General features: G+C 73.3%; 55 protein-coding genes and 1 pseudogene (2 of these 56 running past the window's edge). 31 read left to right on the top strand and 25 right to left on the bottom strand.

The genetic code is table 11. The features are described from left to right. Both AB0P07_RS06075 and AB0P07_RS06070 read left to right on the top strand, forming a co-directional pair. Positions 1–122, top strand: the 3' end of a protein-coding gene (locus AB0P07_RS06075; protein ID WP_365545737.1) for an MBL fold metallo-hydrolase. Its footprint begins 625 nt before the window's first position; 122 of the gene's 747 nt are visible here — the last part of the coding sequence; the start codon falls outside the window, past its left edge; its stop codon occupies positions 120–122. 9 nt (positions 123–131) lie between these two features. Continuing rightward, on the top strand, positions 132–1,364 hold the full coding sequence (locus AB0P07_RS06070) for a DUF4032 domain-containing protein (RefSeq protein WP_102928603.1): 1,233 nt from the start codon (positions 132–134) through the stop codon (positions 1,362–1,364). Positions 1,365–1,385: 21 nt separating this feature from the next. Here AB0P07_RS06070 and AB0P07_RS06065 read toward each other — a convergent pair whose 3' ends face one another. Continuing rightward, on the bottom strand, positions 1,386–2,258 hold the full coding sequence (locus tag AB0P07_RS06065) for a universal stress protein (protein ID WP_365545733.1): 873 nt from the start codon (positions 2,256–2,258) through the stop codon (positions 1,386–1,388). 207 nt (positions 2,259–2,465) lie between these two features. Here AB0P07_RS06065 and AB0P07_RS06060 point away from each other — a divergent pair, with 207 nt between their 5' ends. The 9 genes from AB0P07_RS06060 to AB0P07_RS06020 all read left to right on the top strand — a co-directional run bounded on the left by AB0P07_RS06060 (position 2,466) and on the right by AB0P07_RS06020 (position 14,104). Further along, complete coding sequence (locus tag AB0P07_RS06060) at positions 2,466–4,142, top strand: FAD-dependent oxidoreductase (protein WP_365545730.1); 1,677 nt, start codon at positions 2,466–2,468, stop codon at positions 4,140–4,142. Next, entirely contained in the window at positions 4,139–5,614 is a 1,476-nt protein-coding gene (locus AB0P07_RS06055; RefSeq protein WP_365545727.1) for an ATP-binding protein, read from the top strand. Before AB0P07_RS06060 ends, AB0P07_RS06055 begins: the two co-directional genes overlap by 4 nt. Further along, the gene (locus AB0P07_RS06050) at positions 5,611–5,964 is read left to right on the top strand and encodes a UBP-type zinc finger domain-containing protein (RefSeq protein ID WP_365545725.1); all 354 of its coding nucleotides are present in this window, start codon (positions 5,611–5,613) and stop codon (positions 5,962–5,964) included. The genes AB0P07_RS06055 and AB0P07_RS06050 overlap by 4 nt, the downstream gene beginning before the upstream one ends. Before the next feature lie 54 nt (positions 5,965–6,018). Continuing rightward, the gene (locus AB0P07_RS06045; protein ID WP_365545722.1) at positions 6,019–8,982 is read left to right on the top strand and encodes an AAA family ATPase; all 2,964 of its coding nucleotides are present in this window, start codon (positions 6,019–6,021) and stop codon (positions 8,980–8,982) included. A 53-nt stretch (positions 8,983–9,035) separates the two neighbouring features. Further along, entirely contained in the window at positions 9,036–9,713 is a 678-nt protein-coding gene (locus AB0P07_RS06040) for an AIM24 family protein (RefSeq protein WP_365545719.1), read from the top strand. 95 nt (positions 9,714–9,808) lie between these two features. Continuing rightward, positions 9,809–10,768: a threonine/serine dehydratase gene (locus tag AB0P07_RS06035; protein WP_365545716.1), complete on the top strand. Its 960-nt coding sequence runs from the start codon at positions 9,809–9,811 to the stop codon at positions 10,766–10,768. Between the two features lie 154 nt (positions 10,769–10,922). Continuing rightward, complete coding sequence (locus tag AB0P07_RS06030) at positions 10,923–12,533, top strand: serine/threonine-protein kinase (protein ID WP_365545714.1); 1,611 nt, start codon at positions 10,923–10,925, stop codon at positions 12,531–12,533. Between the two features lie 57 nt (positions 12,534–12,590). Continuing rightward, positions 12,591–13,568 (top strand): LLM class F420-dependent oxidoreductase, encoded by a 978-nt coding sequence (locus AB0P07_RS06025; protein ID WP_365545711.1) that lies wholly within the window; start codon positions 12,591–12,593, stop codon positions 13,566–13,568. A gap of 107 nt (positions 13,569–13,675) precedes the next feature. Beyond that, positions 13,676–14,104 (top strand): SsgA family sporulation/cell division regulator, encoded by a 429-nt coding sequence (locus tag AB0P07_RS06020; RefSeq protein WP_365545708.1) that lies wholly within the window; start codon positions 13,676–13,678, stop codon positions 14,102–14,104. A 35-nt stretch (positions 14,105–14,139) separates the two neighbouring features. Here the strand turns inward: AB0P07_RS06020 and AB0P07_RS06015 are convergent, their stop codons facing one another. Then, on the bottom strand, positions 14,140–14,565 hold the full coding sequence (locus tag AB0P07_RS06015) for a DUF6328 family protein (protein WP_365545888.1): 426 nt from the start codon (positions 14,563–14,565) through the stop codon (positions 14,140–14,142). A 238-nt stretch (positions 14,566–14,803) separates the two neighbouring features. Between AB0P07_RS06015 and AB0P07_RS06010 the strand changes: the two genes are divergently transcribed. Continuing rightward, complete coding sequence (locus AB0P07_RS06010; RefSeq protein ID WP_365545706.1) at positions 14,804–15,148, top strand: hypothetical protein; 345 nt, start codon at positions 14,804–14,806, stop codon at positions 15,146–15,148. Between the two features lie 30 nt (positions 15,149–15,178). Here the strand turns inward: AB0P07_RS06010 and AB0P07_RS06005 are convergent, their stop codons facing one another. The 5 genes from AB0P07_RS06005 to AB0P07_RS05985 form a co-directional block, all read right to left on the bottom strand. Further along, positions 15,179–16,162, bottom strand: a complete 984-nt coding sequence (locus AB0P07_RS06005) for an aldo/keto reductase (protein WP_365545703.1) — start codon at positions 16,160–16,162, stop codon at positions 15,179–15,181. A gap of 12 nt (positions 16,163–16,174) precedes the next feature. Next, positions 16,175–17,437, bottom strand: coding sequence for an FAD-dependent monooxygenase (locus AB0P07_RS06000; RefSeq protein ID WP_365545700.1), 1,263 nt, complete (start codon positions 17,435–17,437; stop codon positions 16,175–16,177). Positions 17,438–17,534: 97 nt separating this feature from the next. Next, the gene (locus AB0P07_RS05995) at positions 17,535–18,233 is read right to left on the bottom strand and encodes a ribonuclease H (protein ID WP_365545697.1); all 699 of its coding nucleotides are present in this window, start codon (positions 18,231–18,233) and stop codon (positions 17,535–17,537) included. A gap of 31 nt (positions 18,234–18,264) precedes the next feature. Then, positions 18,265–19,062 (bottom strand): VOC family protein, encoded by a 798-nt coding sequence (locus AB0P07_RS05990; protein ID WP_365545695.1) that lies wholly within the window; start codon positions 19,060–19,062, stop codon positions 18,265–18,267. A gap of 51 nt (positions 19,063–19,113) precedes the next feature. Beyond that, a complete protein-coding gene (locus AB0P07_RS05985; protein ID WP_365545692.1) occupies positions 19,114–19,596 on the bottom strand; it encodes a VOC family protein in 483 nt (160 codons plus the stop codon). A 216-nt stretch (positions 19,597–19,812) separates the two neighbouring features. Between AB0P07_RS05985 and AB0P07_RS05980 the strand changes: the two genes are divergently transcribed. Beyond that, positions 19,813–20,466, top strand: a complete 654-nt coding sequence (locus tag AB0P07_RS05980; protein WP_365545689.1) for an ATP-dependent Clp protease proteolytic subunit — start codon at positions 19,813–19,815, stop codon at positions 20,464–20,466. 1 nt (position 20,467) lies between these two features. Further along, complete coding sequence (locus AB0P07_RS05975; protein ID WP_365545686.1) at positions 20,468–21,070, top strand: ATP-dependent Clp protease proteolytic subunit; 603 nt, start codon at positions 20,468–20,470, stop codon at positions 21,068–21,070. A 60-nt stretch (positions 21,071–21,130) separates the two neighbouring features. Here AB0P07_RS05975 and AB0P07_RS05970 read toward each other — a convergent pair whose 3' ends face one another. Further along, positions 21,131–21,565, bottom strand: coding sequence for a helix-turn-helix transcriptional regulator (locus AB0P07_RS05970; RefSeq protein ID WP_365545684.1), 435 nt, complete (start codon positions 21,563–21,565; stop codon positions 21,131–21,133). Between the two features lie 227 nt (positions 21,566–21,792). Here AB0P07_RS05970 and AB0P07_RS05965 point away from each other — a divergent pair, with 227 nt between their 5' ends. Beyond that, positions 21,793–22,647: an RNA polymerase sigma factor SigF gene (locus tag AB0P07_RS05965; RefSeq protein ID WP_102932147.1), complete on the top strand. Its 855-nt coding sequence runs from the start codon at positions 21,793–21,795 to the stop codon at positions 22,645–22,647. Between the two features lie 36 nt (positions 22,648–22,683). On the opposite strand, the gene AB0P07_RS05960 is transcribed toward AB0P07_RS05965, so the two are convergent. Then, the gene (locus AB0P07_RS05960) at positions 22,684–23,139 is read right to left on the bottom strand and encodes an ATP-binding protein (RefSeq protein ID WP_365545681.1); all 456 of its coding nucleotides are present in this window, start codon (positions 23,137–23,139) and stop codon (positions 22,684–22,686) included. Between the two features lie 167 nt (positions 23,140–23,306). On the opposite strand from AB0P07_RS05960, the gene AB0P07_RS05955 reads away from it, so the two are divergent. The 3 genes from AB0P07_RS05955 (at position 23,307) to AB0P07_RS05945 (ending at position 25,780) form a co-directional block, all read left to right on the top strand. Beyond that, positions 23,307–23,891: a PRC-barrel domain-containing protein gene (locus tag AB0P07_RS05955; protein ID WP_365545678.1), complete on the top strand. Its 585-nt coding sequence runs from the start codon at positions 23,307–23,309 to the stop codon at positions 23,889–23,891. Beyond that, positions 23,888–24,307 carry a hypothetical protein gene (locus tag AB0P07_RS05950; RefSeq protein WP_365545675.1) on the top strand — a complete coding sequence of 140 codons (420 nt, stop codon included), beginning with the start codon at positions 23,888–23,890 and terminating at the stop codon, positions 24,305–24,307. The genes AB0P07_RS05955 and AB0P07_RS05950 overlap by 4 nt, the downstream gene beginning before the upstream one ends. Positions 24,308–24,496: 189 nt before the next feature. Beyond that, positions 24,497–25,780: a streptophobe family protein gene (locus AB0P07_RS05945; RefSeq protein WP_365545886.1), complete on the top strand. Its 1,284-nt coding sequence runs from the start codon at positions 24,497–24,499 to the stop codon at positions 25,778–25,780. Positions 25,781–25,806: 26 nt separating this feature from the next. Here the strand turns inward: AB0P07_RS05945 and AB0P07_RS05940 are convergent, their stop codons facing one another. After that, complete coding sequence (locus AB0P07_RS05940; protein WP_365545672.1) at positions 25,807–26,217, bottom strand: hypothetical protein; 411 nt, start codon at positions 26,215–26,217, stop codon at positions 25,807–25,809. A 321-nt stretch (positions 26,218–26,538) separates the two neighbouring features. Here AB0P07_RS05940 and AB0P07_RS05935 point away from each other — a divergent pair, with 321 nt between their 5' ends. Continuing rightward, positions 26,539–26,937 carry a nuclear transport factor 2 family protein gene (locus tag AB0P07_RS05935; protein WP_365545669.1) on the top strand — a complete coding sequence of 133 codons (399 nt, stop codon included), beginning with the start codon at positions 26,539–26,541 and terminating at the stop codon, positions 26,935–26,937. Positions 26,938–27,044: 107 nt separating this feature from the next. On the opposite strand, the gene mgrA is transcribed toward AB0P07_RS05935, so the two are convergent. Then, the gene (gene mgrA, locus AB0P07_RS05930) at positions 27,045–28,037 is read right to left on the bottom strand and encodes an L-glyceraldehyde 3-phosphate reductase (RefSeq protein ID WP_365545666.1); all 993 of its coding nucleotides are present in this window, start codon (positions 28,035–28,037) and stop codon (positions 27,045–27,047) included. Between the two features lie 128 nt (positions 28,038–28,165). Between mgrA and AB0P07_RS05925 the strand changes: the two genes are divergently transcribed. Continuing rightward, positions 28,166–29,050, top strand: a complete 885-nt coding sequence (locus tag AB0P07_RS05925; protein WP_365545663.1) for a LysR substrate-binding domain-containing protein — start codon at positions 28,166–28,168, stop codon at positions 29,048–29,050. Positions 29,051–29,090: 40 nt separating this feature from the next. Further along, positions 29,091–29,606 (top strand): DUF664 domain-containing protein, encoded by a 516-nt coding sequence (locus AB0P07_RS05920; RefSeq protein ID WP_365545660.1) that lies wholly within the window; start codon positions 29,091–29,093, stop codon positions 29,604–29,606. Here AB0P07_RS05920 and AB0P07_RS05915 read toward each other — a convergent pair. From AB0P07_RS05915 to AB0P07_RS05890, 6 genes and pseudogenes are all read right to left on the bottom strand, one after another. After that, a complete protein-coding gene (locus AB0P07_RS05915; protein WP_365545657.1) occupies positions 29,588–30,667 on the bottom strand; it encodes an adenosine deaminase in 1,080 nt (359 codons plus the stop codon). The two genes, AB0P07_RS05920 and AB0P07_RS05915, sit on opposite strands and share 19 nt — an antisense overlap. Before the next feature lie 60 nt (positions 30,668–30,727). Then, positions 30,728–31,123, bottom strand: a complete 396-nt coding sequence (locus AB0P07_RS05910) for a VOC family protein (protein WP_365545654.1) — start codon at positions 31,121–31,123, stop codon at positions 30,728–30,730. 121 nt (positions 31,124–31,244) lie between these two features. Continuing rightward, positions 31,245–32,144 (bottom strand): aldo/keto reductase, encoded by a 900-nt coding sequence (locus tag AB0P07_RS05905; protein ID WP_365545651.1) that lies wholly within the window; start codon positions 32,142–32,144, stop codon positions 31,245–31,247. Between the two features lie 28 nt (positions 32,145–32,172). Then, entirely contained in the window at positions 32,173–33,066 is an 894-nt protein-coding gene (locus tag AB0P07_RS05900; RefSeq protein ID WP_365545649.1) for a glycoside hydrolase family 19 protein, read from the bottom strand. Between the two features lie 232 nt (positions 33,067–33,298). Next, positions 33,299–33,870, bottom strand: a pseudogene (gene ssuE / locus AB0P07_RS05895) (NADPH-dependent FMN reductase). A 243-nt stretch (positions 33,871–34,113) separates the two neighbouring features. Continuing rightward, on the bottom strand, positions 34,114–34,197 hold the full coding sequence (locus AB0P07_RS05890; RefSeq protein ID WP_365545883.1) for a putative leader peptide: 84 nt from the start codon (positions 34,195–34,197) through the stop codon (positions 34,114–34,116). Positions 34,198–34,410: 213 nt separating this feature from the next. Here AB0P07_RS05890 and AB0P07_RS05885 point away from each other — a divergent pair, with 213 nt between their 5' ends. Together AB0P07_RS05885 and AB0P07_RS05880 are read left to right on the top strand one after the other, a co-directional pair. Further along, positions 34,411–34,854 (top strand): SPW repeat protein, encoded by a 444-nt coding sequence (locus AB0P07_RS05885; protein ID WP_365545646.1) that lies wholly within the window; start codon positions 34,411–34,413, stop codon positions 34,852–34,854. Positions 34,855–35,064: 210 nt separating this feature from the next. Further along, positions 35,065–35,346 (top strand): GlsB/YeaQ/YmgE family stress response membrane protein, encoded by a 282-nt coding sequence (locus AB0P07_RS05880; protein ID WP_365545644.1) that lies wholly within the window; start codon positions 35,065–35,067, stop codon positions 35,344–35,346. 3 nt (positions 35,347–35,349) lie between these two features. On the opposite strand, the gene AB0P07_RS05875 is transcribed toward AB0P07_RS05880, so the two are convergent. Beyond that, a complete protein-coding gene (locus AB0P07_RS05875) occupies positions 35,350–36,309 on the bottom strand; it encodes an NAD-dependent epimerase/dehydratase family protein (RefSeq protein WP_365545641.1) in 960 nt (319 codons plus the stop codon). A 150-nt stretch (positions 36,310–36,459) separates the two neighbouring features. Between AB0P07_RS05875 and AB0P07_RS05870 the strand changes: the two genes are divergently transcribed. Further along, positions 36,460–36,945, top strand: coding sequence for a nucleoside deaminase (locus tag AB0P07_RS05870; RefSeq protein ID WP_365545638.1), 486 nt, complete (start codon positions 36,460–36,462; stop codon positions 36,943–36,945). A gap of 48 nt (positions 36,946–36,993) precedes the next feature. On the opposite strand, the gene AB0P07_RS05865 is transcribed toward AB0P07_RS05870, so the two are convergent. Further along, on the bottom strand, positions 36,994–37,722 hold the full coding sequence (locus AB0P07_RS05865) for a chaplin (RefSeq protein ID WP_365545635.1): 729 nt from the start codon (positions 37,720–37,722) through the stop codon (positions 36,994–36,996). Positions 37,723–37,955: 233 nt separating this feature from the next. On the opposite strand from AB0P07_RS05865, the gene AB0P07_RS05860 reads away from it, so the two are divergent. The 4 genes from AB0P07_RS05860 (at position 37,956) to AB0P07_RS05845 (ending at position 43,461) form a co-directional block, all read left to right on the top strand. After that, entirely contained in the window at positions 37,956–39,599 is a 1,644-nt protein-coding gene (locus tag AB0P07_RS05860; RefSeq protein WP_365545631.1) for an alpha/beta hydrolase, read from the top strand. A gap of 52 nt (positions 39,600–39,651) precedes the next feature. After that, complete coding sequence (locus tag AB0P07_RS05855; protein ID WP_365545628.1) at positions 39,652–40,746, top strand: chemotaxis protein; 1,095 nt, start codon at positions 39,652–39,654, stop codon at positions 40,744–40,746. Positions 40,747–40,867: 121 nt separating this feature from the next. After that, complete coding sequence (locus AB0P07_RS05850) at positions 40,868–41,887, top strand: Gfo/Idh/MocA family oxidoreductase (RefSeq protein WP_365545625.1); 1,020 nt, start codon at positions 40,868–40,870, stop codon at positions 41,885–41,887. 272 nt (positions 41,888–42,159) lie between these two features. Further along, on the top strand, positions 42,160–43,461 hold the full coding sequence (locus AB0P07_RS05845; protein ID WP_365545622.1) for a PAS domain-containing protein: 1,302 nt from the start codon (positions 42,160–42,162) through the stop codon (positions 43,459–43,461). Here AB0P07_RS05845 and AB0P07_RS05840 read toward each other — a convergent pair. After that, positions 43,458–44,966, bottom strand: coding sequence for a hypothetical protein (locus AB0P07_RS05840; protein WP_365545619.1), 1,509 nt, complete (start codon positions 44,964–44,966; stop codon positions 43,458–43,460). The two genes, AB0P07_RS05845 and AB0P07_RS05840, sit on opposite strands and share 4 nt — an antisense overlap. Before the next feature lie 292 nt (positions 44,967–45,258). Between AB0P07_RS05840 and AB0P07_RS05835 the strand changes: the two genes are divergently transcribed. Both AB0P07_RS05835 and AB0P07_RS05830 read left to right on the top strand, forming a co-directional pair. Continuing rightward, positions 45,259–46,401: an aminoglycoside phosphotransferase family protein gene (locus AB0P07_RS05835; RefSeq protein ID WP_365545616.1), complete on the top strand. Its 1,143-nt coding sequence runs from the start codon at positions 45,259–45,261 to the stop codon at positions 46,399–46,401. Positions 46,402–46,703: 302 nt separating this feature from the next. Then, positions 46,704–48,629 (top strand): N-acetylmuramoyl-L-alanine amidase, encoded by a 1,926-nt coding sequence (locus tag AB0P07_RS05830; protein WP_365545880.1) that lies wholly within the window; start codon positions 46,704–46,706, stop codon positions 48,627–48,629. Positions 48,630–48,638: 9 nt separating this feature from the next. On the opposite strand, the gene AB0P07_RS05825 is transcribed toward AB0P07_RS05830, so the two are convergent. The 5 genes from AB0P07_RS05825 to AB0P07_RS05805 all read right to left on the bottom strand — a co-directional run bounded on the left by AB0P07_RS05825 (position 48,639) and on the right by AB0P07_RS05805 (position 52,776). Continuing rightward, positions 48,639–49,136 (bottom strand): hypothetical protein, encoded by a 498-nt coding sequence (locus tag AB0P07_RS05825; protein WP_003971896.1) that lies wholly within the window; start codon positions 49,134–49,136, stop codon positions 48,639–48,641. A 57-nt stretch (positions 49,137–49,193) separates the two neighbouring features. Next, entirely contained in the window at positions 49,194–49,796 is a 603-nt protein-coding gene (locus AB0P07_RS05820; RefSeq protein WP_365545613.1) for a CGNR zinc finger domain-containing protein, read from the bottom strand. Positions 49,797–49,948: 152 nt separating this feature from the next. Next, positions 49,949–50,851 (bottom strand): universal stress protein, encoded by a 903-nt coding sequence (locus AB0P07_RS05815; protein ID WP_365545611.1) that lies wholly within the window; start codon positions 50,849–50,851, stop codon positions 49,949–49,951. 106 nt (positions 50,852–50,957) lie between these two features. Then, complete coding sequence (locus tag AB0P07_RS05810; RefSeq protein ID WP_043377340.1) at positions 50,958–51,200, bottom strand: DUF397 domain-containing protein; 243 nt, start codon at positions 51,198–51,200, stop codon at positions 50,958–50,960. A gap of 76 nt (positions 51,201–51,276) precedes the next feature. Next, positions 51,277–52,776 carry an acyl-CoA synthetase gene (locus tag AB0P07_RS05805; RefSeq protein ID WP_365545607.1) on the bottom strand — a complete coding sequence of 500 codons (1,500 nt, stop codon included), beginning with the start codon at positions 52,774–52,776 and terminating at the stop codon, positions 51,277–51,279. Positions 52,777–52,950: 174 nt separating this feature from the next. On the opposite strand from AB0P07_RS05805, the gene AB0P07_RS05800 reads away from it, so the two are divergent. After that, a protein-coding gene (locus AB0P07_RS05800; protein ID WP_365545604.1) for a serine hydrolase crosses the window boundary here: on the top strand, positions 52,951–54,724 show its 5' portion. Its footprint extends 2 nt past the window's final position; only the first 1,774 of its 1,776 coding nucleotides appear in the window; it begins with the start codon at positions 52,951–52,953; the stop codon is cut by the window's right edge — 1 of its three bases falls inside, at position 54,724.

Below are 54,724 nucleotides of genomic sequence, written 5' to 3'. Positions count from 1 at the left end.
CGATCGCCTCGCTCGACGTCGTCGCCGGGCTGGAGGGCGACCTGCTGCTCCCCGGCCACGGGCCGCTCCACCAGGGGCCGGTGAAGGACGCCGCGGACCTGGCCCGGGAGCGGGCGCTCTAGAGTCGGGGCATGGCCTTGCAGATCAGTGCCACCAATCCGGAGCACCCCGCGCTCCTGCTCGAACTGCCCTGGCAGCTGCCGCTGGAGCAGTGGCCCGAGGAGTACCTCGTGCCGCTGCCCCGCGGCATCTCCCGGCACGTGGTGCGCTACGCGCGCGCCGGGGACGAGGTGATCGCGGTCAAGGAGCTGGCCGAACGGCCCGCGCTGCGCGAGTACCAGCTGCTGCGGGACCTGGACCGGCTCGCCATCCCGGCGGTGGACGCGCTGGCCGTGATCACGGGCCGCACGGACGCCGCGGGCGGCGCGCTGGAGCCGGTGCTGGTCACCCGGCACCTGGGCGGCTCACAGCCGTACCGGTCGATGTTCGAGACGACGCTGCGCCCGGCGACCATGCACCGGCTGATGGACGCCCTCGCGGTGCTGCTCGTGCGGCTGCACCTGGCCGGGTTCGCCTGGGGGGACTGCTCGCTGTCCAACACGCTCTTCCGGCGCGACGCGGGCGCCTACGCCGCCTACCTGGTCGACGCCGAGACCGGGGAGCTGCACCCCCGGCTGAGCCCCGGGCAGCGCGACTACGACCTCGACCTGGCCCGGGTCAACATCAGCGGCGAGCTGCTCGACCTGGAGGCGTCCGGGGCGCTGCACCCCTCCGTCGACCCGGTCGACTTCGGCACGGAGATATGCGCCCGCTACCGGAGCCTGTGGGAGGAGCTGACCCGCACCTCCGTCTATCCGGCGGGCAAGTACCACTACATCGAGCGCCGGATCCGGCGCCTGAACGACCTCGGCTTCGACGTGGCCGAGATGCAGATCGAGCACGCCTCCAACGGCGACTCGGTCACCTTCGTGCCCAAGGTCGTCGACGCCGGCCACCACCAGCGCCAGTTGCTGCGCCTGACGGGCCTGGACGCCGAGGAGAACCAGGCCAGGCGGCTGCTGAACGACCTGGAGTCCTGGATGGCCACCCAGGACGACTACGCCCCGGGCGACCCGCTCGGTGCCCGCCCCGAGGTCCTCGCCCACCGCTGGGTGCGTGAGGTCTTCCGGCCCACCGTGCGCGCCGTTCCGGTGGAGCTGCGCGGCGCGATGGACCCGGCGGAGATCTACCACGAACTGCTGGAGCACCGCTGGTACCTCTCCGAGCGGGCCCAGCACGACATCGGCCTGGACACGGCGGTCGAGGACTACATCGTCAACATCCTGCCCAGGGCGCGGGAGACGCTGCAGCCCACGGCGGACTGAACGGCGTCCCCCATCGGGTCCTCACCGGTGCGGGACCACCGCCACGGGGCACGTGGCGTGGTGCAGCACGCCGTGCGCCACCGAGCCGATCCGGGCCCCGACGGCGCTGCGCCGGGCGCGGCGGCCGACGACCATCAGCTGGGCGCTCCCGGCCACCGACAGCAGCACCTGGCCGGCGCTGCCCATCTCCACGTGCTCGACCACCGGGACGTCGGGGAAGCGCTCGCGCCACGGTGCGAGCGCCTCGCCGAGCGCCTTGCGCTCGTACTGCTCCAGGCCCCCGGCCTCGTCGGCGAGCGCCATGGAGGCCGGGCTGTAGGTGAAGACGGTCGGCAGTGCCCAGGCCCGCACGGCGCGCACGGTGGCGCCCCGCGCGGCGGCGGCCTCGAACGCGAACCCGATGACGTCGGCGCTGTCCTCGGGTTCGCCCTGCTGGCCCACGACGACCTCGCGGCCGGCCGCCTCGGCGCTCGCCTCGCCCCCGGCCCGCACGAGGACGACCGGCCCGGGCGCCTCGGCGATCACCTGCCGGCCGACCGAGCCGAGCAGGAAGCCGACGACGGGTCCGTGGCCGCGCGAGCCGAGGACCAGCGTCTCGGCCTCGCCGGCGGCGGCGAGCAGGGCCGCGACGGCGTCGCCCTCGCGCAGGTCGGTGGTGACCGTGAGGCCGGGGTGGCGCTCGGTGACGGTGCCGACCGCCGAGGCGAGGGTGTCCCGCGCCCACCCCTCCTGGGTCTGGCGGGTCACCGTGCCGGCCACGCCCCGGTCCTGGAACCGCCAGGCGTGCACGGCGTGGAGCGGGGCATCGCGGCGGACCGCCTCCCTCGCCGCCCAGGCCAGTGCGGCCAGGCTCTCCTCCGAACCGTCCAGGCCGGCCGTGATCGGGCGCGTCATGCGGGTCCCTCCCTGTGTCGCGGTCACGTCGTTCATGACGCCCAGTCTTCCCCACGCCGTCCCGGTCGCCGCGCAGGGGAGCCGGTCGGCACCGGTGCCGCTCCGCTGCCTGAGCGGGACGCGGCGATCGAACATACGATGGGCTGCAGGCCGGTGCGGTGACGGGGACGCCGTGCCGTGAACCCGGCCGCTCGACGTGGGGGACGCATGGCACAGGCCGACGGGGAGACACGGACCGTCATCATGACCGTGGACGACGATCCGGGGGTGTCCCGTGCCGTCGCCCGCGACCTGCGGCGGCGCTACGGCGCGACGTACCGGATCGTGCGCGCGGAGTCCGGGGAGTCGGCGCTCGACGCACTGCGGGAACTGAAGCTGCGCGGCGATCTGGTGGCCGTGATCCTCGCCGACTACCGGATGCCGCAGATGAACGGCATCGAGTTCCTGGAGCAGGCCCTCGACGTGTACCCGGGTGCCCGGCGGGTGCTGCTGACGGCCTATGCGGACACCAACGCGGCGATCGACGCGATCAACGTCGTGGATCTGGACCACTACCTGCTCAAGCCCTGGGACCCGCCCGAGGAGAAGCTCTATCCCGTCCTGGACGACCTGCTCCAGGCCTGGCGCTCGGGCGACCACCGCCCGGTGCCCAGCACGAAGGTCGTCGGGCACCGCTGGTCGGCGCGGTCCTCGGAGGTCCGGGAGTTCCTGGCCCGCAACCAGGTGCCGTACCGGTGGTACTCCTCCGACGAGCCGGAGGGGCGGCGGCTGCTGTCGGCGGCCGGGCAGGACGGGCAGCGGCTGCCGGTGGTGATCACCCCGGACGGGACCCCGCTGGTGGAGCCGGAGGCGCCCGAGCTGGCCGCCCGGGTGGGCCTGGCGACCACGCCGACGGCCGATTTCTACGACCTGGTGGTGATCGGCGGCGGCCCGGCCGGGCTCGGCGCGGCCGTGTACGGGGCCTCGGAGGGGCTGCGCACGGTGCTGGTGGAGCGGTCCGCGACCGGTGGGCAGGCCGGGCAGAGCTCGCGCATCGAGAACTACCTGGGCTTCCCCGACGGCGTCTCCGGCGGCCAGCTCACCGAGCGGGCCCGGCGCCAGGCGGCGAAGTTCGGCGCCGAGATCCTCACCGCGCGCGAGGTGACCGGCCTGGAGGCGAACGGCGCTGCGCGCGTCGTACGGTTCTCGGACGGCTCGGCGATCGCCGCGCACAGCGTCATCCTGGCGACCGGCGTCTCCTACCGGCAGCTGACCGCGCCGGGCACCGAGGACCTGGCCGGCTGCGGGGTCTTCTACGGCTCGGCGCTGACCGAGGCGGCCTCCTGCCAGGGCCACGACGTGTACATCGTGGGCGGGGCCAACTCGGCCGGGCAGGCGGCGATGTATCTGGCCCGGGGCGCCAAGTCGGTGACGCTGCTGGTGCGCGGCGGCTCCCTGGAGGCGTCGATGTCGTACTACCTGATCCAGCAGATCGATCAGACGCCCAACATCCGGGTGCGCTGCTCCACCGTCGTCGAGGGCGCGCACGGCGACGGCCACCTGGAGCGGCTCACGCTGCGCGACGCGGACAGCGGCGCCACCGAACTCGTCGACGCGCAGTGGCTGTTCGTGTTCATCGGCGCGGCCCCGCTGACCGACTGGCTGGACGGCACGGTGCTGCGCGACGAGCGCGGGTTCATCCTCGCCGGGCCCGATCTGACGCCCGACGGGCGGCCGCCGGCCGGCTGGGAGCTGGACCGGCCGCCGTACCACCTGGAGACCAGCGTCCCGGGCGTGTTCGTGGCGGGCGACGCCCGCGCGGAGTCCGCCAAGCGGGTCGCGTCCGCCGTCGGAGAGGGAGCCATGGCCGTGATGCTCGTCCACCGTTACCTGGAGCAGTCGTGAGCGGCCGGCCGATGCCGTGCAGCCCCGCGGAGATCGGGAAGCTTTTCCTGTTCGAGAAGCTGACGCCCGAGCAGCTGGGCCGGCTGTGTGCCGAGGGCCGGGTGGAGCTGTTCGAGCCCGGTCCGGTGTACACCGAGGGCGAGGACGCCACGTGCTTCTACGTGATGCTGGAGGGCTCGGTCGTGCTGTCCCGCCGGGTCGGCGCGGACGACGTGGAGACCAACCGCACCTCGCAGCCCGGGGTGTACGCGGGCGCGATGCAGGCGTACGTCGGCGACCGGGTGCCGCAGGTCTACACCAACTCGATGCGGGTCACCGTGCCGACGCGGTTCTTCGTGCTCCCGGCGGACACCTTCGCGGCCGTCATGCGGGAGTGGTTCCCCATGGCGGTGCACCTGCTGGAGGGGCTGTTCTTCGGCTCCAAGAACACCCAGCGCACCATCGGGCAGCGCGAGCGGCTGCTGGCGCTGGGCTCGCTGTCCGCGGGTCTCACCCACGAGCTGAACAACCCGGCGGCGGCCGCGGTGCGGGCCACCTCGACGCTGCGGGAGCGGGTGGCGAAGATGCGCCACAAGCTCGCCGTGATCGCCGAGGGTCCGTTCTCCCGGGACGCGCTCGCGGGGCTCATCGAGATCCAGGAGCGCACGGCGGAGCGGGTCGCCAAGGCTCCCTCGCTCAGTCCGCTGGAGGCGGCCGACCGGGAGGACGCCCTCTCCGACTGGCTGGACGACCACGGGATCGAGCAGGGCTGGCAGCTGGCGCCGACCTTCGTGCAGGCCGGCCTCGACACCGAGTGGCTGGAGCAGGTCGCGGCGGCCGTGGACCCGGAGATCCTGCCCGGAGCGGTCGGCTGGCTCAACTACACGGTCGAGACCGAGCTGTTGATGAACGAGATCGCGGACTCCACCGCCCGCATCTCGCACCTGGTGGACGCCGCCAAGCAGTACGCGCAGCTCGACCGGGCGCCCTACCGCACGGTCGACGTGCACGAACTGCTCGACAGCACCCTGCTGATGCTCTCCGGCAAGATCGGCCCGCGGATCGAGGTCGTCAAGGAGTACGACCGTACGGTGCCGCGGATCCCGGCGTACCCGGCGGAACTGAACCAGGTGTGGACCAACCTGATCGACAACGCGGTCGCCGCGGTGAACGACGCGGGCGGCGAGGGGACGCTCACCGTGCGGACCGCGCTCCACCACGACCGGCTGCTGGTGGAGTTCCGCGACACCGGCACCGGGATCGCCCCGGAGGTCCGGGGGCGGATCTTCGACCCGTTCTTCACCACCAAGCCCGTGGGCGAGGGCACCGGGCTCGGCCTGGACATCTCCTGGCGGATCGTGGTCGACAAGCACCACGGCAGCCTCCAGGCCGAGTCCGAGCCGGGCGACACCCGTTTCCAGGTGCTCCTGCCGCTCACCGCCGCGCAACCCGATCCGACCGATCCAGTCGACGCCACCGAGGAGCCGGTATGACCAGCGACACCGGAATCGACCCCAACGTCCCGCCGAGCGGCACGGGCTGCGCCGAGTGCGACGCGGCCGGCGGCTGGTGGTTCCACCTGCGGCGGTGCGCGAGCTGCGGCCACGTCGGCTGCTGCGACAGCTCCCCCGGGCAGCACGCGACCGGCCACTACCGGTCCACCGGGCACCCGGTGGTGCAGAGCTTCGAACCGGGCGAGGACTGGTTCTGGGACTACGCCACCGACGAGGTGCGCGCGTCGGGCCCGGACCTCGCCCCGCCCGCCAGCCACCCGGACGACCAGCCGTCGCCCGGCCCGGCGGGCCGGGTCCCGGCCGACTGGGCGAGCGCCCTCCACCGCTGACCCGGCCGCAGGTCCGGGAAACGGGGAGGCCCGCCGTCCGGCCCGCGTGTCAGGATGGGCGGCGTGCCGCTGACCTCTCTCACCAGCCCGCTCGTCGGCCGCGAGGACGAACTCGCGCGTCTCGCCGGCGTACTGGACCGCGCCCGCGCCGGCGAGGCCCGCGCGGTGCTCGTCGCCGGGGACGCCGGGGTCGGCAAGACGCGGATCCTGGACGAGGTCGCCGCACGCGCCGCCGCGGCCGGGACGACCGTGCTCACCGGTCACTGCGTGGACCTGGGGGACGTGGGTCTGCCGTATCTGCCGTTCACCGAGATCCTGGGCGTGCTGGCGGCCGACGAGCGGTTCGCCTCCGTGCTGGCCGGCCATCCGGTGGCCGAGCGACTGCTCGGCGGCGGCCCGGACGACGCAACGGACGCCGCGCCCTCGCGGCTGCGGCTCTTCGAGGGCGTGGCCGCCCTGCTGACCGAGCTGGCGGACACCGCGCCCCTGCTGCTGGTCCTGGAGGATCTGCACTGGGCCGACCAGTCCTCCCGGGACCTGCTGAGGTTCCTGCTCAGCCGGGGAGTACTGCAGCGGCCGGCGGGCGGGACACCCGGCCACCGCCTCGCGCTGTTCGCCTCGTACCGCGCGGACGACCTGCACCGCCGCCATCCGCTGCGCCCGCTGCTGGCGGAGCTGGTGCGCCTGCCCTCGGTGGAGCGGCTGGAGCTGCGTCCGCTCCCGGACGCCGACGTGGCCCGGCTGGTGCGCTCGCTGCGGGAGCAACGGCTGCCGGACACCACCGTGCGCCGGATCGTGGAACGGGCCGAGGGCAACGCCTTCTACGCCGAGGAGCTGGTCGCCGCCACCGACGTGCCCGCCTCGGGTGTGCCCAGCGGGCTGGCCGACGTGCTGCTCATCCGGTTCGAGCAGCTGTCCGAGACCGCCCAGCAGGCGCTGCGCACCGCGGCCGTCGCCGGGCGCCGGGTGGGACACGACCTGCTGCGGGACGCCGTCGGGCTGCCCGAGGAGGAACTGGAGTCGGCGCTGCGCGAGGCGGTGGAGCGGCAGTTGCTGGTGTCCGGCGACGGGGACACGTACTCCTTCCGGCACGCGCTCGCCCGGGAGGCGGTCTACGCCGATCTGCTGCCCGGCGAACGGGCCCGGCTGCACGGCGCGTTCGCCCGGCTGCTCGCCGGTCCCGGCCGACGCCCGGACAGCGCGGCCGAGCGCGCCCACCACAACCGCGAGAGCCACGACCTGCCCGAGGCGCTCGCCGCCTCCCTGGAGGCCGCCGACCACGCCCAGCGGATCGGCGCGCCCGCCGAGGAGTTGCGGCACGTCGAGGCGGCCCTCGACCTGTGGACGGCGGTCGACGCGACCGCGCGCCCCGCCGGACCGGACGCGGTGACGCTCACGCTGCGCGCCTCGGCGGCCGCCGTGCACGCCGGTGAGCTGCACCGCGCGGTCTCACTCACCCGGTCCGCGCTGGCCGGCCTCGGCCAGGACGCGGACCTGGAGCTGGCCGCCCGGGTCCGCTACACCCTCGCGGGCAATCTGCTGGACGTCGACAACCTGGAGGCCGCTTACGCCTACAGCAGCGAGGCGCTGGGCCTGATCCCCGCCGAGCCGCCCTCCTCGACGTGGGTGTGGGCGGCGGCCACGCACGTGTCGACGGCCCGCCAGGTCGGGGAGCACGAGACGGCGCGGCGGGTGGCCCGACGGGCGCTGCGGGCCGCCGAGGCGCTGGGGGTCACCGACGCCCGCGCCGATCTGCTGATCTCCCTGACGAGCCTGGAGGGCCACAACCGCGCCACCCCCGAAGGCCGTGAGCGGCTGCTCGAGGCACGCGAGCTGGCGCGGCGGGCCGGCAACGCGCCGGTGGAGCTGCGGGCGCTGTTCAACCTGGCCATCGGCTGCTTCGAGTCGGGTGATCTGGAGGAGTGCCTGCCCTGGGCGTCGGAGGGACTGGAGCGGGCCCGCCGCGCCGGGCTGCTGTCCTCGCCGTATCCCCGGGAGATGCGGTATCTGCGGCTGCTGGTGCGGTACACGCTGGGCCACTGGGACGAGGTGCTGCGCGAGTCCGCCGAGGACGCCGGGGAGGGCCGGGCCGTGGACGGCCACGCCCTCGGGCCCGGGCTGTACGTGGCGCTGGCGCGCGGCGACCTCGGGGCGGCCGACCGGGCCAGGGCCCTGCTGGAGGGACCGTTCGACTGGATGGCGCGGATGGTCGCGGCCGTCGTGCTGACCGACGCGGCGGCACTGCGCGGGGACGCCGAGGACGCCGTGCGGTGGATGCGGTCCAGCGTCGAGGCGCTCACCGAGGCGGGCACCCGGCCCACCGTGACCCTCCGGCTCGCCACCCTCGCACTGGCCGCGGTCGCCGACACGGTGTCCGAACTGCGCCGTGCCGGGGACACGGCCGGGGCGGCCCGCTGGACGGACACGGCGGCGGAACTCCTGGCCGACGCCCGCTGGTCCGCCGAGCACGGTTACGACGACACCCCGCAGGGCCCGGAGGGCCGGGCCTGGCTGGCGCGGGCGGAGGCCGAGTGGTCCCGGGCCGGCGCCGACGTGCCGGATCCGGCGGCGTGGGAGAGGGCGGTGGCCGCCTTCGCCTACGGCGACTCCTACGAGCGCGCGCGGTGCCGGCTGCGGCTGGCCGAGGCCCTGCTGGCGGCGGACCGCCGTGAGGAGGCGGCCGCCGAGGCGGACGCCGTGCGCCGGGAGGCCGACCGGCTCGGCGCGACGCTGCTGCGGGAACGGCTCGACGACCTCGCCCGCCGCGGCCGTCTCACGGACCCGGCGCCGGCCGGGGCGGGCGCCGCGGTGCTGACCGCCCGCGAGCGGGACGTGCTGCGGCTGCTCGCCCTGGGCCACAGCAACCGGCGGATCGGCGAGGAGCTGTTCATCAGCGCCAAGACGGCGAGCGTCCACGTGTCGAACATCCTCGCCAAGCTGGACGCGGCGAGCCGCACGGAGGCGGTCGCGGTCGCCCACCGGCGGGGACTCGTCGCCCCGGAGGCCGCGTCGTCGTAGCCCGGTCCCGCCCGATCTTGGCGGAACGGAACGGTCCGGGCCAGGATGCCGTCATGAAGGGTGACCTCTTTTCCAGCGAGCACATGGTGCAGCCCGCCACGGCGCCGGGCATGACCGTCGAGAACTCCAAGTGCATCCGGTACGCGGTGAACGGCGAGATGCTCGCCCGGCAGGGCGCGATGATCGCCTACCGGGGCAGTCTCCAGTTCGAGCGCAAGGGCCAGGGCGTGGGCGGCATGCTCAAGCGCGCGGTCACCGGGGAGGGGCTGCCGCTGATGGCGGTGCGCGGACAGGGCGAGGCCTGGTTCGCCAACGAGGCCCAGAACTGCTTCATCGTCGAGGTCGAGCCGGGTGACGAGTTCACGGTCAACGGCCGCAACGTCCTGTGCTTCGACGCGTCGCTGTCGTACCGCATCGCCACCGTGAAGGGCTCGGGCATCGCCGGCGGCGGGCTGTTCAACAGCGTGTTCACCGGCCACGGCAGGCTGGGCCTGGTGTGCGAGGGCGACCCGCTGGTCATCCCGGTCTCGCACCAGTACCCCGTCCACGTGGACACGGACGCGATCGTCGGCTGGTCCGCGGGGCTGGCGACCTCGCTGCACCGTTCGCAGTCCATCGGCTCGATGCTGCGCGGCGGTTCGGGCGAGGCGGTCCAGCTGGTGCTCCAGGGCGAGGGCTTCGTCGTCGTACGGCCGAGCGAGGCGACGCCGCAGAAGACGCAGCAGCACTGAGCCCTCTCCGCCCCGGGACTTGTTGACCTTGGGGACCTCGCGCGAAAGGCTGCGAACGGGCGCGGATCACCGCCCGCGCCGGAAGGAAGACTGCCTTGATCGCGATCACGGAGATCGAAGCCGCGGCCGAGCGGATCGCCGGACATGTCGTACGCACCCCGACCGTGCCCAGCCCGGGGCTGTCCGCGCTGCTCGGCGTCCCGGTCACCGCGAAGCTGGAGCTGCTCCAGCGGACCGGTTCGTTCAAGGCGCGCGGCGCGACGGCGAAGCTGCTGTCGCTGACCGAGGCCGAGCGGGCCGCCGGTGTCGTCGCGGTCAGCGGCGGCAACCACGGCATCGCGGTGGCGGTGATGGCAGCCGCCCTGCACGTGAAGGCCACGGTGGTCATGCCGCGCACGGCGCCGGCCCGTTCGGTGGAGATCGCCGAGGAGGCGGGCGCCGTGGTGCGCCTCACCGACGGCATGGACAGCGCCTTCGCGCTGGTCACCCGGCTGCGCGAGGAGGGGCTGACCCTGGTGCACCCCTTCGACGACCCCGTGGTGATCGCGGGCCAGGGCACCGTGGGGCTGGAGTTCGCCGAGGACGCCTCCGACCTCACCGACGTGCTGGTGAGCATCGGGGGCGGCGGGCTGATCGCGGGCGTGGCGGCGGCGCTGCGGGCGCTGCGGCCGGGGGTGCGGGTCTGGGGCGTGGAGACCGAGGGCGCCGAGGCCATGTCCCGGGCGCTGGCGGCGGGCGGGCCGCTGGCGGTGCCGCTGTCGTCGGTCGTCACGACGCTCAGCGCGCCGTCCGTCTCGCAGCTGACGTACGACCATGTGGCGGAGCTGGTCACCGAGGTGCTCGTGGTGCCGGACCGGGAGGCGGTCGGGGGTTCGCTCGCGCTCGCCGAGCACGCCAAGGTGTGGACCGAGCCGGCCGCCGGCTGTCTGCTGCCGGCGGCCCGGCGGGTGGTGGAGCGGGTGGGTGACGGCGCCCGGATCGGGCTCGTGGTGTGCGGCGGCAACGCCACGGTGACGGACATGGCGGGGTGGGCGGACCGTTTCGGACTGCGCTGACGCCCTGACTCCGGGCCGAACCCCGCGCCGAGGCGCCCGCTTTTTGAAGAAGGGTCAGAAAGCGGGCCGGAAGGCGCGTTCGCTGAACGCATCCCGGCCCCCTGGACGTACCCCTGGTCGAGCCGAGAGCCGACGGTGCGAACGAGGGATGGCCATGGTCAGGGCGCACGTCTCCCCACACGAGCGGGTCGCCGGGCGCTACCGCCTGTTCGAGGTCGTCCAGCGCGAGACGAACCGCGTCTGCTGGTCCGGCGAGGACGCCACGACCGGCCGTCCGTGCCTGGTCACGCAGATCGCGCTGCCGCCGGACCGGGCCGGCGAGACCGGCCGCCGGGCTCCAGGCCGGGTGATCCGCACCGGTGCGGCCATGGCGTCGCTGTGCCCCGGGCGGATCGCCGCGGTTTCGGACGCGATGGTCGTGGACGGCACGCTGTGGACGGTGTCCGAGTGGGTCGGCGGCGTTCCGCTCGGCGACCTCCTCGACCGCCGGGGCGCGTTCGGCCATGCCCGGGCCGCACGGGTCGGCCTGGAGTTGCTCGCCGTGCTGGAGGCGGCGCACGCGCACGGCGTGACGCACGGCGAGCTGAGCCCGGGGCAGGTGTTCGTGCGCGAGGAGGGATCCGTCGTCGTCACCGGTTTCGGGCTGGCCGGCGCCACCCTCGCCCCCCGGCTGACGGCGCCCGCGTACGCCTCGCCCGAGCAGGCCCGCGACGAGCGGATCGGGCCCGCGGCCGATCTGTGGACGCTGGGCGCGATCCTCTACACCATGGTCGAGGGCCGTCCGCCGTTCCGTGACCGGGGCCGTCCCGAGGCGACGCTGAGGGGCGTGGACCGGCTGCCGCTGCGCACACCGGTGCGCGCGGGTCCGCTCACCCAGGCCGTGCAGGGGCTGTTGCGCAAGAACTCGCGGGAGCGGCTGACCCGCCCGGTGGTGCGGGCGGCCCTCGCCCGGGCGCTGGCGGAGGAGCCCGAAGCGTCCGCGGGCGAGGAGAACCGGCCCGGGCCGCGCGGCGGATACGCCGTCGTCCGGAGCGCGGGCGGCGACCGGCCGCGAGGGACCGTCGTCGCCGGGATCGCCCTGGCCCTCGTCACGGTCGCGGTCACCGTCCTCGCCGTCACCGGCCGGCTCCCCGGTACGGGCGACGGCGCCACCGGCGCCGGGCAGCGTCCCTCCTCCCCCACCACCGGCGCCGGGCAGCGCCCCTCCGCACCCGCCGCCCCGCCCACCGGTTCCGCGCCCTCCTCCCCCACCGGCCCGCCGGGCGCGAGCGCCTCGTCCTCGCCGCCCGGCCCCCCACCACCGGCCGGGTTCCGCCGCTACGACGCGCCGGAGGGCTTCTCCGTCGCCCTTCCCGAAGGCTGGCGGCGGCTGGACACCGCACGGGTGCCGGACGGCGCCTACCGGGTCGTCTTCGGTGCCTCCGGCGACCCGCGCACGCTCGCCGTCACCTACAGCAGGCGCGCGGGCGACGACCCGGTGGCCGTCTGGCGCGACGACGTGGAGCCGGGCCTCGCCCGCTCCGGCGACTACCGGCGGATCGGCGACATCAGCGCGACGACCTACCGGGGGCGCGAGGCGGCGGACATGGAGTGGCTGGCCCGGGACGACGGCGCCCGGGTCCGCACCTTCGGCCGCGGCTTCCTGCTCGGCGGGGGACGCAGCTTCTCGCTGCGCTGGACGACGCCGGCCGGTGACTGGGGCGACACCGAGAACGAGCGGGCGCTGGCCGCCGTCCTCGGCACCTTCCGGGAGGGCGGGAGCTGACCCCTTCCGCCCCGTTTCCCCCGGTTTTCCCTCGCGCCTCGCGGGGACTCGGCCGCCATGGCACACATCGGATACACGATGATGACCGAGCAGGCCGGCCCGCGAGAACTCGTCGGCCATCTGGTGCGCGCCGAGGAGGTGGGGTTCGACTTCTCGGTGACCTCGGACCACTACTTCCCCTGGCTGCGCTCGCAGGGCCACGCGCCGTACGCATGGAGCGTGCTGGGCGCCGCGGCGCAGGCCACCTCCCGCATCCCGCTGATGACCTACGTGACGTGTCCGACGTTCCGCTACCACCCGGCGGTGGTGGCGCAGAAGGCGGCGACGCTGCAACTTCTCTCCGAGGGCCGGTTCCGGCTGGGTCTCGGCTCCGGCGAGAACCTCAACGAGCACGTGGTGGGCGGCGGCTGGCCGTCGGTCGACGTACGGCACGAGATGCTCCAGGAGGCGGTGGAGATCATCCGCGCGCTGTTCGGGGGCGGCCACGTGAACCACCGCGGCGCGCACTTCGACGTGGAATCGGCCCGGCTGTGGGACCTGCCGGACAGCCCGCCGCCCATCGGCATCGCCGTCTCCGGGGAGCGCTCCGCCAAGCTCGCGGGCGAGTTGGCCGACCTGGTGATCGCCACCGAGCCGAAGGCGGGACTGCTGGACGCCTTCGGCCGGCACGGCGGCGAGGGCAAGCCGCGCGTGGGCCAACTGCCCGTCTCCTACGACCCCGACCGGGACACGGCGATCAAGCGGGCCCACTCCCAGTTCCGCTGGTTCGGCAGCGGCTGGAAGGTCAACTCCGAACTGCCGCACCCGGACTCCTTCGAGGCCGCCACCCAGTTCGTGACGCCCGACGACGTCGCCGAGTCCATTCCCTGCGGCGACGACCCCGACGCCTTCGTGGCGGCCGTACGCCCGTACGTCGAGGCCGGGTTCACCGAGATCGCCCTGGTGCAGATCGGTGGGGAGTCCCAACCGGCCTTCCTGGACTGGTCGCAGAGCACTCTGCTGCCCGCACTCCGTGAGGCGTTCGGCCGCGACTGAGACCGGCGACCGAAACGGACGGACGGGCGAATCACTCGAACGACCGAGCATCTTGCGCGTGAACCGGGTACTAGAGGGCTCTACGTCCGTCCCCCCTGGAGGCATTCGTGAACACCGTCGCGCACAGGACCATGGTCGTGCAGCTCCAGGCGGGCGACGCCGGCGACCGGTTCCCCGTCCTCGCGCACCTCGGATACGACGCGGCGGACCCGTTCGCCCTCACCATGGTCTTCAGCCACGACGGACGGGTGCTCGCCGAGTGGACGCTGGACCGGGAGATGGTCGCCGAGGGCCTCACCCGCCCGGTCGGCGTGGGCGACGTGCGGATGCGGCCCGAGTCGCGGGGCATGTGGGACGAGCTGCGCATCGAACTGCTCGGCGACGACCGGGCCGACGGGGAGCGCCACCGCGCCGTCGTGTTCGTCTGGGCCGCGGCCGTCGAGGCGTTCCTGCGTGAGACGCACACGGTGGTCCGGCCAGGGGAGGAAGAGGTGTGCGTCGACGACTTCCTCGCGGCGCTGACCGCCGAGGGCTGAGGGCCGGCCCGGCCGCCGGGGGACGGTGCCTCGGCTCAGCGGGCCGTGTGGCGGTGCCGGGTCCACAGCGGGATCCCGAACCAGCACAGCAGGTACCAGAGCACCACGCCGGTGACGAGGTAGGGCACGAAGCCGTCGTGGGTCGCGACGCGCAGGATCAGCAGGAGCGAGCAGGCCGTCGTGGCGAGCAGCAGCACGAGGCCGAGCAGCGTCAGCCGGGACGCCCACCGCACCGCATGGGGTTTCACCCGCCGCCCGGAGACGAGGCGGTGCAGGGACACCGGTCCGATCAGGGCGCCGGTCGTCACGGCCCCGAGGACCACCGTGACCAGGTAGATCGTCTGATCGGTGTCCGAGAGGGTCTCGTACTTGGGCTGGAACACGACGGTGAGCAGGAAGCCGAACAGGATCTGCACGCCCATCTGCGCGACGCGGACCTCCTGGATCAGCTCCGTCCACATCCGGTCGGCCCGCTCCTCCTCGGTCTCGTTGCGCCCCCTGCGCCTGGCCTGTTCCTCAGCCGAGCGCGAGTCCGAGTGCGTCACGTCTGCCTCCCGTCGACCGTCGTCTGCGTCTCCTTCCCTGTTCCCGGGATCCCCGTACTCAAGGCGCCGCTCCGTGCGGGCGACGCCCGGTTTGGGTGGTCGGGGGGCGGTTACACGGGCCGGGAACGACCCCGGCGCGGCAAGGAAGGCCAAGATGTCCGACACTCAGCTCACCGTGACGTTCGACGGCGGCGGCATCGACGACGCGCGGGCGGTCGTCCGCGCACTGGAGGGCGTCTTCGGGGCCCCCGGCGACCTGCCCGCGGACGAGGGGGCGACGGTGCGTACCGCGACCTTCGACACCCCGGACGCCCCGCGGGCGGACGCCGCCCCGGCGGCGGGCGGATCGCTGTCGGCGCCGGTGACCGTCACCGTGCAGGGCACACCGCAGGCCGTGGAAGCGGCGAGCGAGACGCTGGCCCGCGCCTTCGGCGCGCGGGACGAGGGCGCGGCCTCCGGCGACCAGGAGCGGGAACGGCAGTTGCGCCTGGTGCCGTGAGGCCGGCCGCGGGCCCCGCCGGTCAGCCCGCTACCAGCGGCTGGCGACCTGGTCCTTGATACGGCGGTCGTAGAGGTCGCGGATCGCGGCGAGGGTGTCCTCGGACAGCTCCGGCAGTCGGGCGGCGTCCGTGTTGGCGCGGGCCTGCTCGGGCGAACGGGCGCCGGGGATCACGCTCGTCACGCCTGGCTGCTGGACGATCCAGCGCAGCGCCAGCTGGGCCGGTGTGTATCCCTCGGGCGCGAGCGCGGCGAACTCGGCGGCGGCCTCCACGCCGGTGGCGAAGTCGACGCCGGAGAAGGTCTCGCCCTGGTCGAAGGCCTCGCCGTGCCGGTTGAAGTTGCGGTGGTCGTTGGCCGCGAAGACCGTGTCCCTGGTGTACTTGCCGGTCAGCAGGCCGGACGCCAGCGGCACCCGGGCGATGATGCCCACGCCGGCCTCGCGGGCCGCGGGCAGGACCTCGCGCAGGGGCTTCATACGGAACGGGTTGAGGATGATCTGGACGCTCGCCACGTTCGGCCGGGCGATCGCGGTGAGCGCCTCCTCGCACGTCTCCACGCTGACGCCGTACGCGGCGACGCGCTCCTCCTCAACGAGGGTGTCCAGGGCGTCGAACACCTCGTCGCTGGAGTAGACGGGCGTCGGCGGGCAGTGCAGCTGCACCAGGTCGAGGCGGTCCACGCCGAGGTTGCGGCGGGAGCGGTCGTTCCACTCCCGGAAGTTGTCCAGGACGTAGTTCTGCGGGATCTGGTCGACCCGGCGGCCCATCTTGGTGGCGACCAGCACGTGCAGGTCGGGCCTGCTCGCGAGGAAGGTCGCGATGGTCTGCTCGCTGCGGCCGTCACCGTAGACGTCCGCCGTGTCGAAGAAGGTCACCCCCGACTCGGCCGCCGCCTCCAGTACCGCGAGGGCTTCCTTGTCGTCCACGTCTCCCCAGTCGGCACCCAGTTGCCAGGTGCCGAGGCCGACCACCGAAGCGTGCTGATCCGACCTGCCGAAAGTGCGCTCGTCCATGGCGTCAGTCTGTCATCCGCGGTGCGCGGGCACCGCGTCGGGACGCCCGGCGCGGTCCGGCCGTTTTCCTGGGGCGAGCCTGCGCGCCTGGACCGTGCGCGCGAGCACGGGTCCCAGTCGGCGCTTGAGCCGGCGCAGCGTCTCCAGCCGGCCGGCCGCCCGGTCCATCCGGTAGTAGAGGCGCGGCGGGAGGTACGGCAGCAGCGGTGAGTGCCGCTGGCCGAGCAGGGCGAACATCTGTTTTGGGGGCAGGTGGATGTAGCGGGGCAGGTTCTCGTACCACTGGGCGCTGAGCCGGGCCGCGCTCTGCACCGGCAGCAGGGCCGTCCGGCGTTCGCGCTCGTAGCGGGCGAGGGCGTCCGGGAGGGGAGTGTCCGGCTCGCGCAGTGCCGCGGCCAGCGCCATGGCGTCCTCCAGCGCGAGCGTGGTGCCGGCGCCGACGGAGTAGTGCGTGGTGTGGGCGGCGTCGCCGAGCAGGACCAGGTTGCCGCGGGACCAGGTGCGGTTGGTGAGGGTGCGGAAGACGGGCCAGGCGGCGCTCGCCCGGCCGGAGGAACGCGCCGTGAGCGGGTGTCCGTCCAGCACGTCGGCGAAGAGCTTCTCCAGCAGGATCAGTGCCTCGGCCTCGTCGGCGCGGTCCAGGCCGAGGCCGGTCCAGGTCTCGGGCGCGCACTCGACGACGCAGGTGCTGCCCTCGGGGCCGTAGCCGTAGCCGTACGCCCAGATCCAGCCGTGGCCGGTCTCGGCGAAGGCGAAGGTGAAGGCGTCGAAGACCTTGGGGGTGCCGAGCCACACGTAGTGGTTGCGGCCGCCGGTGATCTCGGTGCCGAAGTGGCCGGCGTGCCGGCCGCGCAGGGCGCTGCCGGCACCGTCGGCCGCCACCACGAGGTCGGCGGCGGGCGGGTTCGCGCCGGTCACGGGGTGCTCGAACGCCAGGCGTACGCCGAGGTCGCGGGCGCGTGCGGCGAGAAGCGCCAGGAGCCGGTGGCGGCCGATGCCAAAGCCCTCGTCGCCGTGGTGCCGGGTGGTCAGGTCGCCGACGTGGGCGACGCCGTCCCGCCAGCGCACCGAGTGCTCCTCGACGGCGCGCGCCGACTCCGGGTCGTGCTCCTGGAGCCGGTCGAGCAGTCCGCGCCAGTAGGTGACGCCCCAGCCGTAGGTGGAGCCCTCCGGGTCGCGTTCGTACACGGTGACGTCGTGGGCCGGGTCCTGCCGCTTCAGCAGGATCGACAGATAGAGTCCGGCGGGTCCACCGCCGACGCAGGCGACCTTCACACACACCCCTGATATGCACTCATAACGGTCATTCGGGACCGCAGGGTAACAAGGGGAGGGTGGCGGACCGCCGCTACGCGGCCGTGGCCGGCGCGGATTATCCGGCGGCCGCCGTGCGGCACTCCGGGTGGCCCCAGCCCTGGTCGTTCTTGGCGATGGACTCGCCGGCCTCGTACGAGCGGCCGCACTGGCAGCGTCCGGGGAACTTCGCCTTGATGGTGCGGGAGGAGGAGCCGCTCTTGCTGGCCGCGCCCGGTCCGCGGCGCGGTGCCTTGCGGGTCGCCGGGACGTCCGGGGCGGGCGGCGGCTCGGGAGAGCCGAGAGCGCTGCCCGCGGCTTCCTGGACGACGGCCGCCCGACTGGCGGCGCGGTCGGCGAAGTCGTTGAGCCGGTCGCCGTCGACCTGGTGGGCGGGCACGTAGCGGAACTCGACCGAGCGGCCGTCGAGCAGCTCGTCGATGCGCACGACCAGTTCCTGGTTGGCGACCGGCTTGCCGGCGGCCGTCTTCCAGCCGTTGCGCTTCCAGCCCGGCAGCCAGGTGGTGACGGCCTTCATGGCGTACTGCGAGTCCATCCGGACCTCAAGCGGCATGTCGGGGTCGGTCGACGCCAGCAGCCGCTCCAACGCGGTCAGTTCGGCGATGTTGTTGGTGGCCCTGCCGAGCGGGCCGGCCTCCCACCGGACCGGGGCCTGAGACGCGTCGGCCACCACCCAGGCCCAGCCGGCCGGGCCCGGGTTTCCCTTCGAAGCCCCGTCGCACGCGGCCACTACTCGTTCACGCATGCGCTCGATCATGCCATGGTCCGGCGGGGCGTCCGGACGAGGTTCAGGGCACGTCCGCGACCTCCGGCATCTCCCCCTCGGTGGTCGTGATGTCGATCACCGAGAAGCCGGCGCCCTGCGGGTCGCTCAGCGCCGCGAACCGGCCGAACGGGGTGGTCATCGGGCCGAACCGCAGGATCCCGCCGAGCTTCGTGGCGCGGGCCACGGCGTCGTCGCAGTCGGCGACGGTGAAGTAGACGTTGATGTACGGCGGGACCTCGGGCGGGAAGTCCTCCGTCATGGTCATGCGGCCCAGGACGGGGTCGGAGCCGAGGTCGAAGAGGCGGAAGTCGACCTGGTCGTCCCGCATCTGCTTGGCCCCGTAGGAGAAGACCGCCGGGAAGAAGGCGTCCGACTTCGCGGGTTCACGGGTGAAGACCTCCGCCCAGCAGTACGCGCCGGGCACGGCCGTCGCCTCGAAGCCCTCGTGCCTCTCGCCCTGCCAGACGCCGAAGACGACGCCGCCCGGGTCGCGGGCCAGGCACATGGTGCCGAAGTCGCCGACCCGCATCGGCTCCAGGAGCAGCTCTCCGCCGGCCTCGCGGATCCGGCCGGCGGTCGCCGCCGCGTCCGGGGAGGCGAAGTAGAGGCACCACTGGGACTGGTCCTCGTGACCGGGCGGGGGCGGGACCACGGCGGCCACCGCCTTGCCGTCGGCGTAGCACTGGGTGTAGTCGCCGAACTCGGTCGACGACTCGCCGAAGGTCCAGCCGAGGACGTCGCCGTAGAACCTCTTGGCTCCCTCGACGTCCGTGAACATCGCGTCGGCCCAGCAAGGGGCCCCTTCCGGTGATACGGCCATGTCTGCCGCCTCCTCGGCGAACGTGGGTGTGGGCCGGGTGCGGGCGGGTGGTCACTCCCCGGCGTACGCCTGTTCCAGCGCGGCGATGTCCAGCTTGCGCATCGACATCATGGCCTTGTTGGCGCGGGCCACCTTGGCGGGGTCGGGGTCGCGGAACATCTCCTCGAGCCGGCGCGGGACGACCTGCCAGGACACGCCGAACCGGTCCTTGAGCCAGCCGCAGGGGCCGTCCTCGCCGCCGCCCTCGGTGAGCGCGGTCCAGTAGTGGTCGACCTCGTCCTGGTCCTCGCAGGTGATCTGGAAGGAGATCGCCTCGTTGAACCGGAACTGCGGGCCGCCGTTGAGGCCCACGAACTTCTGTCCGTTGGCGGTGAACTCGACGGTGAGCACCGAGCCGACGGGCTGCGGCGCTCCCTCGGGATAGCGGGTGACGGCGCCGATGCCGGAGTTCTCGAAGACGGAGACGTAGAAGTGGGCGGCGTCCTCGGCGTCGCCGTCGAACCACAGGCACGTGGTGAACCCGTCGGTGCTCATGACTACCTCCTGGGGGCGGAACACGGTCACCAGTACCGACCGGTGCGGGCCGCCGGACTCATCGCTCTGCCCGTGGCGAATCTGCCGCGGGCAGAGAAATGCCCGGCGGGGGCCGCGGCGGGCCGACAGTGGAGGAACCGCGGTGCCGTCGGCCGCGCACCGCTCCCCCACCACTACCACCCCTTACGACTGGCTACGACTCGACAAGGAGTGCCGATGTCTCCACTCATCGCAGGCCCCGCCCCCGCCGCACCGCCCAGGGCCGAGGACGGCGACACCCCCGCGACCCGTTTCGACGACCGGCTCGCCGAGCAGTTGCTGGACCAGCGGATCGTGCTGCTGGGCACCCAGGTGGACGAGGTCTCCGCGAACCGGGTCTGCGCCCAGCTGCTGATCCTGTCCGCGCAGGATCCGCGCACCGACATCAGCCTGTACGTCAACAGCCCCGGCGGCTCCGTGCACGCGGGGCTCGCCATCTACGACACCATGCGGCTGATCCCCAACGACGTCTCGACGCTCGCCATGGGGTTCGCCGCCAGCATGGGGCAGTTCCTGCTGAGCGTGGGCACGGCGGGCAAGCGCTACGCCCTGCCGAACGCGCGGATCATGATGCACCAGCCGTCGGCGGGCATCGGCGGCACCACCGCCGACATCGAGATCCAGGCGGACAACCTGGAGTTCACCAAGCGGACCATCGAGCGGCTCACCGCCGAGCACACCGGTCAGAGCCCGGAGACCATCTCCCGGGACGGCGACCGCGACCGCTGGTTCACGGCCGAGGAGGCCAGGGAGTACGGAATGGTGGACCAGGTCGTGCAGTCCCTCGCGGACGTGCGCCCGGCCGCCACCCGGCGACGGATGGGGCTGTGACATGGGGAGCTACACGATTCCGAACGTCGTCGAGCGGACCCCGCAGGGCGAGCGGTCCTACGACGTGTTCAGCCGGCTCCTGTCGGAGCGGATCATCTTCCTGGGGACCGAGATCGACGACGGCGTGGCCAACGTCGTGATCGCGCAGCTCCTGCATCTGGAGTCGTCGGCCCCGGAGAGCGAGATCGCGATCTACATCAACTCCCCCGGCGGCTCGTTCACGTCGCTGATGGCGATCTACGACACGATGACCTTCGTGCAGGCGCCGATCTCGACGTTCTGCGTCGGGCAGGCGGCGTCCACGGCGGCGGTGCTGCTGGCGGGCGGGGACCCCGGGCGGCGGTTCGTCCTGGAGCACGCCCGGGTGCTGCTGGGGCAGCCGGCCAGCGGCGGCCGGCAGGGCACGGTCTCCGACCTGGCGCTCCAGGCCAAGGAGATGGTGCGGATCCGCTCCCAGGTGGAGGAGGTGCTGGCCCGCCACACGCGGCACGACGTGGCGACGCTGCGCGCGGACATGGACCGCGACAAGGTGTTCACCGCCGCGGACGCGGTGGCGTACGGACTGGCCGACGAGGTGCTCGTCCGGCGCCAGGCGCGGGTGTGAGCGCACGGGCCGGTGCCCCGCTTCGGGCGGGGCGCCCGGCCCGTGCGCGTCCGCGCGCTCTCAGGCGGCCAGGCACATCCCGTCGAACCGTGCGCCGGACGTCGGCGTGGACCGGCGTGCTCCCGCGCCGGTGTGCCGGGAGGCGAGGCGGACCAGCTCGCCCTGGGCGCGGGCCAGTAGGTCGCCGAGGCCCAGTCCGAGGGCGCCGGCGGCGGCCGCCAGCACCTCCGAGGACGCCTCTTTGCGGCCACGCTCCACTTCCGACAGGTAGGGCATGGAGATCCGGGCGGCCTCCGCGACCTCCTTGAGGGTGCGCTCCTGGTCGAGGCGTTCCCGCCGCAGGACGTCCCCGACCAGGTCCCGCCACAGGGGCTCGCGCACGGTGGGCGGCCTTCGCTCCGGGGGGACCGGTGGGGCGGCGGGACGGGCCCCCGGGCGCGCGGCCTGCGGGCGCAGCGGAATGACGCGGGCTTCGTTCGGCACGTGGCTGGTCACCTCCTCAGCCTAGGGTTGCGGGCGGATCACGGAAGGGGGCGCCGTTCCGCCCTCAGGGAAATCCCGGTGCCGTCGGGATTCCCGGCCCCCGGAGTGTCCCGGATGGCCGTGGACCGTCGGCGGGACTACGCTCGACGGAAACGGGGGCATGAGTCGTCGCGACCCGGGTACCCGCGAGCGCGAAACGCCTAGGGAGACGTCGAACCGTGACTTTCGTGGGAGAGGCAATGGAGACCGCCGTGGTCCGGCCGGAAACACAGGACGCCGTGGACACCCGCACCGTGGATCCCCGTACCGTGGCGCCGCGCGACGCGCGGCAGCTGTCACGCCAGTTCTTCCGGCGCCTGACGGAACTCGAAGAGGGCACGCACGAATACCAGTACGCGCGCAACACGCTCATCGAGATGAACATGTCGCTCGTGCGGTTCGCCGCGGGCCGCTTCCGCGGTCGCGGGGACGACATGGAGGACATCGTCCAGACCGGCATGATCGGCCTGATCAAGGCGATCGACCGCTTCGAGCTGTCGCGCGAGGTCGAGTTCACGTCCTTCGCGCTGCCGTACATCGTCGGCGAGATCAAGCGTTTCTTCCGTGACACGACCTGGGCGGTGCACGTGCCGCGTCGCCTTCAGGAGCTGCGCGTGGAGCTGGCCAGGGCCCGCGAGGAGCTCTCCTCCCGCCTGGACCGCGAACCCACCGTGGCCGAACTCGCCACACTGATGAACATCGGCGAGAACGAGGTGATCGAGGGCCAGATCGCGTCCAACGGCTACAACTCCTCCTCACTGGACGCCGCGCTGACCGGGGACGGTCCCGAGAACGGCGAGTCGGTCCTCGCCGACTTCATCGGCGTGGAGGAGGACGGCCTGCGACTCGTGGAGGACTTCCACTCGCTGGCCCCGCTGATGGCGGAGCTGAGCGAGCGCGACCGGCAGATCATCCACCTGCGGTTCGTGGAGGAGGCCACACAGGCGGAGATCGGCGAACGGCTCGGCTGCTCGCAGATGCACGTGTCCCGGCTGATCAAGCGGATCATCACCCGGCTGCGCGAAGGCATGCTGGGCGAGCTCGGCTGCGCCTGAGCCTCGACCCCGCACAGGCGATGACGACGGTGCCCTTCACCCTTCGGTGAGGGGCACCACGGCGCGTACGCGCTTGCCGACCGGGACGCGTTCGATGACGACCGTCTCCACCAGGGCGTGCACGATCTCCAGCCCGTGCCGTCCGACGCGCTCGGGGTCCCGGGGGAAGCGCTCCGGCACCGCTCCGCTGCTGTCGTAGACGGTCACCGCCACCGAGGCGCCCGTACCCTCCAGCTCCAGGATGTACGGGCCTTTGCTGTGCCGGTCGGCGTTGGTGACCAGCTCGCTCACCACGAGGAGCACCGCGCCGTCGGCGCGGGGACCGATCGTGGCGCACCACTCGGTCCTGAGCTGGTCGAGGAAGAGCGAGGCGAAGGAACGTGCCTGCGCTATGCATCCCGGCTCACCGGAGTAGTGCGCCGCCCGCCTCAGCGGTTCAACGGGTACGTCGAAACCAGTCGGTATCACTGCCCCGTCCAGGTACTCGGTCATGCGTTTCTCTCTCGGACGCCGGACTGGCCGGACTCTGCTGCACCTGTCCTCGTACCCCGAGTCGCGCATCGCAGTCCCCGTCTCTGCGCAGTGCGGGCATCGTCACAGTCGTGCGGGGAACCCGTGGGTGCGAGAAGGGTGTGCGAGCGGTCGGGGAAGGGTGTGCGATGAACGAACTGATGGCCGCACGAAGCCTCACCACCCGGCCGGTGGTCACCCTCGGCGGCGAGGCCGTCGCCCATGTCAAGGACACCGTATGCGACGCCGCCGCGGGCCGGATCACCGGTTTCACCCTGACCGGACGGAGCCTGCTGTCCGGCCCGCTCAAGGAGGGCCTGCCGTGGCAGGCGGTGTACGCGCTGGGCCACGACGCGGTGATGATCCGGGACCGGCGCGGCCTGGTGAACGCGGCGGCTATGACGGCGCACCAGCAGAACCTGCGGGCCCGGTTGCTGGGGGCCAGGATGCTGACCGAAGCGGGGACGGAGATCGGCACGGTGCTCGACGTCGTCGTGGAGGGCGGCACCGGTGGACGGGTGGTCGGCTTCCGGCTGGCGGCCAGCCGGCGGTTCGTGCCCGGCCCCACCCGGCACCGGCGCCGGGTGTACGTGCCGCGGGGCGAGTCGCTCACGGTCACCGGCCGCGCGCTGGTCCTGCCCGAGGACGCCGTCCGGCACGTCGCGGACGACCTGCCCGGCTTCACCGCCCTGGTCGGCGGCGTGCCCGGTCCCTGGAAGGGCTCGCTGCCGTGATGCTGTTCACCGAGGTGCGCGGGCTGCCGGTGCTGGTGCCGGACGGCGGCGGACCGCTCGGCACCGTGACGTCCCTGACCGTCGACGTCCGGTCCGGATCGCTCAGTCGTGTCCGGTTCCGCGGTGGCAGGTTCGGCCGGGAGAAAGAGGTGGCCTGGGACACGGTGGAGTCCGTCGGACCGGGCGCCGTCCGCCTCCGGTCCGCCGCCGCCCCGGAGCCGGCGCCGTCGTCCCACCACGAGCTGCTGGGCCACCGGGTCCTCGTCGACACGGGCACCGAGCACGGCACGGTGCTGGACGTCGCGTTCGACACCCGGACCGCCCGCCTCCTCGCGCTCTTCACCACCCGGGGCGAACTGCCGGCCGGCCGGCTGCTCGGCCTCGGCGACTACGCCCTGGTCGTGCGGGCGGGCTGAGACCTCGGCCGGTCCATGGCGACGGCCGGTCCAGGACGGCGAACGATCCATCATGGCGGCCGGTCCACGACGGTCCGTACGCCGCCGACAGGGGCCGTCTCCCGGCGCGGACGGCCCTGTCGGCGGGCGTGGCCGGCGGCCGCTGCTTAGCGTGGCAGCGTGAGTCCGCACCCCCCGCCCGTGCCCCCCGTGCCGCCCGTACCTCCCACGTCTCCCGGACCGTCCGGCCGGGCGGTCGCCCGTCACGGCTGGGTACAGGCGCTGGGCACGGTGCTGGCCGGGCTGGTCACCATGGGGGTCGTGGCCGCGCTCGGGCTGTGGGCGGCCGGTGCCGCGGACCTGCCCGACAACGCCTTTCCCCGGGTCGTCGTGGCGACCGTCGTCACCGCCGTGGGCGGCGCCCTGGAGCTGTCCGGCGACGCGGGTGAGCTGGCCGCCACCGACGCGGGGCTGACCGTGATGCCGCTGTCCGTCACCCTGACCGGGGCTCTGGTGATCGCCCGGGGCTTCCTGCGGCCGCTGCGCCGGCGGGCCGTGACCGGCGTCCCGGAGCTGGCCGGCTGGGCCGCGCGGATCGCCGTCCTGTGGCTGCTCGCCCTCCTCGGGACGGCGTTCGCCGCCCGGCAGACCTTCGAGGTCTCCCTCGGGGAGGGCCTGCTGAGCGACCTCGGCGACCTGTTCGGCATCGCCCCGACGGTCGGTTTCACCACCGACGTGCCGCTGACCGTCCTCTTCGGGCTGCTGTGGCTGGCGGGGGTGCTCGTCCTCGCCCTGTTGGTCTCCCCCGGGGCGCCGCTGCCCGGACGGCTGCTGCGGCTGCGGACGTCGGTGCGGCCGGCCGCGTACGCGATGGTCGCGCTGCTGCTCGCGTACGTGGTCGTCGGCGTCGTCGTCGGCCTGGTCGCCGCCGGTACGCGGGGGCATCCGGCGGACACCTTCGCCGTCCTGCTGCTCGGGTTGCCGAACCTGGCGTGGCCCGCGCTCACCATCGGCCTCGGGGCGACCTGGAACGGGCGCGTGGAAGGGCCGTTCGGGCTTCCGATGCCGCACGTGCTCGACGAGGTGCTGCGCACACCCGACGTCTCGACCGTGGACGTGGGCACGCTCGCCGAGCAGGACGGGCGGATGTGGTGGCTCCTGGCCGCCGCGGCGGTCCTGGTCCTGGCGGCCGGATTCCTGCTGGCGTCACGCTCCCCGGCGGGGGTGCCGGCCTGGCTGCTCGCCGTGCACATGGCGATCGCGCTGGGGCTCACGGTGCTCATGATCGGCCTGGTCGGCCGGATCTCCGCCCACTACGGGCTGTCGGTCATCGGCATCGGCGACCTGGGCGGCGGGCTGGCCGGGAAGCTGTTCCTGCGGCCGCGTCTGTGGGGCGCGGTCGGTCTCGGACTGCTGTGGGGGCTGGTCGCCGGCTTCCTGGGCGCGCTGCTCGCACGGTGGGTGCGCGGACGGTCCGGCCGGGTCGGGGCCTGAGGCGTGGCGGTGCGGCGCCGCGGAGGTCAGGCGACGGGGACGACCAGGAACGGGGCGGCCCGCTGCATGCGCAGCGCGTCCACGGACTCGGCCATCAGCTCGTACTCGGTGGTCTCGTCGCTGGTCGCGACGCGCACCAGATGCCCTGCGGCCAACTCGTCGGCGACCAGCTCCTGCTGTACGTCGTCGGCACACCAGGCGCGCAGCATGCGCGGCACGTCGGGCGCGTCGTCGGCGACGGGAGTCAGGGCGCCGCGCGGTAAGTGGGGGGTGTCGGGCTGCGGATCCAGCCGCTGGGCGATCCACGACGCCCGGTCCCGCAGCCACCACAGGGCCAGGGCGAGGGTGGGCGCCCGGTAGGTGCCCAGGGGGACACCGATGCGCCGGCCGTCGCAGACACCGTAGGCCGTGACATGGCACAGGAACTCGTCGTGCACTGCTGCCCTCCCCCGTCACCCAGCGCGCCTGCCGGTCCGGCATGACGTCCGTGCGGCTCGTGTGCTGTGCGTGAGGGCGCTGTCGCGTGGTGTGAGAGGCCCTAGTGGTGAGTATGTTCACGACTGAACCACTGTCACCATGAATTTCCGGCCAGTCTCCTGGCATATTCACGGCAGTGATTGGCCGAAATGCCGCGCCGACGCCATGACTTCGGGGGTAATCGACGCTGCCGGCGGGGGCGGGCATGGTGGTCGCACCGGGTCACCGAGACCGGGATCCGGTCCCGGCCGGCACACCCACCCCATTGGAGGATGATCGCCATGTCCGCACCCACCCTTCGTTACGAGAACGCCGTCGCCCGCTACTTCGAGGCCTGGAACGCGGCCCCGGACGCGGTGGCCAAGGCGGTCGCCGCGGCCTGGGCGGAGGACGGGGGCTACACCGACCCGCTGGCCGACGTGCGCGGCCACGAGCAGATCGCGGCCGTGGTGGCGGCGGCGCACGAGCAGTTCCCCGGCTTCTCCTTCCGGCTGTCGGGCGCCGTGGACGGGCACCACGACACGGCGCGGTTCTGCTGGGAGCTGGTGAGCGACTGTGGGGGTGCCCCCTCTGGGGGAGGTTCGGCGCCGGTCGCCGGCTTCGACGTGATCACGCTGGACGGCGAGGACCGGATCCGGTCGGTGTTCGGCTTCCTGGACCGGGTGCCCGAGGGAGCGTGAGGAGGCCGGGGCGCACACGCCCGCGAGCCGGGTCCGGAGGCGGCGTCACCGCCTCCGGACCCGGCTCGCGTCCGTTCGGCCCTTCAGCCCTTCAGCCCTTCAGCCCTTCAGCCCTTGACGATCTTGTCGATACGGGCCAGTTCGTCGGCGTCGAAGTCGAGGTTCCCGATGGCCGCGACGCTGTCCTCCAGCTGCCGCGGGCTGCTCGCTCCGACCAGGGCGGAGGTCACCCTGCCCTGCCGCAGCACCCAGGCCAGCGCCAGCTGGGCCAGTGACTGTCCGCGCAAGGCGGCGATCTCGTGCAGGGTGCGCAGCTTGCCGACCAGTTCCTCGGTGACCGCGTCGGAGTTGAGGAAGGGGCTGTCGCTCGCGGCGCGGGAGTCCTCGGGGATGCCGTCGAGGTACCGGCCGGTCAGCAGGCCCTGCTCCAGCGGGGAGTAGGCGATGGAGCCGACCTTCAGCTCGTCCAGGGTGTCGAGCAGGCCGCTGGTCTCCGGGCGGCGGTCGAGCATGGAGTAGCGCGGCTGGTGGATCAGCAGCGGGGTGCCCAGTTCGGCGAGGATGCGGGCGGCCTCGCGGGTCTGCTCCGGCGAGTAGTTGGAGACGCCGACGTACAGCGCCTTGCCCTGCTGCACCGCCGTGTGCAGGGCGCCCATCGTCTCCTCGAGGGGAGTGTCCGGGTCGGGGCGGTGCGAGTAGAAGACGTCGACGTACTCCAGGCCCATCCGGGACAGGCTCTGGTCCAGGGACGACAGCAAATACTTGCGCGAGCCCCACTCGCCGTACGGGCCGGGCCACATCAGGTAGCCGGCCTTGGTGGAGATCACCAGCTCGTCGCGGTACGCCGCGAAGTCGGCCCTCAGGGCCTCCCCGAGCGCGGACTCGGCCGAGCCGGGGGGCGGGCCGTAGTTGTTGGCGAGGTCGAAGTGGGTGACGCCGAGGTCGAAGGCGCGGCGGAGGATGGCACGCTGGGTCTCGACGGGGCGGTCCGGGCCGAAGTTGTGCCACAGGCCGAGCGAGAGCGCGGGGAGCTTCAGGCCGCTGCGTCCGGTGCGCCGGTAGGGCATCTCCGCGTAGCGGTCGGGGTGTGCGGTGTACAACGCGACTCCAGAGGGGTTGGCCCCCGAGGTACGGGGCTTGGGCGGAACCGTCCCCCACTCTCCCGTGGCCTGCGGGCAGTGGTCCAACAGAAGAATCCGATGGGATTGCGCGGTTACGCTTCTCAATCATGGAACTGCGTCATCTCCAGCACTTCGTGGCGGTCGCCGAGGACCAGCACTTCACCCGGGCGGCGGAACGGCTGCTGGTGTCCCAGTCCGGGCTGTCGGCGTCGATCCGGGCACTGGAGCGGGAGCTGCGGGCGCCGCTGTTCGTGCGTACCACCCGCCGGGTGACGCTGACGGAGGCGGGGCGGGCGCTGCTCGTCGAGGCGGAGCGGATCCTCGCGCAGGTGCGGTCGGCGCACGAGGCGGTCGCCGCGGTGCAGGGGGTGCTGCGCGGGACGCTGTCGCTGGGGGCCGAGCAGTGCATCGCCGGAGTGCCGGTGGCCGGGCTGCTGGCCGGCTTCCGGCGGCGCCACCCCGACGTGGAGATCCGGCTGCGGCAGGCGGGCTCCGGGGAACTGGCGGAGGAGGTCGCGGCGGGGCGGCTCGACCTGGCCTTCGCCTACCGCACCCAGGCGGACACGGACCAGCTCCGGTCGGTCTCGCTGGCCGGTGAGCCGATGACGGTGCTGTGCCACCCGGACCACCGGCTCGTGGCCGACGGCGCGGTGCTGACCCCGCACGATCTGGCCGACGAGGTCTTCGTCGACTTCCACCCGGACTGGGGTCCGCGCCGCGTCACGGACGCCGTCTTCGCCGCGGCGGGCGTACGCCGGACCGTGCCGCTGGAGGTGAACGACGTGCACGGGCTGCTCGACCTGATCGACGAGAACCTCGGCATCGCCGTCGTCCCGCGTCACTTCCGGCACAAACGCGCCGCGCTGACCTCGCTCCCCCTCAAGGACGCGGACGGGACGGAGTACGAGACCATCGCGCTGCTGCCGCCCGCGCAGGCCACCAGCCCGGCGGCGCGGGCACTGATGGGGCTGCTGGACGCGGGAAGTGTGTGAACGGGGCGCGCGGAAGGGCCGTCTGCGCGATGGTGGACGTATGCATGCGAAGGACATCCTCATCGAGGGCCACGGCCGCATCCGGGAAGAAGTCCACGCCGCCGTCGAGGGCCTGGACCCGGACGGCCTGAACGCCCGCCCCGCCGCCGACGCCAACTCCGTCGCCTGGCTGGTCTGGCATCTCACCCGCGTCCAGGACAACCACGTCGCCGACGCCTTCGGGCTCGACCAGGTGTGGCTCACCGGGGAGTGGGAGAAGCGGTTCGGCCTCGACCTGCCCCGCCGGGCCACCGGGTACGGTCACGGTTCCGCCGAGGTCGCGAAGGTCCGGGTCGACTCCGGCGACCTGCTGACCGGCTACTACGACGCCGTGCACGAGCAGACGCTCACGGCCCTGCGCTCCCTGACCGCGAAGGACCTGGAGCGGGTGGTCGACGACAGCTGGGATCCGCCGGTCACCCTGGCGGTGCGGCTGGTCAGCGTCCTGTCCGACGATCTCCAGCACGTCGGACAGGCCGCCTATGTGCGCGGGCTCGTTCAGAGAGCGGACGCGTAGCCCGGGAGGACCACGTCCTCGATGAGGGCCTTGCGCTCGTCGAACGGGACGAAGGCGCTCTTGAGGGCGTTCACGGTCACCGTGCGCAGGTCCTCGACGCTCCAGCCCGCCTGGTCGACCAGCAGGGACATCTCGCGCGTCATCGTCGTCCCCGAGACCAGGCGGTTGTCGGTGTTGAGGGTGACGCGGAAGCCGAGGTCCTTCAGCGCGGTGATCGGGTGCTCGGCGATCGAGGTCGCGGCGCCGGTCTGGAGGTTGGAGGTCGGGCACATCTCCAGGGCGATCCGGCGGTCGCGCACCCAGGCGGCGAGCCGCCCGAGCTTGCCGGCGGCGAGGTCGGGGATGTCGTCGGTGATGCGGACGCCGTGCCCGATGCGCTGGGCGCCGCACACCTGGAGGGCCTGGTGGATGCTGGGCAGCCCGTGCGCCTCGCCGGCGTGGATGGTGAAAGGCACGTTCTCGCGGCGCAGGTGCGCGAAGGCGTCGAGGTGGTCGGCGGGCGGGAAGCCGTCCTCGGCGCCGGCGATGTCGAAGCCGACGACACCGGCGTCCCGGAAGGCGACGGCGAGGTCGGCGGCCTCCCGGACCCGGTCGAACATCCGCATGCCGCAGAGCAGGGTGCCGACCCGGACGGGCGTCCCGGCGGCGGCGGCCTTGGCCATGCCGGCGGCGAGCCCCTCCTGGACCGTCTCCACGACCTCCGCCATTGACAGCCCGCCCCTGGTGTTCAGCTCGGGGGCGTAGCGGACCTCGCCGTAGACGACGCCGTCGGCGGCGAGGTCGAGGACGTATTCCTCGGCGGTGCGCAGCAGGCCCTCGCGGTTCTGCATCACGGCGAGGGTGTGCTCGAAGGTGGCGATGTAGCGCACCAGGTCACCGGAGTTGGCGGCCTCGTAGTACCAGGCGGCCAGCTCGTCGGGGTCGGTGGTGGGCAGGGTGTGGCCGACGCTCTCCGCCAGCTCGACGACGGTGGCGGGACGCAGGCCGCCGTCGAGGTGGTCGTGGAGGACCGCCTTGGGGAGGCGGCGGAGGGTCCCGGCGTCTATGCGCGTAGATGACATGTGCGGTGGTTCCTCGGCGGTTCTGTGCGTGAAGGCGGGGACGGTTTCGGGCGGGGACGGTCAGGGGACGGCGGGCTGGAGCAGGTCCCAGCGGTTGCCGTACAGGTCCTGGAAGACGGCGACCGAGCCGTATGACTCGTGGCGGGGCTCCTCCAGGAAGGTCACGCCGGCCGCGGTCATCCGGGCGTGGTCACGGGCGAAGTCGTCGGTGTGCAGGAAGAAACCGACGCGTCCGCCCGTCTGGTCGCCCACCCGGGCACGCTGGACCCCGCCGTTGGCGCGGGCCAGCAGCAGGGCGGCGCCCGCGCCCGGGTCGCCGGGTTCGACGACGACCCAGCGGGAGCCGTCGGGCCGGGGCGTGTCCTCGGCGAGGCGGAAACCGAGGGCCTCGGTGTAGAAGCGGATCGCCTTGTCGTAGTCGTCGACGACGAGGGCGATCAGGGCGATGCGGCTCATCGGCACCTTCCGGGACGGGCGATTGACGGGAGAGGTTATACGTAAAACCCACCGGACGCCAAGTCCTGGCGACGAAGCTCGGCTCCATCGGCTCCGGAGCCCGGCACTGCGGCGGTGCGGGTCATCCCGTGCGGGCGTCGTCCAGTCGCGCCAGTTCCGCCTCGGTGAGGCGGAGGGCGCCCGCGGCGACGTTCTCGGCGAGGTGCCGGGGGTTGCCGGTGCCGGGGATGGCGAGGACATGGGGGCCCTGGTGCAGGGTCCAGGCGATCCTCACCTGGGCGGGGCTCGCGCCGTGGGCGTCGGCGACCGCGCGGACCTCCTCCTCGTGCGCCGCACCCGCGCCCCGCGGGCCGGCCTCGCCCGCGATGGCGTAGAAGGGGACGAAGGCGATGTCCTGCTCGCGGCAGAGGGCGAGCAGCTCGTCGGTGGCCGGGTCGTGGAAGCCCAGTCCGTACCGGTTCTGGACGCTCACCACCGGCGCAACGGCCTGCGCCTCGGCGAGGTGCCGGGGCTCCACGTCGGAGAGGCCGAGGTGGCGGATCAGGCCGGCCTCGCGCAGGTCGGCCAGGGCGCCGAAGTGCTCGGCGATCGACTCCTGCCGCATGCGGCGCAGGTAGACGACGTCGAGGTGGTCGCGACCGAGCTGGCGCAGGTTCTCCTCGACGTGGGCGCGCAGGTCCTCGGGGCGGGCGGAGGTGCCCCACTCCCCCGACCAGTCGCGGTACGGGCCGACCTTGGTGGCGACGACCAGGTCGTCGGCGTAGGGGGCGAGCGCGGTGTTGATCAGTTCGTTGGCGGAGCGCAGGGAGGAGAAGTAGAAGGCGGCGGTGTCGATGTGGTTGACGCCGAGTTCGACCGCCCGGCGCAGGACGGCGAGGGAGTTCTCGCGGTCGCTCGGGGTGCCGAGGTGGAAGGCGGCGCTGCCCGTCAGCCGCATCGCGCCGAAGCCGACGCGGCGGACGGGCAGGTCACCGAGGCGGAAGGTGCCCGCGGACTCCGCGATGATCGTTTCCGAGGTCATCGGCGGAGTTTCGCACACCGGGGGTTGGTCAGCAGTACAGGTTTCCGCCCGGGGAGACGCCGAGGATCTGGGCGAACTGCTGGTACTTGGTGACCCGGCTCTGGACCTGCGCGGGGTTCCTGCCGTCGCACTCCAGCGAGCCGTTGATGGAGCGGATGGTCTGGCCGAAGCCGGCGCCGTTGACCATCGCGTTGTGCGGGGTCATGGTGCCGGGTCCGGACTGGGTGTTCCAGTACCACAGGCCGGTCTTCCAGGCCACGGCCGCGTCGTTCTGCACCAGCCAGGGGTTGCCCAACAGGTCGATGCCGAGCGCGTCGCCCGCGGCCTTGTAGTTGAAGTTCCAGCTGAGCTGGATCGGACCACGCCCGTAGTAGGCGGCCTGGCCCGCCGGGCAGCCGTAGGGCTGGCTCCAGTCGCAGTAGTGCGGGTAGTTGGCGGTGTTCTGCTCGACGATGTGCACCAGGCCGCCGGTCTCGTGGCTGACGTTGGCGAGGAAGGCCGCGGCCTCCTGCTTCTTGGTGGTGTCGCTGCCGGTGTTGGCGAAGCCGGGGTAGGCGCTCAGCGCGGCGGTGAGGCCGCTGTAGGTGTAGAAGGAGTTCCGGTTCGGGAACATCTGGTTGAACTGGGCCTCGCTGACGACGAAGTCGCCGACCGGCGTCTGCGAACCGCCGCCGTCACAGGCGTACGGGTCCCAGTACCAGGTGCTGATGAGCGGGTCGTAGCCCGGGTTGGCGTGCTCGGCGATGTAGGCCTTGCCGTCGGTGTAGCGGACGACGTCGCCCGCGTTGTAGTTCGCGTCGGCCGACCAGGCGGGATAGCTCGAACACGCGGCGGCGGAAGCCTCGCCCGCGGGCATGAGCAACGGCACTGCGCCGGCGAGGGCGAGAGTGGTCACCAATGCGGATATACGGCGCCTCGACACAGGTTGTCTCCTTCTGCGGAGCACGGCCGCTCCCGTACCGGGGCAGGGCGGAGCGGAACCTGGCGCGCACGTGCCGGCCGGGCCGGCCACGGCGTGGGGGCGGCCGTGGAGGGGGGTGTGAGACCTACTCAACCGCCTTGGTCTGTACCAGTCAAGGGTGTAGACCAATTCAATCCGCCTGGCCGGTCCAGGAGTTGAGACCGCGGAGTCGAGCCGGAAGCGTCGCGTGTCGTCAACTGGCCGCGGCCGGCGCCGTCTGCGCGGGGACGGCCGGGCGGGCGGTCAGTGCCGCCGAGAACTGGTCGACCACGTGGTGGAGCGCCTCCGCGGCGCCCGGGGCGACGGTGACCGTGCGGTCCTCGTGGTCCGCGATGTCCCGGTCCAGGGTGAACCAGCCCTGGACGACGTGCGCCGCGCCCATGGAGTTCAGCACGGGCGCAGCACGTAGTCGATCGCCAGGACGTGGGCGGCGGAACCACCGATGGCGAGCGGCAGCACCGTCTTGCCGGTGAGGGCGTACTGCGGGAGGAGGCCGAGCAGAACCTTCGGGACGCCGGAGTACGAGGTCTTGTGGACCGGCGCGCCGACGACGACGCCGTCGGCGCGGGCGAACAGCTCGGCGGCCTCGCCGATCGCGGGATGCCGGAAGTCGGCGCCGAGCAGCGCCCGGGCGGGGACGGTGCGGAGGCCGAGCGGGATCAGCTCGTGGCCCTGTGCGGCCGGCCGGTCGTCGAGGTGACGCGGCAGCCGGTTGGTGCGGGAGGAGGCGGACGGGCTGCCGGAGAAGGACGGGACGGTGGCCATGGGTCCTTCTTTCGGAATGCCGGCGCGACTCTTCGGGAATGCGGGCGCGACGGGCTGCCCGGCGGAAGTGGCGGACTGAGTCTCCTGCGGGAGCGCACGGGCAGCTCACGTCGCCAGGGACAGGGGAAGCACCGGGCGACCGGCTCGCGGCGCGGGTGGGGTCAGGCGGTACGGAGAGTCGCCGGCAAAGCAGTGCCGGGGGGCGGCGTTGCCAGGGGGTGCCGAGGCGGCGGATCGGCGGGATCAGGCCGCGGTGCGACAGGAGGCGCTGGAGACGCGCGCGAGGTCGACGTGGCGTCGCCGCGTGAGGTCCGGTCGCGCCGCCATGCCGACGATCGTGGCAGCCGCGGTCGAGAGGGGGCAAGGAGAACGGGACCCGTCTCGGCTGCCGGTCCCGGACTTCACGGGGGTGCGGCAAAGCGAACCAGCCCGACCTCCAGCACTACACATAAGGGCAAAGTAAGAGCAGAATGGACTTATGCGGCGCTACCGCACACCGCACCAGAAGCGGATGGCCCTGCAATTCAAAGGAGACGACTTATGGCCAACGTCTCGCACTCCCGTGGTGACATCACCAGCCACCCGGATGCCCCGGAAATGCAAGCGCGCTACGCGCGCATGCTCGGTGGTCGTGACGTGGCACTCGTGGACGGGCCGGTGTTCCTGCTCGGCCTCTACTGTGCCGTGTCCCCGTGGATACTCCACTTCACCACCAGCCAGCCGTCACTCGTGGCCCACAACCTCATCGTGGGCGTCGCCATTGGTCTGCTGGCCCTCGGATTCACCCGCGCCCCGGAGCGCATGTACGGCCTCAGCTGGGCCATGTGCGCGATCGGCGTATGGATGATCATCTCGCCATGGATCGTCGGCTCCAGCCCGGACGCCGGCGTCATCTGGAACAACGTGGTCATCGGCGCACTGGCCGTGATCCTGGGCATGGTCTGCGCCGGCACGGCGGCGCGGAGCGCCCCCCGCAGGCACTAGACGCACCGGAAGGAGACGGCACGGGCCGGTCCCGCCACAGGCGGGCCGGCCCGTCGCTCTCACCTCGGCCCCCGCCCCTCCGGCTCCCCGCCCGTCCGGCCCCCTGCGACTCCCGCCCGTGGAGCCCTCGCGCGTCCGGCCGCCGGCGGACTGCGTCCGCCCGCAGCGGGCAGACGCACCGGTGCGGGGCCTTGACCTGAAGGGGTGGAGATGGAGATCGACGGCATAATCAGCGCCATCGTCATCGGTGTCGTCATCGGCGTACTGGGCCGGCTCGTCGTTCCGGGGCGGCAGCGCATCGGTGTGCTGTGGACGATTCTCGTCGGCATCGTCGCCGCGTTCATCGGATCGTGGATCGCGTCGGCGTTCGACGTGGCCGACACCGACGGCGCCGACTGGGTCGAGTGGGTCATCCAGATCGGCCTGGCCGCGGTAGGCGTGGCCGCGCTGGACCGGTCCCGGCCACGGTCGGGGCGTCGGGGCAGGGCCTGAGGGTCATCGATTGCGGAGCCACGCCTCGTACCAGGCGACGGTCGCGTCGACGGTGTCCTCGAGTGGCGTGGGGGCGACCCCGAAGAACCGCTCGAAGGCGCCGGAGTCCATGATCTGCGGCTCCGTGTGCTGGTAGAACATCTCCTCGTACTCGGCCATCATCCGCTCGTCGAACGGGCCGAAGGCGCGGGGCCGTTCGAGTACCACGACGTTGAGCGGGCGGCCCACCCGCCTCTCCACCATCGCGTGGATCTCGCGCGTGCCGACGGCGGGCGCGGTCGGCAGGTGCCACACACGGCCGTCGCCGTCGGGACGCTCACCGAGCGTGGCGAGGCCGGCCGCCACGTCCGCTATGGCCGTGTAGCTGTGCGGCAGATCGATGTCGCCCATGGCCACGACGTCCCCGCCGGTGAGCGCGCCCGGGAAGACGGCCGCTCCCAGCGACGAGTTGAGGACGCCGGGCCCGACGAAGTCGGCACTGCGCCCGAGGACCACCCGGGCGCGGCCGGACCGGTGGGCGGCGAGGTAGCGCTCGTCCAGTTCGGCGCGCATCCGGCCCTTCCTGCTGGTCGCATTCCAGGGGCTCTCCTCGGTCATCACCGCTCCCCCGGTCTCGCCGTACGGGTAGAGCGTGTCGAGCACGACCAGCCGGGCACCGCTCGCCTCGACGGCGGCCAGGACGGCCTCCTGGACCCGGGGCATCACCTCGACCTGCAGGTGATAGGCGACGTTGACGCAGTGGTACACGACGGCGGCGTCACGTACGGCGGCCACGGCGCCCTCGACCGTGCTCACGTCGGCGGCGATCCGCTCGACGCCGTCGATCTCGGGACCCGCGGCCCTGCGGTCCACCAGCCGGACGGGGTGCCCCCGGCGCACCAGCTCACGTGCGAGCGCGGTGCCGGCGGGGCCGGACCCCAGGACGGTGTGCTGAGCCTGCGGCTGCGGGGTTTCGGTGGACATGGCACTCCTCCGCCTCAATGGACTATTGCCACTCTCTTTCGTTATAGACTCTAACTTGCGCGAATGACGATAGCAAGAGGCGTCGGATCGCGTAGCCCCAGCCCTCGCTAGGCTGGGTGTGAACGATCACTTCACGAGGAGGACCGCGCCATGGCCGTGAAGGACGCCGAGCTGCCCCACCTGCGCCGTTGCGTGGAACTGGCGGCCGAGGCGCTGGAGGCCGGGGACGAGCCGTTCGGGTCGGTGCTGGTGGGCGGGGACGGCACGGTGCTGGCCGAGGACCACAACCGGGTGGCCTCCGGCGACCGCACCCGTCACCCGGAGTTCGAACTCGCGCGCTGGTCCGCCGCCCGGCTGAGCCCCGAGGAGCGGGCCGCGGCTACCGTCTACACGTCCGGCGAGCACTGCCCGATGTGCGCCGCCGCCCATGCGTGGGTGGGCCTGGGGCGCATCGTGTACGTCGCTTCTTCGGAGCAACTGGGAGAGTGGCTGACGGAGTTGGGCGTTCCGGCGCCTCCGGTGCTTCCGCTCCCGGTGCGGGAGGTGGCGCCCGGCGTGATCGTGGAGGGCCCGGTGCCGCAACTCACGGAGGAGATCCACGCCCTGCACAGGCGATTCCACACCGGACGTGTCTGACCCGGGGCGCCCGCCCGGACAGGTGATGGGGCGCCCCGATCGGTGCGCTCAGCCCTCGGCGCCCGGACGGAAGCGGCGGTGGAGGGCGGTCCCGCCCAGCACGAGCGCGGCGGCGCCGGCGAGGGCCGGCAGGGTCGCGTCCGCCCCGGTGCGGGCGAGGGAGACCTGTTCCCGCGGCGGGGCGGCGTGCGGGGACGCTTCGGACCCGGCGCGCTCCTCCTCGGGGGCGGACGGCTCGGGCCGGGCCGGGGGCCGTACGGGCTCCGGGTGGTCGCCGGAGTCGTTCACCGACTCGTTGCCGACGGCCGGGTTGCCGATTCCGACCACGTTGACGCTGTTGCCGCTGACGTTGACCGGGAGGTGCACCGGCAGCTGGACGCCGTCGCCGGAGAGCACGCCCGGCGAATCCTGCGCGCTTCCCTCGGCCACCGCGCCGCCCGACGTGCCGCCGGAGGCGCTCTGGGACGTACCGTCCGGGGTGTCCGCCGCGTGGTCCGGCGCGTCCGGGCGCGACGCCTGCTTCTCCCCGGTGTCGGCGCAGCCGTTGCCCGCGGCCGGGTTGAGGAGCCCCACCACGTTCACGGTGTTGCCGCACACGTCGACCGGCACGTGCACCGGGAGCTGAACGGTGTTGCCGGAGATCAGCCCGGGGGAGCCGGCCGCGGATCCGTCGGCGCCGGCACCGTCGGACGCGAACGCCGCGTACGCCGGCATCGTCACGGCGAGCGCGCCCGATGCGGCGACGGCGAACACACCGTTTCGGGTAACCCTTCTCATGAGCTTCCCTGCCTTCCAGACATGGTCGCGGGCGTTCGCCCGCACCGGTTGAACCGCGGGCGCACCATCCGAGTTATGGCTTGTCGGTCTTTCACCCCATCGAGTGGGCGTTTCATCGAACAAGCGGTGTCCCGACCGGTGTCCCGTCGCCCGGAGGCGCCGGGTGCGCAGCCCGCTTATGGTGAGCGAGGGCGCCGGCCACCGGTCCGCGACGGGGCGCCCGGGAGGCATCGATGCAGGCCAAGCAGGAGACTCGGCGCTCGGTCCGGCGCTGCGCGGTCACCGGAGCGCTCGGCCTGGCCCTGCTGGGTACGGGACTGCCCGCCGCGAACGCCGCGAACACGGCGGCCGTACGGGACGCCGGATCCGGCCTGTCCCGGTTCTACGACCAGAAGATCAAGTGGTCGGCGTGCCACGGCACGGAGATGCCGAAGGACCTGCAGTGCGGCAAGGTCACCGTCCCCGTCGACTATGCGCGCCCCCGGGGCAGGACCCTCGACATCGCCCTCGCCCGCTACCGGGCGACCGGCGACTCCCGGGGCTCCGTCCTGCTGAACTTCGGCGGCCCCGGCGGTTCCGGTGTCAACGAACTCGCCGTCGGCGGCAAGGAGTTCATGCACCTCACCAACGGCTACGACGTCGTGACCTTCGATCCGCGCGGCGTCGGCCGCTCCTCGCCGGTCTCCTGCGGGCCGGCCACCCTGAAGATCATGGAGGCGACGGACAGCGACGAGGGAACGGCCGACCCTGAGCAGGCGCTGGATCGGCTGCGGGACGCGGCGGCCGAATGCGTCAAGTACTCCGGTCCCGTGCTGCCCCACATAGGCACGGTCGACGCCGCGCGCGACATGGACGTGATGCGCGGGGCGCTCGGCGACGACCGGCTCAACTACCTCGGCTTCTCCTACGGGACGCGGCTCGGCGCGGTGTACGCGGCCCAGTTCCCGGACAAGGTCGGCAGGATGGTGCTCGACGGCGTGGACACGCTGACGGAGCCGCTGACCGAGCAGGGGCTGGCCGGCGCGCGGGGGCAGCAGACCGCGCTGGACAACTTCCTCGACTGGTGCGTCGAGGACGTCGCCTGCCCGTTCGGCCAGGACGCCCGCAGCGCCCGGGACCAGGTCGTGCGGCTGGTCGGCTCCCTCGACTCCGACCCGGTGCCGTCGGCATTCGGCGAGCCGTTCACCGGGCAGGACATGGTCGGCGCGATCGGTCAGGCGCTGTACAGCCGGGAGCTGTGGCCCTCGCTGGAGCGGGCGCTCGCGCAGTTGCTGGAGGCCGGTGACACCGGCGGTCTGGAGAGCTTCTCGTCCGGCGGCGTCACCTTCCCGGTCCGTGCACCGGGACGCGCACCGGTCCGCGCACCGGCCCCGGAGGACAAGGGCGGCGCCGGACTCACCGACGAGGAGGACGTCCCCATGGACAACCTCCCGGCCGCCCTGATGGCGATCAACTGCGCGGACGACCCCGACCGCCCCACGGCCGCCCAGGTCACCGCGTCCCTGGGACGACTGCGCGCCCGGTACGAGGAGGCCTCGCCGGTCTTCGGCCGGTACCGGCTCACCCAGGTGCTCATGTGCTACGGCCGGCCCAGGGGCACGGACTACATCCGGGACGAGGTGAAGGACCTCGACACCGCGAGAATGCTGCTGGTCGGCACCCGCGGCGACCCGGCCACGCCGTACCGCTGGACGACGGAGACGGCCGACCGGATCGGCCCCTCGGCCGTCGTCCTGGACAACCGGGGCGAGGGCCACACCGGCTACGCCTCCTCCGAGTGCGTGCACCGCAAGGTCGACGACTTCCTGCTGTACGGCTCCCTGCCGCCCGACGGCAGCTCCTGCGGGCCCGAGTCCGCCGGCGAGGGGTCGCACTGATCGGCGGTCCGCTCCGAATGCCCGATATGCCCATGCGTCCTATCGTGCTGACATGGAGCACGATCTGAGTCCCGCCACCCTCGCCGAGCTGCGGCGCCCCCGCCCGTACCCGGCCGTGTCCGTCCTGACGCCGACGCATCGCCGTGAACCGGACAACGCCCAGGACCGGGTCCGGCTGCGCAACGCGGTCGCCGCCGCCAAGAAGCAACTGGAGGAGGATCCGTCGGTCGGCCGCGACCGCCGCGCGGAGGTGTCCCGCGAACTCGACCGGGCCATGGCCGAGGTCGACCTGACGTACGCCGAGGACGGTCTGGCCATCTTCGCCGCCCCCGGCGAGCACCAGGTGTGGACCCTGAGCCGTTCCGTGCCCGAGCGGGTGGTCCTCTCGGACACCTTCCTGACCCGCAACCTCGTCGCCGCGCAGGCCGCCGAGCGGCCGTTCTGGGTCCTGTCGGTCGCCGCCGACCGCGTCACGCTCTGGAGCGGCGGCGCGGGCCGGGTCGTGGAGGAGCACCTCGGCGGCTTCCCGCTGGACCGGCCCGCGGAGGACTTCGACCCCGAGCGCCAGGAGCGGATCGGCGACGCGCCGAGCACGTTCCGCGACGAGGGCACCCGCAGGTTCCTGCGCGACGCCGACGCCGCGATGGGCAAGGTGCTGCGCACGAACCCCCGGCCGTTGTACATCACGGGTCCCGAACCGGCCCTCTCGCTGTTCGACGAGGCGGGCGCACTCGCCGCACACTCGGTGCTCGTCCCGCACGGCGGGCTGGCGCACGGCAGCGCCGAGGCGGTCTGGCAGGCGGTGCGGCCGGTGCTCGAGGACGAGGCGCGCGGGGCGGTCCGGGCGGTTGCCCGGGAACTCGACGCGGCTCGCGGCCGCAAGGACTTCGCGGCCGGGGTCGACGAGTTGTGGGAGAGCGCCCGCACGGGCCGCGTCCGGCTGCTGGCCGTCGAGGAGAACTTCAAGGTGACGATGCGCGACGACGGCGAGCACCTGCTCCCGGCCGAGGACGGCGATCTCGACGCCCGGGGGGACATCGTGGACGAGATCGTCGAGCAGTGCCTGGAGACGGGCGCCGAGGTGCGCTTCGTGCCGGACGGCACGCTCGGGGACGTGGACGGCATCGCGGGGGTGCTGCGGTACTGACGTCCGCCGCCGGCCCCGGACACCGCCCCTCCGCGGCTCTTGACGGGCGTGAAAGCCTGTTCGCCGTACACGTGCCCGCTGCTCGCGGGTGTGCGGCGGACGGCGAAGGAGCGGGTGCTGCGTGAGTGAACTTCTGGGCGTGGCGGTCCTGGGCGCGGGCCACATGGGCGCCGACCACGTACGACGACTCGACCGGGTGGTGAGCGGCGCCCGGGTCGCCGCGGTGGCGGATCCCGACGCCGAGCGGGCGAAGGAGGCCGTGGCCGGCGTCGACGGGGCCCTCGTGCACACGGAGGCCGAGGCCGCGCTCGACGCGCCGGGCGTCGAGGCCGTCCTGATCGCCTCGCCCGGCGAGGCGCACGAGGAGGCGCTGCGGGCCGCCTTCGCGCGAGGGCTGCCGGTCCTGTGCGAGAAGCCGATGGTGCCGGACTCCGCGGGCGCGCTGCGTGTGGTGGAGGCCGAGGCGCGCCTGGGCAGGAGGCTGGCGCAGATCGGGTTCATGCGGCGGTACGACGCCGAGTACCTGCGGCTCAAGTCCCTGCTGGACGGCGGGCGGCTGGGCCGGCCGCTGATGCTGCACTGCGTGCACCGCAACGTCTCCTCTCCGCCGCACTTCACCTCGGCGATGCTGATCAGCAGTTCCGTCTCGCACGAGATCGACGCGGCCCGCTGGCTGCTCGGCCAGGAGCTCGGCGCGGTCACGGTGCTGCGTCCGCGCCCGTCGACCGGTGCGCCCGACGGCCTGCTCGATCCTCAGTTCGTGCTCTTCGAGACCGAGGGCGGCGCCGTGGTGGATGTGGAGATCTTCGTCAATTGCGGCTTCGGCTACGAGGTGCGGTGCGAGGCCGTCTGCGAGGCGGGCAGCGCCCGGATCGGCCAGGCGCACACCATGGTGGTGACCGCGGCCGGCGACGCGCGGGAGGAGGTGCCGCAGGACTACCTGGTGCGGTTCGCGAACGCCTACGACCGCGAGGTGCAGAGCTGGGTGGACGCCACCCGGCGGGGCCGGGTCACCGGGCCCGGCGCCTGGGACGGTTACGCGGCCGCCGCGGCCGCCGAGGCCGGAGTGCGAGCCCTGGAGACGGGCGCGCGCACGCCCGTCGAACTGGCACCCCGCCCGGCCCTCCACGCTCCGGCATAGAACACGGGTCCGCCGAACTCCGGCGCGACGACGTTCCCGAGCCCGAGCCTCCCTCAAGTCCCTCAGTGCGTCTACGACTTGCTCTCTGCCCGGGACATGCCGAATGCGTAGTCGGGTCACTCCGGGAAGACTGTGGCATATGCCGGAAGCACCACCGTATCGTGTGTTGCCAAATCACTTACGGGGCGTGGCGGGCTGTGCAATGGTCATAACGGTCCTTCCGCCAGCCTCGGTTCCGCCCTGGTCGTACCGTCAGCACATCGGAGTGCGTCATGTCGTCCCATCTCTCCGCGGACCACCCGGCCGCCCAGCCACCGGGGAACGGCTCGGTCGAGGCGCTCATATCGCAGGCACGGCGACTGCGGGGCGACGTGGACGCGGTACGGCGAGACAGCCAGGAGGAGGACACGACGGACGCCCGTGGGCGCTGGCAGCGCGCCCTGTACGACCTGGCGCTGCACCAACTCACGGACCTGGACGCGCACTTGGCCCAGCTGCGGGACGGCCCGGCACCCGCACCCCGCCCCGGTTCGCTGCTCAGCCGGGTCGGCAGCGCGGAGTGGGACCTGCTGACCGACGAGGCCGCGTGGTCCGGGGAGCTCTTCCACATCCTGGGCCGCGACCCCGCGTCCGTCCCGCTGAGCCTGGACGAACTCCCCTCCCTGGTCCTGGCCGAGGACCGCCCGAAACTGACCGCGATGGTCACGGACTGCCTCGTCGACGCCCGCCCCATCGACGGCGAGTTCCGCGTCGTGCACCCCGACGGGGCCGTACGCACCGTGCACATGATGGGCGAGCCCGTCCTCGACGCCGACGGCAGCACCGCATCGATGTGGGCGGTGCTGCGGGACGTCAGCGAACTCCGCCGCAGCCAGCAGGCCGTGAGCGCGACCCGTGAGTCGCTCCGGTACCCTCCGCCGCCGCCCTGGCACGGGCTTTTGCGGTTCCCCGACGAGGGGCGGCCCGGACTGGACCTGGCCGCTGCCCACCTCCCGTCCGCATCGGCGGCGGGCCCGCGATCCCGGTACGGCGGCTGGTACGACGCGTGTCCGCTCGGCGACGACGGCGAAACCCTCCTCACCGTGGGCGACTTCGAGCACCCGGGGCCCGAGGCGCCCGGTCCCGCGGCGGTCATCGGCGCCCTGCGCGGCCTGGCGCTGGCCGACATCCGACCGGCGCGGCTCGGGGACCGGCTCGGCGCATGGGGCGGAGCGACCGCCCTGCCGCCGGTGCGCGCCGGCGTGTACTGCGGCTACCGGCCGCTCACCCGCACCCTGACATGGGCCCACGCCCGAGGCCCCGCCCCGCTGCTGTTCCGCGGCGGGACGGGGCGTGAGTTGTCCGGGCAGGAGGGGCCGTCCGGGCAGGCCGAAGCACCCCTCGAAGCAGGCGACCTGCTGCTCCTGCGCACCGAGGCACTCGAGCCGGACGCCGTGGAGCGCCTCCTCTCGCTGGCCCCCCGCCTCACCGGGGCGGACTCGGCACAGGACGCCGTACGGATGGTGACGCGTGAGCTCGGTGAATCGCCGGGTCGCCGCGACGTCTGCGTCCTGGTGGCCCGGGTGACGCCCTAGGCGGGCGCGACGGTGCCGTCCGGTCCCTTCCCCTTCGGCGACCTGGCCTTGGGCAGTGCCAGTTTGATCTCCTCGCGCAGCTCCTGGATCTTCGGATAGCCGGCGTACTCGGCGGTGAGCCGGTACATCTGGCGCAGCCGGTCCCAGGTGCGCTGGGAGGAGTTGGACCCCATCGAGACCAGGGCGAGGCGGGCGTACCGGTCCGCCTGTTCGGGGTCGTCGGCGATGAAGCAGGCGGAGGCCATCGACAGATAGTCGAAGATCTTCGACCGCTGCCGGCCGTCGATCCTCAGGGCCAGGGCCTTGTCCGCGTAGTGCTGTGCGTGCGCGGCGGCCCCCGGCTCGAACTCGGCGAGCGTCCGGTAGGCCAGGGCCTGCATGCCGTACAGGTCCTCCTCCTTGAAGGTCTGCATCCAGTCCGGGGGCGGTACGTCCGCCTTGTCGGAGACGAAGAGGTCCTCGGCCCGTCCCAGGGTGCGGCGCATCGCCTGGCCCTTGCCCATCGAGGCCTGCGCCCAGGCCTCGATGGTGTAGAGCATCGCCTTGGTGCGCGGCAGCACCTGCTCGCCGGAGCCGGACTGGGCGAGCTTCATGAGGTCCAGGGCCTCGTCGGGCTTGCCCAGGTGCACCATCTGGCGGGCCGCCCGGGACAGGGCCTCGCCCGCCCGGGGCCGGTCGCCGCCCTCGCGCGCGGCGTGCGCGGCGATGACGAAGTACTTCTGGGCCGTGGGTTCCAGGCCGACGTCGTGCGACATCCAGCCCGCGAGGACGGCGAGGTTGGCGGCGACGCCCCACAGGCGACGCTGGAGATGGGGTGGGTGGCGGTAGGCGAGCATGCCGCCCACCTCGTTGAGCTGGCCCACCACGGCCTTGCGCTGGAGGCCGCCGCCGCGGGCGGCGTCCCAGGCGCGGAACACCTCGACCGAGCGCTCCAGTTCCTCCACTTCCTGCGACCCGATGGGGGCGGCCTCGTAGCGGTCGAACCCGGCGGGGTCGGCGTGCAGGGGTTGGTGGAGGTCGGGGGCGTCGGCCGCCGGCACCGGATCGGTGTGCAGCCAGTCGCGCATGGCGCTGCTGAGTGCGGAGCCCGCGGCGAGCGCGGCGCCCGCGCCCACCAAGCCGCGTCGGTTGAGCATGAGGTCCATTCCCGTGAATTCGGTGAGGACCGCCGCAGTCCGCTCGGGCGCCCACGGCACACCGTCGGGATGCTCTTCGCTCCCGCCCTGTGGCCGTTTCCCCGCACGCCCGTGCCGGACCAGACCGAGGTCCTCGATGGTCACGACACGGCCGAGACGCTCGGTGAACAGAGCTGCCAGCACCCGCGGCACCGGATCGCGCGGGATCTCTCCCATGTCGATCCACCGCCGCACCCGCGAGGTGTCGGTCGCCAGCTGGGGGTGGCCCATGGCCGCCGCCTGCCGGTTGACCAGCCTCGCGAGTTCGCCCTTGGACCAGCCGGCCAGGCCGAACAGGTCCGACAGACGGGTGTTGGGTTCTTTGCTCACGTCAAGCCCCCAGGTTCTCGGCTGAGTTGACAGTAGCCCCGTGCGGGTTGCCGGGCGACTATTCGCCACCGTTCGCCAGGGTGCGCCAGATGGTGTGCCACGGGCAGCCGGGTGTCAGGTAGGAATGCGCCACCCCGACCCGGTCGCCGCGGGGACACTCCCCAGGGTGGCCCCGGGCGGCCGGTCGGGCGGCGCGACGGCTTTCGGAAGGCGTGCCCCGGCACCGAACGGGTCGGTCGGGCACCGCTCTTCAGGCAGGCACAGCAGGCACACGAAGGGATCTGTCTCGCCCATGTACGCAGCATCGTCCTCCGTGTCCGCCCCGCAGCGCTCGCTGCACCCCCGTCCGACGGCGGGCGGCGGCCCCTATCTCGCCCCCGCTCGTCCGGCGGCCCCGGTGCTCGGGGCCGGCAGGGCGCGGCTCGGCGCGGGGCCCGGCACACAGCCGCTCAGCGGAAGAATCGACCTGTCCGGCCCCCAGGGGGCCCAACTGCGCACGGCGATCGCGGCCGTGCACCGGATCTGCCCGGAGTTCTCCCCCGTGCAGGTGCTGCGCCGCAGCGGGCGGTCCGTGCTCCTGGTCGGCACGACCGGACGCAGCACGGCGGTGGCCAAGTGTTTAGTGGACCACTCCCCCGCGTGGGCGGAGCGCAGCCGGCACGAGATAGGGGCATACCGCTCGTTCGTCCGGCAGCGCCCTCCGGTGCGGGTGCCGAGGCTGATCGCGGCGGATCCGGACAACGGCACACTGGTGATCGAGCGGATGCCCGGGCGGGTGGCGGCCCTGCAGCGCCACCCCTTGGAGGCGCCGCCCCGGGCCGACATCAGGGCGGCGATCGGAGCGGTCTGCCGGCTGAACGCGTGGCGGCCGCCGGCCGGCACCTTCGACGCCCCGCTCGACTACGCGGCCCGGATCTCCCGCTACCACGAGCTGGGGCTGCTCACCGACCGGGACCTGGGCGATCTGCAGAAGCTGCTGCACGGCATCGCCCACGCGGGCGGACGCCAGGGCATGGGCCAGTTCTGTCACGGTGACGCGCTGCTCTCCAACGTCCTCATGTCCCCGGCCGGTCCGGTGCTGGTGGACTGGGAGCACGCGGGCTGGTACCTGCCGGGCTACGACCTGGCGACGCTGTGGGCCGTCCTCGGCGACGCCCCGGCGGCCCGCCGGCAGATCAGCCAGATCGCCCAGTCGAGCGGCACGGCGGCGCGCGACGCGTTCCTGGTGAACCTGATGCTCGTCCTGACCAGGGAGATCCGTACGTACGAGACGGCCGTGCAGCGTTCGATGCACGACACGGTCGCGGCGACGCCGGCGCCGACCCATCCGGGTGCCGCGCCGACCGGCGAGGAGCAGCGGTTGCTGCTGCGCCGGCTGCACGACGACTGCCAGCTGGCCCGGCGGGCCGTGCGGGCGGCGGTCGGCACGCGCTGACAACAGCCACGCGAGGACGACGACGGTCCGCGGTGCGCCCCTCGCAAGTGGGGCGCACCGCGGTTTTCGTTTTCTCGCGGACCGGTCCGCCGGGAGCCATTGGTGTGAGCCACTGACGCCGCGCAGGCCCGTGGGCCGCCGCCGCGAAACTCGCCACACCCCTCGCTGACGTGGGAAATCGCCACTGTGACGGCATGATTGACGGATCGTCGGACCGCCGGGTACCACTGACCCACGCCCGGCCCCGCACGTCCCGCCACGCCCGACCGTCACAGGAGGCCGTTTTGCGAGGATCCCCCGTCGTGCCCGCCCTGGCCACCGCGGCGTTGCTGCTGCCGCTGCTCGGCGCGGCACCGGCCGCCGCCGCGCCCCCGGACGCGCCGCCCGGGCCGGACCGCCTCCAGCGGGCGTTCGCCACCGCGGCGGCCGAGTACCACGTGCCGCAGAGCGTCCTGCTCGGCGTCTCCTATCTCCAGTCCCGCTGGGACGCGCACGACGGCGCGCCGAGCGTGACCGGCGGCTACGGCCCGCTGCACCTCACCGACGCCCGCACGGCACTGGCCGAGGCGCCCCGGTCCCACCACGGCGAGGGCTCGGAGGACCCGCGCGGCGACGACACGCGCGCCCCGCTGCACCCGGCGGACGCCGCCGCCCCGTCGTCCACCGACCTGCCGGCCCGGCTGACCACGCTGCCGAAGGCCGCCGGACTGACCGGGCTGAGCCCCGAGGCGCTGCGCACCGACCCGGCCGCGAACGTGTCCGGCGGCGCCGCGCTGCTCGCCGCCGCACAGCGCGAACTGGGCGAGCCGCTCAGTTCCGACCCGGCGGACTGGTACGGGGCGGTGGCCCGCTTCTCGGGCGCGGAGGACTCCGCGACGGCGGCGGCGTACGCGAACGACGTGTACGAGGTCATCCGCACGGGTGAGCGGCGTACCACGGACGCCGGCCAGCAGGTCACGCTGGCCGCCCGCCCCGACGTGGCACCGGACACCTCCCAGCTGGACGGCGCGGGCCTGCGCACGGCGTCCGCCGCCGGCACGGAGTGCCCCAGGTCGGTGTCCTGCGAGTGGATCCCGGCGCCGTACGAGGAGTTCGGCGATGGCGACTACGGCAACCACGACCTGGGCGACCGGCCCGCCGCCCAGCGCATCCGGTACATCGTCGTGCACGACACGGAGGGCACCTGGAACGGCGTCCTCAACATGGTCCAGGACCCCACCTACGTGTCCTGGAACTTCACGCTGCGCTCCACCGACGGCCACGTCGCCCAGCACGTGAGGGCGAAGGACGTGGCCTGGCACGCGGGCAACTGGTACGTCAACGCCAAGTCGATCGGCCTGGAGCACGAGGGCTTCCTGGCGGAGCCGGACGCCTGGTACACGGAGGCGATGTACCGGTCGTCGGCGCGGCTGGTGAAGTACCTGGCGAACAAGTACGACATCCCGCTGGACCGGCAGCACGTCCTCGGCCACGACAACGTGCCCGGCACCACCACGGCGACGATCCCGGGCATGCACACCGACCCGGGGCCCTACTGGGACTGGCGGCACTACTTCCAGCTGCTCGGCCGCCCCTTCGAGCCGACCGCCGGCAAGAACTCCTCCCTGGTGACGATCCGCCCGGACTACGACGCCAACCGTCCCGGGTACACCGGCTGTGAGACGGCGGGCGAGCCGTGCGCCGCCCACGGGTCCAGCGAGGTGCGCCTGTACTCCGACCACGACGTGAACGCGCCCCTGATCAAGGACATCGGCCTCGGCACCACCCCCACGACGGGGGTGAACGACCTGTCCTCGCGGGCCTCCACGGGCCAGCAGTACGCGGTGGCGGACCGGTGGGGCGAGTGGACGGCCATCTGGTACCTGGGCCAGAAGGCCTGGTTCCACAACCCGCGGAAGAGCCCGGCGGCGCTCCCCGCGTCGGGACGCGTGATCACGCCGAGGAAGGGCCTCACGAGCGTCCCGGTGTACGGGCGCGCGTATCCGGAGAAGGCCGCCTACCCGGCGGACGTGCCCGCCCAGGCGGTGTCGCCACTGCCCTACACCCTGCCCGCGGGGCAGAAGTACGTGGCGGGTGAGAAGGCGCCGGGCGAGTACTACTACGCGGTCACCTTCGACGAGGCGTCCCACCGGGTGGTGACCGGCAAGGACCAGTACTACGAGATCCAGTACGGCCACCGGGTGGCGTACGTGCGCGCCGCCGACGTGACGGTCTCGGCCGCTCGCTGACGGCCGGCCTCAGCCCTGCTGGAAAAGCTCCGCCGGGAGCGGCTTCAGCAGGGCGTACAGGTCGTCGGTGATGGGGCGGTCCCAGGCGGCGATGGTCACCAGGACGCCGTCGCTGCGGTCGAACTGCACGCAGGAGATCCGGCTCTCGGAGAGCTTGAGGCGGCGCACGATCAGCAGGTTGTCGCCCTGCATCACGGGGACGTCCTCGGCGCCGACGACGGTGATCTCCTCGTCGTTCTCCAGGGCGAGCAGCAGCTGGGCCACCTCGAAGGGGATCTCACCCTCGGGGACCTCGCGGGCCGGGGAGCCGTCCGGTAGATTGCCGATGATCATCGCGGGGCCGCGGCCGCCGAACAGGTCGTAGCGCAGGAAGACGCCCTGACAGCTGCCGTCGGGCGCGGGCAGCAGGCCGGCGCCGAGGTTTCCGGGCCAGTCGCCCGGGTCCATGGCCAGTACGTCGAAGTCGGGCCCGGCGGGCGTGGCGCTGCGGCGGCGGAGGAACGACATGCCGCCATGGTACGTGGCCGGGCCGGGTGAACGACGTGCGGGCGGACGCCGGCCGGGCTACCCGGTCCGGCGGTGCCGCTCCTGGTGGCGGGCCACCCGCGCCCGGTTGCCGCAGGAGGGCTTGCACCACTCCTGACGCGGGTGCTCCTTGAGGAAGTAGCGCACGCAGCGCGGCGCGTGGCAGGCGCGCAGCCGCTGCCGGTCGGGGCCGGCGAGGAAGCCGATCACGGCCTGTGCGAGGACGGCGGCGAGGTCGGTCCGGGTGCCCTGCGCGGGTACCGAGCGCACGACGGGGGCGGCGGCGTCGCCCCAGGCCAGCACGGGGACCGTCGGGGTACGGGCGGCCGCCTCGTTGAGCCGGCCGAGGGCCTCCGGCACGGGCAGCAGCCGGCCGGCGTCGGCGGGGCTGGGCTCGGCGGGGAGCACGGCGCGGGCGAAGAGGGAGCGGGCGGCGGCCCGTACGTCCCGTACGGCGGCCAGGGTGGACGCGTCGGCGGCGAAGCCCTCGCCGTCCGGCACGATCCCGGGGTGGTTCCCGGCCCAGGCGGTGAGTCCGGCCACGTCGGCGAGGTCGTCGGCGACCGAGCCGTGTCCGTCGTGCCGGACGGTCAGCGCGAGGTCGAGCGCGATCCGGGTGTCCGCGCTGGGCGAGTCCTGCATGGACCCGATGATAGGCAGGCGGGACCGTGTGAGGGCCGGGCGGACGCCCCGGAAGAGCCGCGGACGGGTCGCCGCGTCGAGCCGCCGAGCGCGCGAGGGCGAAGGGTACGGGCGGGCACACGAGGCGCCGGACGGCCCACCTGCCGGCGCCGTCACTCCTCCGGCGGCTCCGGGGGCACGACGGCGACCGGGGAAGCCGCGTGCAGCAGGACGGCGTGGGTGACCGAGCCCATCATGCGGGCCGGGGCCAGCAGGCGCCGCCGGTGGCGGCCGACGACGACCAGGTCGGCGTCCCGGGAGGACGCGACCAGGTGTCCGGCGGCGTCGCCCGGCGCGACGTACGGGTCGGCCCGGACGTCGGGGTGGCGTTCGCGGTAGGGGGCGAGGAAGCCGTCGGCGAGGACCCGGGTCTCACTCTCCAGGGACACTTCGTCGATCACCGGGGGCACGATCTGACCGGCGGCGGCCCAGGTCTGCACCGGCCACGGGTAGGCGGCGACCACCTGAAGGCGGGCGCCGCGCAGCTCGGCCTCGGTGAAGGCGAAGGACAGGGTGGCTTCGTCGGGGCTGTCCACGTGCAGGCCGACCACCACCCGGGGCCCGGGTTCCTCCGGTGCCTCGCCGTGGACCTCGCGCCCGGGACGGGGCACCACGACGACGGGGCACTCGGCGTCGCGGGCGGCGGCCATGCCGTTGGAGCCGAGCAGCAGGCCGGTGAAGCCGCCCCGGCCCCGGGAGCCGAGCACCAGCAGCTGGGCGTCGGCGCCCAGTTCCGGCAGCAGGGCGCCCGGTACGCCCTCCATGCCGACGTACTCCGTCGGCACCGCGTAGGCCCGCCCCTGAAGGTGCGCGCGGGCCTGTTCCAGCGCCGGGTCCTCGGCGGTGTCCGGCGGGCCCGCGACCAGGACGTCGGTCTGGGCCCAGGCGGCGTACTGGCGCACGTGCACCACCCGCAGGGGTGCCTCGCGCCGGTGGGCGGCGTCGAGCGCCCAGTCCAGGGCGCGCAGGCCGTCGTCCGAACCGTCGACCGCCGCGATGACCGGCAGGGTGCTCATGGGTCCTCACCTCCGGAGTACGGACTTCCCCCCCGGCGGCGAACCGAACACCCCGGTTCGGCCGGTCGGCGCACCCGCGGTCGCCCCGCGATGCCCCGCGGTCGTCCTAGGTGAGGTCGAACTCCCCTTCTCGTGCTCCGGACACGAACGCCCCCCATTCGGCCGGGGTGAAGATCAGGGAGGGGCTTTCCGGGCTGCCGCTGTTGCGCATGGCGATGAACCCCTCGACGAAGGCGATCTGGACATCCCCCAGGCCTCGGCTGCTGGACTGCCACTGCGCGTTGCTGAGATCCAGCTCCGGCTTGTCCCAGCCCATGAGCGGGCGCTGGTGGGTGGTGCTCTCGGCCACGTCCGTGCTCCTCCCGGTGTCGTCGTCCGCGGCCAGCCTAGCGATCCGGTCCGACCGCCGACAGGCCGTCGCGGCGTCAGGAACCGGCGAAGCGGTCCCGCAGCTCGCGCTTGAGGATCTTGCCGCTGGCGTTGCGCGGCAGGGCGGTCACGAACCGGACGCGCTTGGGTGCCTTGAAGGCGGTGAGTTTCTCGCGGGCGTGGGCGATCAGTTCGTCCTCGGTGACCTCGCCGCGCGGGACGACGAAGGCGGTGACGGCCTCGATCCACCGTTCGTCGGGCAGGCCGACCACCGCCACCTCGGCGACGGCGTCGTGCGTGTAGAGGGCGTCCTCGACCTGTCGGGAGGCGACCAGCACGCCGCCGGAGTTGATGACGTCCTTCACCCGGTCGACGATCGTGTAGTAGCCGTCGGCGTCCCGTACGGCGAGGTCGCCGGAGCGGAACCAGCCGTCGCGGAAGGCGGCCTCGGTCTCCTCGGGCCTGTCCCAGTACCCCTCGCACAACTGCGGGGAGCGGTAGACGACTTCGCCGGGTGTGCCGTCGGGAACGTCCTTGCCGTCCTCGTCGACCACGCGGGCGTCGACGAACAGGACGGGGCGGCCGCAGGAGTCCATCCGGCCCTCGTGCTCGTCGGGGCCCAGGACGGTGGCCAGGGGGCCGATCTCGCTCTGGCCGAAGCAGTTGTAGAAGGCGAGGTGCGGGAGGCGTGCGCGCAGCCTCTCCAGGACGGGCACCGGCATGATCGACGCACCGTAGTAGGCCTTGCGCAGGCCGTCGAGGTCCCGGGTGGCGAAGTCGGCGCGGTTGGCGAGGCCGATCCACACGGTGGGCGGGGCGAACACGCTGTCGACGCGGCCGGCCTCGATCAGGTCGAACAGCCGGTCGCCGTCCGGTGCGTCCAGGACGATGTTGGTCGCGCCGACCGCGAGGTAGGGCAGCAGGAACACGTGGGTCTGCGCCGAGTGGTAGAGCGGGAGCGCGTGCACGGGGCGGTCGCCGGCACGGAGATCGAGGGCGGTGATGGCGCTCAGGTACTCGTGCACGAGCGCGCGGTGGGTCATCATCGCGCCCTTGGGCAGTGCGGTGGTGCCGGAGGTGTACAGGAGCTGCACCAGGGCCTCGGCGGCCGGTTCGGGTCCGTCGTACGGGGGCGCCGACCCGAGGCGGGCGAGGAGCGAGTCGTCGGCGTCGCGCAGCGGCAGGGTGCGGGTGCCGCCGGGGAGCCCGGCGGCGAGGCCGGGGTCGGTGAGGACGAGTGCGCTGCCGGACTGGGTGACGAGGTAGGCGAGGTCGTCGCCGGTGAGGTTCTGGTTGACCGGGACGTGCACCAGGCCGGCCCGGGCGCAGGCGAGGAAGGCGATCAGGTAGGCGTCGGAGTTGTGGCCGTAGGCGCCGACCCGGTCGCCCGGGGAGAGCCCTTCGGCCAGCAGGACGCTCGCCGCGCGGGAGACCGCGGTGTCGAGTTCCCCGTACGTCCAGGTGCGGTCGCGGTACTCCACCGCGACGCGGGCCGGAGTGCGTCGGGCGCTGCGCCGCAGCACCCCGTCGACCGTGCTGCCGTGTCCGGGCGTCATGACATGATCCTCGGCCGGTCGCGGGGGCGGGTCAAGCCGTGTGCGGCGGTCCGCCGGCTCCTCGCGCCGTGCTGCGCACGCCCCATTGACACAGCCCGACACTGACAGGAAAGTTTCAGTCCGCACGGCGATCCGGGAAAGATACTTTCAGCTTCGGCGGCGGGAGGCTCTTCGATGGCGGGTCAGGCGACGAGCGGATGGACACGGCGTCAACTGGGCGCCGGGGCCCTGGCCCTGGGCGGTGCCCTGGCCATCGCCCCGTTCGCGGCGGGTCCGGCCGCGGCCGTCTCGGACAGGGGCCGCCGCCCCACTCTGCGGCACGGGTCCGCCGAGCGCGCCGGACTGCTTCCGGGCCATCTGCGCCGGCTGGTCACCGACGCCGAGACGTTCCTCGGGCCGTCGCCCCAGCACCCCTGGTACGCGGGGGCGGTGCTGCTGGCCGGCCGGGGCGGCACGGTGGCGCTGCACGAGCCGATCGGCATGGCGGTGCGCTACCGGGCCTACGACGAGACGACCGACACCGGTGTGGAGTTCCCCGCGGGGCAGCAGATCCCGATGGCCGAGGACACGGTGTTCGACCTCGCGTCGATCTCCAAGCTGTTCACCTCGATCCTCGCCGTGCAGCAACTGGAGCGGGGCGCGCCGGAGCTGGAGGCGCCGGTCGCCTCGTACCTGCCGGACTTCGGACGGGCGGGCAAGCAGCATGTGACGATCCGTCACCTGCTCACCCACACCTCGGGCTTCCGGGCCTGGATCCCGCTCTACAGCGCGCCCACGTACGAGGAGAGGGTCCGACTCGTCTACGACGAGGCGCCGGTGAACCCTCCCGGCACGGCGTACCTGTACTCGGACCTGAACATGATCTCGCTCCAGCTGGTGCTCGAGAAGGTCACCGGCCGCACCCTGGACGTGCTGCTGCGCGACGGGGTCACCCGGCCGCTCGGCCTCACCCGCACCCGCTACAACCCGCCCGCCTCCTGGCGGTCGGCGATCGCGGCCACCGAGGACGCCCGCCTGCCCTGGTCCGGCCTGGACCGCGGCCTCGTGTGGGGCGAGGTGCACGACGAGAACGCCTTCAGCCTGGGCGGGGTGGCCGGCCACGCGGGGGTGTTCTCCTGCGCGTGGGACCTCGCGGTCCTCGGCCGTACGCTCCTCAACGGCGGCTCCTACGGCCGGGTCCGCATCCTGCGGCCGGAGTCGGTGGAGCTGATGTTCACCGACTTCAACACCGATTTCCCCGGCGACGAGCACGGCCTGGGCTTCGAGCTCTACCAGCACTGGTACATGGGCGCGATGGCGACTCCGCGCACGGCCGGGCACACTGGTTTCACGGGCACCTCGCTGGTGCTGGACCCGACGACCGACTCGTTCCTCGTCGTCCTCGGCAACTCCGTCCATCCGGTCCGCAGTTGGCGTTCCGGATCGGCGCCCCGGGTGGCGGCGGGCACCAACCTGGCGCGGGCGGTGCCGGTGCGGCCCGCGCACGGACGCACCGCCTGGTTCTCGGGGACCGCGAGTTCCACCACGGCCACACTGACGCTGCCCGCGCTGGACACCTCGGCCGGAGGGGCGCGGCTGCGCTGCTCGCTGTGGTGGGACACCGAGCCCGGCTCGGACGCCCTCGTCCTGGAGGCCTCGACCGACGACGGGACCTCGTGGCAACCGGTGCCGTTCACGACGTCCCGGCGGGGCGAGGCGCCCCGGGAGCATCCGGCGGGCTCGGCCACCGGCTGGTCGGGGCGCGTCTGGCACCGGCTGAGCGCCGGCCTCCCGGCCGCACGCGGCCTCACCCTGCGCTGGCGGTACACGACCGACCGGCTGTACGTGGGCCGCGGTGCGTACGTGGACGGGGTGCGCGCGGAGGCGGGTGGCGACGTCCTGTTCCACGACGCGCGCCCGGCGGACGCGGCGCGCGTCGAGGCGGTGGGCTGGTCGGCGTCGGCCGACT

It is taken from the genome of Streptomyces sp. NPDC085944 (genome assembly GCF_040686295.1).
In the GTDB taxonomy this organism is placed as follows: Bacteria; Actinomycetota; Actinomycetes; order Streptomycetales; family Streptomycetaceae; genus Streptomyces; species Streptomyces salinarius.
Note: the sequence above shows the minus strand (reverse complement) of the source record. Positions and strands in the feature narration are given on the sequence as shown.

Excerpts from the sequence above, each read along its gene's own strand:
- AB0P07_RS06060 (WP_365545730.1), top strand. The coding sequence starts at position 2,466 with ATGGCACAGGCCGACGGGGAGACACGGACCGTCATCATGACCGTGGAC.
- AB0P07_RS05825 (WP_003971896.1), bottom strand. The coding sequence starts at position 49,136 with ATGTCGTTCCTCCGCCGCCGCAGCGCCACGCCCGCCGGGCCCGACTTC.
- AB0P07_RS05890 (WP_365545883.1), bottom strand. The coding sequence starts at position 34,197 with ATGGCGGCGCGACCGGACCTCACGCGGCGACGCCACGTCGACCTCGCG.
- AB0P07_RS05855 (WP_365545628.1), top strand. The coding sequence starts at position 39,652 with ATGGAGCACGATCTGAGTCCCGCCACCCTCGCCGAGCTGCGGCGCCCC.
- AB0P07_RS05920 (WP_365545660.1), top strand. The coding sequence starts at position 29,091 with ATGCATGCGAAGGACATCCTCATCGAGGGCCACGGCCGCATCCGGGAA.
- AB0P07_RS05885 (WP_365545646.1), top strand. The coding sequence starts at position 34,411 with ATGGCCAACGTCTCGCACTCCCGTGGTGACATCACCAGCCACCCGGAT.
- AB0P07_RS05860 (WP_365545631.1), top strand. The coding sequence starts at position 37,956 with ATGCAGGCCAAGCAGGAGACTCGGCGCTCGGTCCGGCGCTGCGCGGTC.
- AB0P07_RS05870 (WP_365545638.1), top strand. The coding sequence starts at position 36,460 with ATGGCCGTGAAGGACGCCGAGCTGCCCCACCTGCGCCGTTGCGTGGAA.
- AB0P07_RS05960 (WP_365545681.1), bottom strand. The coding sequence starts at position 23,139 with ATGACCGAGTACCTGGACGGGGCAGTGATACCGACTGGTTTCGACGTA.
- AB0P07_RS06040 (WP_365545719.1), top strand. The coding sequence starts at position 9,036 with ATGAAGGGTGACCTCTTTTCCAGCGAGCACATGGTGCAGCCCGCCACG.
- AB0P07_RS05915 (WP_365545657.1), bottom strand. The coding sequence starts at position 30,667 with ATGTCATCTACGCGCATAGACGCCGGGACCCTCCGCCGCCTCCCCAAG.
- AB0P07_RS05845 (WP_365545622.1), top strand. The coding sequence starts at position 42,160 with ATGTCGTCCCATCTCTCCGCGGACCACCCGGCCGCCCAGCCACCGGGG.
- AB0P07_RS05935 (WP_365545669.1), top strand. The coding sequence starts at position 26,539 with ATGTCCGCACCCACCCTTCGTTACGAGAACGCCGTCGCCCGCTACTTC.
- AB0P07_RS05835 (WP_365545616.1), top strand. The coding sequence starts at position 45,259 with ATGTACGCAGCATCGTCCTCCGTGTCCGCCCCGCAGCGCTCGCTGCAC.
- AB0P07_RS05975 (WP_365545686.1), top strand. The coding sequence starts at position 20,468 with ATGGGGAGCTACACGATTCCGAACGTCGTCGAGCGGACCCCGCAGGGC.
- AB0P07_RS06030 (WP_365545714.1), top strand. The coding sequence starts at position 10,923 with ATGGTCAGGGCGCACGTCTCCCCACACGAGCGGGTCGCCGGGCGCTAC.
- AB0P07_RS06005 (WP_365545703.1), bottom strand. The coding sequence starts at position 16,162 with ATGGACGAGCGCACTTTCGGCAGGTCGGATCAGCACGCTTCGGTGGTC.
- AB0P07_RS05815 (WP_365545611.1), bottom strand. The coding sequence starts at position 50,851 with ATGAGCACCCTGCCGGTCATCGCGGCGGTCGACGGTTCGGACGACGGC.
- AB0P07_RS05995 (WP_365545697.1), bottom strand. The coding sequence starts at position 18,233 with ATGATCGAGCGCATGCGTGAACGAGTAGTGGCCGCGTGCGACGGGGCT.
- AB0P07_RS05990 (WP_365545695.1), bottom strand. The coding sequence starts at position 19,062 with ATGGCCGTATCACCGGAAGGGGCCCCTTGCTGGGCCGACGCGATGTTC.
- AB0P07_RS05875 (WP_365545641.1), bottom strand. The coding sequence starts at position 36,309 with ATGTCCACCGAAACCCCGCAGCCGCAGGCTCAGCACACCGTCCTGGGG.
- AB0P07_RS05865 (WP_365545635.1), bottom strand. The coding sequence starts at position 37,722 with ATGAGAAGGGTTACCCGAAACGGTGTGTTCGCCGTCGCCGCATCGGGC.
- AB0P07_RS05905 (WP_365545651.1), bottom strand. The coding sequence starts at position 32,144 with ATGACCTCGGAAACGATCATCGCGGAGTCCGCGGGCACCTTCCGCCTC.
- AB0P07_RS06045 (WP_365545722.1), top strand. The coding sequence starts at position 6,019 with ATGGGCGGCGTGCCGCTGACCTCTCTCACCAGCCCGCTCGTCGGCCGC.
- AB0P07_RS06025 (WP_365545711.1), top strand. The coding sequence starts at position 12,591 with ATGGCACACATCGGATACACGATGATGACCGAGCAGGCCGGCCCGCGA.
- AB0P07_RS05980 (WP_365545689.1), top strand. The coding sequence starts at position 19,813 with ATGTCTCCACTCATCGCAGGCCCCGCCCCCGCCGCACCGCCCAGGGCC.
- AB0P07_RS05955 (WP_365545678.1), top strand. The coding sequence starts at position 23,307 with ATGAACGAACTGATGGCCGCACGAAGCCTCACCACCCGGCCGGTGGTC.
- AB0P07_RS06065 (WP_365545733.1), bottom strand. The coding sequence starts at position 2,258 with ATGACGCGCCCGATCACGGCCGGCCTGGACGGTTCGGAGGAGAGCCTG.
- AB0P07_RS06010 (WP_365545706.1), top strand. The coding sequence starts at position 14,804 with ATGTCCGACACTCAGCTCACCGTGACGTTCGACGGCGGCGGCATCGAC.
- AB0P07_RS05910 (WP_365545654.1), bottom strand. The coding sequence starts at position 31,123 with ATGAGCCGCATCGCCCTGATCGCCCTCGTCGTCGACGACTACGACAAG.
- AB0P07_RS05880 (WP_365545644.1), top strand. The coding sequence starts at position 35,065 with ATGGAGATCGACGGCATAATCAGCGCCATCGTCATCGGTGTCGTCATC.
- AB0P07_RS05965 (WP_102932147.1), top strand. The coding sequence starts at position 21,793 with ATGGAGACCGCCGTGGTCCGGCCGGAAACACAGGACGCCGTGGACACC.
- AB0P07_RS06050 (WP_365545725.1), top strand. The coding sequence starts at position 5,611 with ATGACCAGCGACACCGGAATCGACCCCAACGTCCCGCCGAGCGGCACG.
- AB0P07_RS05985 (WP_365545692.1), bottom strand. The coding sequence starts at position 19,596 with ATGAGCACCGACGGGTTCACCACGTGCCTGTGGTTCGACGGCGACGCC.
- AB0P07_RS05805 (WP_365545607.1), bottom strand. The coding sequence starts at position 52,776 with ATGACGCCCGGACACGGCAGCACGGTCGACGGGGTGCTGCGGCGCAGC.
- AB0P07_RS05925 (WP_365545663.1), top strand. The coding sequence starts at position 28,166 with ATGGAACTGCGTCATCTCCAGCACTTCGTGGCGGTCGCCGAGGACCAG.
- AB0P07_RS05820 (WP_365545613.1), bottom strand. The coding sequence starts at position 49,796 with ATGCAGGACTCGCCCAGCGCGGACACCCGGATCGCGCTCGACCTCGCG.
- AB0P07_RS06015 (WP_365545888.1), bottom strand. The coding sequence starts at position 14,565 with ATGTGGACGGAGCTGATCCAGGAGGTCCGCGTCGCGCAGATGGGCGTG.
- AB0P07_RS06070 (WP_102928603.1), top strand. The coding sequence starts at position 132 with ATGGCCTTGCAGATCAGTGCCACCAATCCGGAGCACCCCGCGCTCCTG.